The 57,671-nt window shown below is 42.1% G+C and carries 49 protein-coding genes, 1 tRNA gene and 1 pseudogene (1 of these 51 only partly in view); 19 read left to right on the top strand and 32 right to left on the bottom strand.

The annotated features are described in order from the left end of the window. Positions 1 to 34: 34 nt before the first annotated feature. On the top strand, positions 35 to 853 hold the full coding sequence (locus tag OH459_RS09715; protein WP_005450400.1) for an ion transporter: 819 nt from the start codon (positions 35 to 37) through the stop codon (positions 851 to 853). Positions 854 to 878: 25 nt separating this feature from the next. Here OH459_RS09715 and OH459_RS09720 read toward each other — a convergent pair whose 3' ends face one another. Then, positions 879 to 2,411 carry a CYTH and CHAD domain-containing protein gene (locus OH459_RS09720; RefSeq protein WP_009697592.1) on the bottom strand — a complete coding sequence of 511 codons (1,533 nt, stop codon included), beginning with the start codon at positions 2,409 to 2,411 and terminating at the stop codon, positions 879 to 881. Between the two features lie 205 nt (positions 2,412 to 2,616). Here OH459_RS09720 and OH459_RS09725 point away from each other — a divergent pair, with 205 nt between their 5' ends. The 3 genes from OH459_RS09725 (at position 2,617) to OH459_RS09735 (ending at position 5,493) form a co-directional block, all read left to right on the top strand. Next, complete coding sequence (locus OH459_RS09725; RefSeq protein ID WP_005450406.1) at positions 2,617 to 3,297, top strand: TIGR00153 family protein; 681 nt, start codon at positions 2,617 to 2,619, stop codon at positions 3,295 to 3,297. 130 nt (positions 3,298 to 3,427) lie between these two features. After that, complete coding sequence (locus OH459_RS09730; protein WP_005450407.1) at positions 3,428 to 4,687, top strand: inorganic phosphate transporter; 1,260 nt, start codon at positions 3,428 to 3,430, stop codon at positions 4,685 to 4,687. Positions 4,688 to 4,881: 194 nt separating this feature from the next. Beyond that, positions 4,882 to 5,493 (top strand): TIGR04211 family SH3 domain-containing protein, encoded by a 612-nt coding sequence (locus OH459_RS09735; protein ID WP_005450408.1) that lies wholly within the window; start codon positions 4,882 to 4,884, stop codon positions 5,491 to 5,493. A 107-nt stretch (positions 5,494 to 5,600) separates the two neighbouring features. On the opposite strand, the gene OH459_RS09740 is transcribed toward OH459_RS09735, so the two are convergent. Both OH459_RS09740 and OH459_RS09745 read right to left on the bottom strand, forming a co-directional pair. Further along, the gene (locus OH459_RS09740) at positions 5,601 to 6,326 is read right to left on the bottom strand and encodes a general secretion pathway protein GspB (RefSeq protein ID WP_269986506.1); all 726 of its coding nucleotides are present in this window, start codon (positions 6,324 to 6,326) and stop codon (positions 5,601 to 5,603) included. After that, positions 6,326 to 7,954, bottom strand: coding sequence for an ExeA family protein (locus OH459_RS09745; protein ID WP_009697590.1), 1,629 nt, complete (start codon positions 7,952 to 7,954; stop codon positions 6,326 to 6,328). Before OH459_RS09745 ends, OH459_RS09740 begins: the two co-directional genes overlap by 1 nt. A gap of 148 nt (positions 7,955 to 8,102) precedes the next feature. Here OH459_RS09745 and OH459_RS09750 point away from each other — a divergent pair, with 148 nt between their 5' ends. Beyond that, complete coding sequence (locus OH459_RS09750; protein WP_009697589.1) at positions 8,103 to 9,323, top strand: multifunctional CCA addition/repair protein; 1,221 nt, start codon at positions 8,103 to 8,105, stop codon at positions 9,321 to 9,323. A 78-nt stretch (positions 9,324 to 9,401) separates the two neighbouring features. Here the strand turns inward: OH459_RS09750 and OH459_RS09755 are convergent, their stop codons facing one another. Genes OH459_RS09755 through folB form a run of 3 tightly spaced genes read right to left on the bottom strand, consistent with a single transcriptional unit; the run spans position 9,402 to position 11,059 of the window. Beyond that, the gene (locus OH459_RS09755) at positions 9,402 to 10,205 is read right to left on the bottom strand and encodes an undecaprenyl-diphosphate phosphatase (protein WP_009697588.1); all 804 of its coding nucleotides are present in this window, start codon (positions 10,203 to 10,205) and stop codon (positions 9,402 to 9,404) included. Positions 10,206 to 10,220: 15 nt separating this feature from the next. Beyond that, entirely contained in the window at positions 10,221 to 10,703 is a 483-nt protein-coding gene (gene folK / locus OH459_RS09760) for a 2-amino-4-hydroxy-6-hydroxymethyldihydropteridine diphosphokinase (RefSeq protein ID WP_005450416.1), read from the bottom strand. After that, positions 10,700 to 11,059, bottom strand: coding sequence for a bifunctional dihydroneopterin aldolase/7,8-dihydroneopterin epimerase (gene folB / locus OH459_RS09765; RefSeq protein ID WP_005436044.1), 360 nt, complete (start codon positions 11,057 to 11,059; stop codon positions 10,700 to 10,702). The genes folK and folB overlap by 4 nt, the downstream gene beginning before the upstream one ends. A gap of 265 nt (positions 11,060 to 11,324) precedes the next feature. Between folB and plsY the strand changes: the two genes are divergently transcribed. Continuing rightward, a complete protein-coding gene (plsY, locus tag OH459_RS09770) occupies positions 11,325 to 11,936 on the top strand; it encodes a glycerol-3-phosphate 1-O-acyltransferase PlsY (RefSeq protein WP_005450419.1) in 612 nt (203 codons plus the stop codon). 39 nt (positions 11,937 to 11,975) lie between these two features. On the opposite strand, the gene OH459_RS09775 is transcribed toward plsY, so the two are convergent. After that, positions 11,976 to 12,794: an alpha/beta fold hydrolase gene (locus tag OH459_RS09775; RefSeq protein WP_005450420.1), complete on the bottom strand. Its 819-nt coding sequence runs from the start codon at positions 12,792 to 12,794 to the stop codon at positions 11,976 to 11,978. A gap of 187 nt (positions 12,795 to 12,981) precedes the next feature. Continuing rightward, positions 12,982 to 13,998, bottom strand: a complete 1,017-nt coding sequence (gene tsaD, locus OH459_RS09780) for a tRNA (adenosine(37)-N6)-threonylcarbamoyltransferase complex transferase subunit TsaD (RefSeq protein WP_005450422.1) — start codon at positions 13,996 to 13,998, stop codon at positions 12,982 to 12,984. 230 nt (positions 13,999 to 14,228) lie between these two features. Between tsaD and rpsU the strand changes: the two genes are divergently transcribed. The 5 genes from rpsU to OH459_RS09805 all read left to right on the top strand — a co-directional run bounded on the left by rpsU (position 14,229) and on the right by OH459_RS09805 (position 19,008). Continuing rightward, positions 14,229 to 14,444, top strand: coding sequence for a 30S ribosomal protein S21 (rpsU, locus tag OH459_RS09785; protein ID WP_001145625.1), 216 nt, complete (start codon positions 14,229 to 14,231; stop codon positions 14,442 to 14,444). A 28-nt stretch (positions 14,445 to 14,472) separates the two neighbouring features. Continuing rightward, complete coding sequence (locus tag OH459_RS09790; RefSeq protein WP_269986510.1) at positions 14,473 to 14,916, top strand: GatB/YqeY domain-containing protein; 444 nt, start codon at positions 14,473 to 14,475, stop codon at positions 14,914 to 14,916. Between the two features lie 148 nt (positions 14,917 to 15,064). Next, on the top strand, positions 15,065 to 16,825 hold the full coding sequence (gene dnaG, locus OH459_RS09795) for a DNA primase (RefSeq protein ID WP_053049216.1): 1,761 nt from the start codon (positions 15,065 to 15,067) through the stop codon (positions 16,823 to 16,825). A gap of 99 nt (positions 16,826 to 16,924) precedes the next feature. Then, positions 16,925 to 18,787 (top strand): RNA polymerase sigma factor RpoD, encoded by a 1,863-nt coding sequence (gene rpoD, locus OH459_RS09800; RefSeq protein ID WP_005450428.1) that lies wholly within the window; start codon positions 16,925 to 16,927, stop codon positions 18,785 to 18,787. 145 nt (positions 18,788 to 18,932) lie between these two features. Continuing rightward, a tRNA-Ile gene (locus OH459_RS09805) sits at positions 18,933 to 19,008 on the top strand. A 228-nt stretch (positions 19,009 to 19,236) separates the two neighbouring features. Here OH459_RS09805 and OH459_RS09810 read toward each other — a convergent pair. After that, the gene (locus OH459_RS09810; RefSeq protein ID WP_020840061.1) at positions 19,237 to 19,368 is read right to left on the bottom strand and encodes a hypothetical protein; all 132 of its coding nucleotides are present in this window, start codon (positions 19,366 to 19,368) and stop codon (positions 19,237 to 19,239) included. 68 nt (positions 19,369 to 19,436) lie between these two features. Beyond that, the gene (locus OH459_RS09815; RefSeq protein ID WP_269986513.1) at positions 19,437 to 20,312 is read right to left on the bottom strand and encodes a phage integrase N-terminal domain-containing protein; all 876 of its coding nucleotides are present in this window, start codon (positions 20,310 to 20,312) and stop codon (positions 19,437 to 19,439) included. A gap of 797 nt (positions 20,313 to 21,109) precedes the next feature. Between OH459_RS09815 and OH459_RS09820 the strand changes: the two genes are divergently transcribed. Both OH459_RS09820 and OH459_RS09825 read left to right on the top strand, forming a co-directional pair. Further along, positions 21,110 to 22,804 carry an RNA-directed DNA polymerase gene (locus OH459_RS09820; protein ID WP_269986514.1) on the top strand — a complete coding sequence of 565 codons (1,695 nt, stop codon included), beginning with the start codon at positions 21,110 to 21,112 and terminating at the stop codon, positions 22,802 to 22,804. Then, positions 22,797 to 23,381, top strand: coding sequence for an SLATT domain-containing protein (locus OH459_RS09825; RefSeq protein ID WP_269986515.1), 585 nt, complete (start codon positions 22,797 to 22,799; stop codon positions 23,379 to 23,381). The genes OH459_RS09820 and OH459_RS09825 overlap by 8 nt, the downstream gene beginning before the upstream one ends. A gap of 201 nt (positions 23,382 to 23,582) precedes the next feature. Here the strand turns inward: OH459_RS09825 and OH459_RS09830 are convergent. The 8 genes and pseudogenes from OH459_RS09830 to OH459_RS09865 all read right to left on the bottom strand — a co-directional run bounded on the left by OH459_RS09830 (position 23,583) and on the right by OH459_RS09865 (position 30,789). Further along, positions 23,583 to 24,682 (bottom strand): annotated as a pseudogene (locus OH459_RS09830) (VapE domain-containing protein). 133 nt (positions 24,683 to 24,815) lie between these two features. After that, positions 24,816 to 25,019: a helix-turn-helix transcriptional regulator gene (locus OH459_RS09835; protein WP_333482890.1), complete on the bottom strand. Its 204-nt coding sequence runs from the start codon at positions 25,017 to 25,019 to the stop codon at positions 24,816 to 24,818. A gap of 213 nt (positions 25,020 to 25,232) precedes the next feature. Continuing rightward, complete coding sequence (locus tag OH459_RS09840) at positions 25,233 to 26,285, bottom strand: hypothetical protein (RefSeq protein WP_269986516.1); 1,053 nt, start codon at positions 26,283 to 26,285, stop codon at positions 25,233 to 25,235. Positions 26,286 to 26,287: 2 nt separating this feature from the next. Then, positions 26,288 to 27,349, bottom strand: a complete 1,062-nt coding sequence (locus OH459_RS09845; protein WP_333482891.1) for an AAA family ATPase — start codon at positions 27,347 to 27,349, stop codon at positions 26,288 to 26,290. Further along, entirely contained in the window at positions 27,330 to 27,830 is a 501-nt protein-coding gene (locus OH459_RS09850) for an AAA family ATPase (protein ID WP_269986517.1), read from the bottom strand. The genes OH459_RS09845 and OH459_RS09850 overlap by 20 nt, the downstream gene beginning before the upstream one ends. Before the next feature lie 435 nt (positions 27,831 to 28,265). Continuing rightward, positions 28,266 to 29,270, bottom strand: a complete 1,005-nt coding sequence (locus OH459_RS09855) for a tyrosine-type recombinase/integrase (RefSeq protein ID WP_269986518.1) — start codon at positions 29,268 to 29,270, stop codon at positions 28,266 to 28,268. Positions 29,271 to 29,567: 297 nt separating this feature from the next. Next, positions 29,568 to 29,840: a hypothetical protein gene (locus tag OH459_RS09860; protein ID WP_009698831.1), complete on the bottom strand. Its 273-nt coding sequence runs from the start codon at positions 29,838 to 29,840 to the stop codon at positions 29,568 to 29,570. A gap of 229 nt (positions 29,841 to 30,069) precedes the next feature. Further along, the gene (locus OH459_RS09865) at positions 30,070 to 30,789 is read right to left on the bottom strand and encodes an SIMPL domain-containing protein (protein WP_005450432.1); all 720 of its coding nucleotides are present in this window, start codon (positions 30,787 to 30,789) and stop codon (positions 30,070 to 30,072) included. Positions 30,790 to 30,952: 163 nt separating this feature from the next. Between OH459_RS09865 and OH459_RS09870 the strand changes: the two genes are divergently transcribed. From OH459_RS09870 to OH459_RS09895, 6 genes are all read left to right on the top strand, one after another. After that, complete coding sequence (locus OH459_RS09870; protein ID WP_017817264.1) at positions 30,953 to 31,246, top strand: hypothetical protein; 294 nt, start codon at positions 30,953 to 30,955, stop codon at positions 31,244 to 31,246. A 143-nt stretch (positions 31,247 to 31,389) separates the two neighbouring features. Continuing rightward, the gene (locus tag OH459_RS09875) at positions 31,390 to 33,138 is read left to right on the top strand and encodes a lysophospholipid acyltransferase family protein (RefSeq protein WP_269986521.1); all 1,749 of its coding nucleotides are present in this window, start codon (positions 31,390 to 31,392) and stop codon (positions 33,136 to 33,138) included. 600 nt (positions 33,139 to 33,738) lie between these two features. Then, complete coding sequence (locus OH459_RS09880) at positions 33,739 to 35,691, top strand: PTS mannitol transporter subunit IICBA (protein WP_269986522.1); 1,953 nt, start codon at positions 33,739 to 33,741, stop codon at positions 35,689 to 35,691. A gap of 114 nt (positions 35,692 to 35,805) precedes the next feature. Next, on the top strand, positions 35,806 to 36,954 hold the full coding sequence (locus OH459_RS09885; RefSeq protein WP_187992517.1) for a mannitol-1-phosphate 5-dehydrogenase: 1,149 nt from the start codon (positions 35,806 to 35,808) through the stop codon (positions 36,952 to 36,954). Between the two features lie 86 nt (positions 36,955 to 37,040). Continuing rightward, the gene (locus OH459_RS09890; RefSeq protein ID WP_005450437.1) at positions 37,041 to 37,571 is read left to right on the top strand and encodes an MltR family transcriptional regulator; all 531 of its coding nucleotides are present in this window, start codon (positions 37,041 to 37,043) and stop codon (positions 37,569 to 37,571) included. A gap of 102 nt (positions 37,572 to 37,673) precedes the next feature. After that, positions 37,674 to 38,318: an HAD family hydrolase gene (locus tag OH459_RS09895; protein ID WP_101904245.1), complete on the top strand. Its 645-nt coding sequence runs from the start codon at positions 37,674 to 37,676 to the stop codon at positions 38,316 to 38,318. Here the strand turns inward: OH459_RS09895 and OH459_RS09900 are convergent. From OH459_RS09900 to OH459_RS09965, 14 genes are all read right to left on the bottom strand, one after another. Next, positions 38,272 to 39,666, bottom strand: coding sequence for a heavy metal sensor histidine kinase (locus OH459_RS09900; protein ID WP_017817259.1), 1,395 nt, complete (start codon positions 39,664 to 39,666; stop codon positions 38,272 to 38,274). The genes OH459_RS09895 and OH459_RS09900 overlap by 47 nt on opposite strands. Next, on the bottom strand, positions 39,659 to 40,348 hold the full coding sequence (locus OH459_RS09905) for a heavy metal response regulator transcription factor (RefSeq protein ID WP_009698838.1): 690 nt from the start codon (positions 40,346 to 40,348) through the stop codon (positions 39,659 to 39,661). Before OH459_RS09905 ends, OH459_RS09900 begins: the two co-directional genes overlap by 8 nt. A 73-nt stretch (positions 40,349 to 40,421) precedes the next feature. After that, positions 40,422 to 40,799 (bottom strand): DUF3316 domain-containing protein, encoded by a 378-nt coding sequence (locus OH459_RS09910; RefSeq protein WP_009698839.1) that lies wholly within the window; start codon positions 40,797 to 40,799, stop codon positions 40,422 to 40,424. Between the two features lie 131 nt (positions 40,800 to 40,930). Further along, the gene (locus tag OH459_RS09915; protein WP_005450448.1) at positions 40,931 to 42,043 is read right to left on the bottom strand and encodes a DUF481 domain-containing protein; all 1,113 of its coding nucleotides are present in this window, start codon (positions 42,041 to 42,043) and stop codon (positions 40,931 to 40,933) included. 356 nt (positions 42,044 to 42,399) lie between these two features. After that, positions 42,400 to 43,923, bottom strand: coding sequence for a hypothetical protein (locus OH459_RS09920; protein ID WP_269986524.1), 1,524 nt, complete (start codon positions 43,921 to 43,923; stop codon positions 42,400 to 42,402). Then, positions 43,916 to 48,865, bottom strand: coding sequence for an AAA domain-containing protein (locus OH459_RS09925; RefSeq protein WP_269986526.1), 4,950 nt, complete (start codon positions 48,863 to 48,865; stop codon positions 43,916 to 43,918). The genes OH459_RS09920 and OH459_RS09925 overlap by 8 nt, the downstream gene beginning before the upstream one ends. A 136-nt stretch (positions 48,866 to 49,001) precedes the next feature. Further along, on the bottom strand, positions 49,002 to 49,403 hold the full coding sequence (locus tag OH459_RS09930) for a hypothetical protein (protein WP_269986527.1): 402 nt from the start codon (positions 49,401 to 49,403) through the stop codon (positions 49,002 to 49,004). 3 nt (positions 49,404 to 49,406) lie between these two features. Next, positions 49,407 to 50,627: a hypothetical protein gene (locus OH459_RS09935; protein WP_269986528.1), complete on the bottom strand. Its 1,221-nt coding sequence runs from the start codon at positions 50,625 to 50,627 to the stop codon at positions 49,407 to 49,409. Between the two features lie 444 nt (positions 50,628 to 51,071). Beyond that, positions 51,072 to 52,151 (bottom strand): DNA cytosine methyltransferase, encoded by a 1,080-nt coding sequence (locus OH459_RS09940; protein ID WP_269986529.1) that lies wholly within the window; start codon positions 52,149 to 52,151, stop codon positions 51,072 to 51,074. Beyond that, complete coding sequence (locus OH459_RS09945; RefSeq protein ID WP_269986530.1) at positions 52,144 to 54,234, bottom strand: ATP-binding protein; 2,091 nt, start codon at positions 54,232 to 54,234, stop codon at positions 52,144 to 52,146. The genes OH459_RS09940 and OH459_RS09945 overlap by 8 nt, the downstream gene beginning before the upstream one ends. Next, on the bottom strand, positions 54,224 to 54,529 hold the full coding sequence (locus tag OH459_RS09950; RefSeq protein WP_140062418.1) for an XRE family transcriptional regulator: 306 nt from the start codon (positions 54,527 to 54,529) through the stop codon (positions 54,224 to 54,226). The genes OH459_RS09945 and OH459_RS09950 overlap by 11 nt, the downstream gene beginning before the upstream one ends. A 194-nt stretch (positions 54,530 to 54,723) precedes the next feature. Beyond that, on the bottom strand, positions 54,724 to 56,352 hold the full coding sequence (locus OH459_RS09955) for a Tn7-like element transposition protein TnsE (protein WP_269986531.1): 1,629 nt from the start codon (positions 56,350 to 56,352) through the stop codon (positions 54,724 to 54,726). 9 nt (positions 56,353 to 56,361) lie between these two features. Beyond that, a complete protein-coding gene (locus tag OH459_RS09960) occupies positions 56,362 to 56,952 on the bottom strand; it encodes a TnsD family Tn7-like transposition protein (protein WP_269986533.1) in 591 nt (196 codons plus the stop codon). A 14-nt stretch (positions 56,953 to 56,966) separates the two neighbouring features. After that, positions 56,967 to 57,671, bottom strand: partial view of a TniQ family protein gene (locus OH459_RS09965; protein WP_269986703.1) — the 3' portion only. It continues 159 nt past the right edge of the window; the window shows 705 of its 864 coding nt (coding positions 160-864); the start codon falls outside the window, past its right edge — the gene reads right to left on this strand; its stop codon occupies positions 56,967 to 56,969.

A 57,671-nucleotide genomic window follows, 5' to 3' on the forward strand; every position in this document is an offset into this window, starting at 1 on the left:
CGAGTCTTATATAGTCTTTGTATTACTTATAGTTATGCGCGCGATTGGCTCTGGTTGCGCGATTTATTTCGAGCTTCGTATGAAAAACTATGATATCAAAGACAGCACCAAACCGATGGGGTTGCTATCACTAATATTGTCCTTTATGGCGCTATTTGTGATCTCAGGCCTGTTGTTTTTCCCACTTGATCACGAAACCCGTCAAGTTCTTATCGGTCTGGATTTTATAATCTGTAGTATTTTTCTACTGCAGCTCATCGTAGATTTGATCCGAGCCACAGATCGTTGGTCATTTCTCAAGCACCACTGGATTGATTTTGTGGCGAGCATCCCAATGATTGAGCCTTTGCGCTTCGCTCGCTTATTTCACATCCTGCGTGTCATTCTGGTCTTACGCTCTTCAAAGTTCATTCTTTTCCAGCTCAAGCAAAACCGCCGTGAAACTACATTAGCGTCTATTCTGCTGTTAATGGTGGTTCTCATCACTCTTGGTTCTAGCGCCATGTTGTTTATTGAAGGGCAAAACCCTGAAGCCAATATTCAAACAGGAACAGACGCTTTGTGGTGGGCATTTGTCACTATTTCGACCGTTGGCTACGGCGACCACTATCCAGTCACGACAGGAGGCAAGCTGCTTGCCGTACTGATCATCATTTGTGGTGTCGGCATCTTTGGTATGATTTCAGGTTTGATCACGTCGATCCTAACCGCACCGACCAGACAACAGGACAATCGTTCTAAGAATAAAGAGAAGCTCTTGGAGCAAGTATTAGAAAGGCAGGAGCAGATCTTAAATCGACTGCAATCCATCGAAGATGAACTGCAAGAGCAAAAACAACAGACAAAAAAATAGGACCAGAGGGTCCTATTTTTTGCTCTTATTCTTGCCAGTATGGCTCGACTTCAACACTGATTGCACGAGTCTGATCCATGGCATGCAGGATGGAACGTTCTTGGCGGTGCAGCCAGCGCTCTAACTGCTCTTGTTCTTCCCCTTCTAACATGCCAATTAATGGCAGAAGGTGATTAAGCATAAGCAGGTCGTCGATACCATGCACTAGGTCTGCCCATGGTAAACGGAAGGTATTGCGCTCTTCTGCATCGTACAAGCTCGCAAAACCAATACCGGTGTACAAGTTACGTAAAAGACGGTATCGCTGATCCACATACTCTTGAGCCGAGAGTTCTCGCTCTGCGGGGAAAGCTTCCATCAGCTCAGCCCAAGTGCGATCCAACTGCTTCACTGAGAAAGGTTGAATGTTGCTCGACATCTTTTCGCGCGCTTTATCATCCAAAAATGGCTGCCAACCACGCGTCAGAATCCAACGGCTCAAATCCAATAACAAACCGGTGTAACGTGCAGAGCTTAATAGCTCTAACACCGCTTCGCGGCTTGGCAACTCGCCCAGTTGTTGTGTCAACTCAGAAACAAGGAACTTACGCGCATCAAGTTTGCGCAGCACGTTGCCTTTATCATCTAGCAGCTCTTCTAAGTGAGCGTGTTCATCTAACCATTCAAGCTCTTCTTCTAGCCACTTCATTTCTTGGCGAAGAATTGCACTTGCTCGACGCGGCACCATGCTGCCAAAGATAGTAAATGTCTGGCGGATAAAGCGAATCGCATTAACGATTTCACGTAATGCTTCAACGCAATCACGCTCAGTGTAGATTTGCTCATGGTAATGCCAGTGCGATAGCGCATGCTCTAGCGAATTAATCAGGCAGTACTCGACTGTGTCGTTTTTCGTGCTGTCCACTAATGCTAGTGGTTTGACTTCATCACCAGCGTAACCACTGGCTAAGCGATAGCCTTTCGCAGCTTTACTCAGGTTACCAAGGCGCATACCACCTGCTTCACACAAACTGCGAGCAAGGGTAAACAAAGCGTCTGTCTGACCCGATTTCAGCTCTAATTCAACTTCACAGATAGGATCTTGCTTCTCTTCTCCATCCGTACCTTGAGCAATCACAGCTCCTTGGTCGAACGCAACTTCGATTTGGCTACCATCAGGCATCCCAATCAACCATTGTTCACGAGTAAAGTTGGTAGAAAAGAGCGGCGTCAGTTCCGCTTGTAGCGTAGCAACATCTTTGCCAGAAGGCCAGATATCAGAAGGATGAAGCGTGAGGTCCGGCTCATTACTGGTGTGCTCAGCATTGTATTCTGGTCTTTGATGAAGGCCTGCAACAACGCGTCCTGCTGTTTTTACAGTCTGGACAAAAACATCATCAAAACGGCGAATTCTTAAACCAATGTCGTGCTTTCTTAACCATTTATCAGCGGTATCAAAGTAGGTGTTACCCAAATCACGACTACTGTGCTGAAGTACTTTTGTTTCGGAAATTTTAGCTCTTAAAGTCTCTGAAAATTCAGGAGAAACAAAAAACTTCAGTTCTATCTCGGTTTCCATAGCTATACCTTTCAAAGCAGATAGAAACAGGATATTGCCTAATTTCTCACACGGCAAGAAAGAAATATCACCCGAATGATGATCTAAAACAGTTTTAATGAGCGATTTAATGCGTTAACATGCGCGCCTTTATAGCCATCGTTCAACATTTCGCCAAGAAATGGTGTATGTTTTTTTAAGGTTATAGTTATTAGGTTGAATGACCATGCCAGTAAATACAATTATGGGGTTATTTGCAAAGTCCCCAATTAAGCCTTTGCAGCGCCACGTTGTGTGTGTCAACGAATGTTGTTCACACCTGGTTAAGTTCTTTGAAGTTTCTTCAAAGGGTGACTGGGAAAAAGCAGCTGAAATCCGTGCTCAAATTTCTCACCTAGAGAAAGAAGCGGACGTGCTAAAACGTGAAATCCGTCTAAAACTGCCTCGCGGTTTGTTTATGCCAGTCGATCGTACTGACATGCTTGAGCTTCTAACTCAACAAGACAAACTTGCTAACCTGGCAAAAGACATTGCTGGCCGTGTATATGGTCGTCAACTTGTCATTCCTGAGGCTCTCCAACCAAACTTCCTCGCATACGTTCAACGTTGTCTTGATGCGGCTGATCAGGCGCAAAAAGTAATTAACGAACTTGATGAACTTCTAGAGACCGGCTTCAAAGGCCGTGAAGTAACGCTCGTTGCTGAAATGATTCATCAATTGGACGTGATTGAAGATGATACCGATGCAATGCAGATTGAACTTCGCCAACAACTGATGGTGATTGAATCTGACATGAACCCTATCGATGTCATGTTCTTGTACAAGATTCTTGAATGGGTAGGTGGTATTGCCGACCAAGCGCAGCGCGTAGGTGCTCGTTTGGAAGTCATGCTATCTCGATCTTAAAACATAAGTTAACGACATAACGAAGAGCATTATTCACGCGTGTCAGATAGACGATGACAAAATTCACCGTCTTATGGGCTGACGCGCGCAAAATTTTGCTCCGCTTGTTATAAAACAACTAGGTATTACGATGGATATCCTTGCGAACTACGGCACTGTCCTGATTATTGTTGCAGCGATTTTTGGTTTCATGATGGCGATTGGTATTGGCGCGAACGACGTTGCTAATGCTATGGGTACATCTGTTGGCTCAAAAGCGCTAACCGTAAAACAAGCAATCATCATTGCGATGATCTTTGAATTTGCGGGTGCATACCTTGCAGGCGGTGAAGTAACCGACACTATCCGTAAAGGTGTTATCGAAACATCTCTATTTGCTAGCCAACCTGATATTCTTGTCTACGGCATGATGTCAGCGCTTCTTGCGGCTGGTACTTGGCTTCTACTTGCTTCTTACATGGGCTGGCCAGTATCGACTACTCACTCTATCATCGGTGCAATCATCGGTTTTGCGTGTGTGTCTGTAGGTACTGAAGCAGTTGATTGGAGCAGTGTACAAGGGATTGTCGGTAGCTGGATTATTACTCCGGTTATCTCAGGCTTCTTTGCTTACGTCATTTTTGTCAGCGCACAGCGTCTGATCTTTGATACTGAGAACCCACTATTCAACGCAAAACGTTTCGTTCCAGTTTACATGTTCATCACGACGATGGTGATTGCACTTGTAACTATCAAGAAAGGTCTGAAACACGTAGGTCTACACCTTAGCAACGGTGAAGCATGGATGTGGGCAGCAGTCGTATCTGCAGCAGTAATGGCTGGCGGTTACTTCTACATTCAGAAGAAATTTGCTAACCGTGAAGAAGACCGCAGCTTTGCTGGCGTAGAAGGTATCTTCAGCGTACTAATGGTTATCACAGCGTGTGCTATGGCATTCGCTCACGGTTCAAACGACGTAGCTAACGCGATCGGTCCACTGTCTGCAGTTGTATCAACTGTTGAGCACATGGGTGAAATCACAACGAAGAGCTCAATCGCATGGTGGATTCTTCCTCTAGGTGGTTTTGGTATCGTTGTTGGTCTAGCAACACTAGGTCACAAAGTAATGGCAACAGTTGGTACTGGTATCACTGAACTAACACCAAGCCGTGGCTTTGCTGCTCAGCTAGCAACAGCATGTACAGTAGTTCTAGCGTCAGGTACAGGTCTACCTATCTCTACAACGCAAACACTGGTTGGTGCGGTTCTAGGTGTAGGTTTCGCTCGTGGTATTGCAGCCCTTAACTTGGGCGTAGTTCGTAACATCGTTGCATCTTGGATCGTTACGCTACCTGCTGGTGCACTACTAGCAGTCGTATTCTTCTACGGCATCCAAGCGATGTTCTCGTAACACTGCTTTAGCGCGAAGCGCTGGGTCAATACAATGTAAACGCTTTGTCATTATTGACTCAAACGCACAGAAAGGGAGGCTTTGCCTCCCTTCTTTGTTGCACCCAAGTTTGAAACTGCATAATATTCGTCTATTTCCGGCTCCAATAATTCGGTGCCAAAGCTGTATCCAAGAAAATCGTTAAGGGATTTACTGTGAAAAAACTAATCATCACGGTTTTGTTTACTTTGCTAGCAGCGCCAGCGGCACTAGCGGCAGACCGTTATATTTCTGATGACCTATTCACTTTCATGCACTCTGGTCCAAACAACACTTACCGTATCATGGGTAGTGTTAACGCAGGCTCTAAAGTACAACTTCTTCAAACAAACAAAGACACGGGTTACACCCAAATCCGTGATGCGCGCGGTCGTACTGGCTGGGTTCAAAGCAAGTTTGTAACTAACCAAGAGAGCATGGCAATCCGCCTTCCTCGCGTTGAGAAAGAACTGAAAGAAGTGAAAGAGCAACTGGCAAACGCACGCCAGAACTCAGACACAGAAAAAGCGGGTCTAGTAACCTCACTAGAAACACGCAACCAACAAATTTCTGATCTAGAGAAGAAATACTCTGAAATCAGCGACCAGCTTACTTCTGTTGAAACAGAGAACCGCGAACTTCGCGCCAAACTAGACACACAAAAAGACGACATGTTACTGAAGTACTTTACTTACGGTGGTGGTGTTGCAGGTCTAGGTCTACTGTTTGGTTTGATTCTTCCTCATATCATCCCACGTAGAAAGAAATCACCAGCAGGTTGGGCGTAATCACCTTACTCTGAATCGGTAAAAGAAAAGCCAGTCGAACTCGACTGGCTTTTTTGTTTTGTCTGTTTAGTCCTGAATGACACAGAGAAAGAAACGATAGGATGCCTCTAGCCTTTCCATTCATACAAAGCAGGGATACGGATCTGCTCGCCTTGGAATTCAACAATGACCGCTTGAGGTTGGATCTCTTTTAAGGTCACTTGCCCATCGACAACATCGCCTTGGTGGTACTCAACATTGTTAATTTTCACCCAACGTCGCTTTACATCACTTGAGTACATGTGAGTTTGTAAGTTAAGAGCAGGCAAACGACCATGCCATTGTTGAGCTTCTCGCTCTAAATCGTCAACAGACGAGCTATCGTTTGTCGATGGCTGGTCATCGTTCGCAAGCGCGTTCTCTACTTTCAAAGCAAGGTCAGGCGACAATGAGGACAAATCAAGATCATCTAAAGACAAACCAAGGTCATCACCACTTCGCATTGTAGGACTTGTTTTTACTGTTTTCTGAGGCTCGTTGAGTAGCTCTTGCTCACCAGGAACGGCGTCATTACTCGCATACTCTTCACCAATAAAGGTACCAATGTCCTGTGAGAGCTCTGCTGTTGGCCATTCACGCTGAAGCTGCGCCAATTGGGGCTCTTCAGGATAACTCAAGCTTTCAAAGTTAGTCGTAGATTTAAGCTCGACCAATGCATTGGTTGCTTGTGCTTGTATCTCTGTTGCCGCTGGAGCTACGCCCTCTTGAGCAAATAAGTCCAAATACCAAGCAGTACCGACTGCCGTAATGCTTACCGGCAATAAAAAGAGCCCCACATGCTTCATGACTGACATTATGCGCCCTCCTCTTTAATCTGTTTCAAGGCAGGAGCATCAGTTTGCACGCTCTGCTGTAAGCGCTCTAAAGTTCTTTGGCCGGCAATACCATCAACGCCAATGCCCTGCCAACGCTGGAACAATTCCACTCGCTCTTTTAATGCAGCATCAAAGATGTCCGTGCCTAATGGCTGTTCATTCACCGCTTGAGCGAGAAGGGTATCCAATACTTCAATTGCTGGACCTTCCATATCTAAACGTAGGGTCTCTCTCAGAGGAGCTTGCCACAATTCAATGATATTGCCCTGCCACAATGGTTTAAGCCATGAAACAGGCAATCGCAAACGTTGGCTACCATTAAGGACTTCCACCTTGTCATTTCCAATCGCGTACAACAGGACGTAACCCACTTGCCCTTGGTAATTCAGCTCTAAGATGACAGGGCGATTTTGTTGCACTAACAACGGCCACGTTGCCATTTTACGCTCACAACGCATGGTTGATTGCGGTTCGGACAAACACAAGTTGTCACGAACAGAGGCACGATAGCCCCACAACTTGTACAGTTCATTAACTGCCAAGTTCGATTGCGTCTGCTCTAAGAGCATATTGCGTTGTTCACTGGTGAGTTGCTCGTTCATCTCTGCGATTACAGGTTGCGATGTCGTCTGAGCAACTTGAATGGGGTTAGATTGGATACTGGTACTAACTTGAGATGGCATTTTCTGCATCACTGCCCAACCAATACCTACCGCGGCAAACACGCCAATCGCAGCAGAGCCCCAAGTAGGCCATTCAAAGCTACGACGGACAGGCTGGTCTTGCTGGTAAATTTCGGCTTGGAACTGCATCACCTCTTCACAAGCCTGATGTACTGTTTGCTTATCAACCACAACATTACCTTTGTGGTAACTCAGGTTTAACGACTTATCACAAATCAGGTTAATCAAGCGTGGGATGCCGTGACTGTACTTAGCAATCAATTTGGTCGAGCTACGGTCAAACAACTGTTTATCACCACCAGCAGTATGCAGGCGGAAAGTAATATAGTCCGCAGTCTCTTTCTCATCGAGTGGTAGCAGGTGATATCGACCAGTAATCCGTTGAGCAAGTTGACGCAATTGAGTGGTTTGCAGCAAGCGTTGCAGCTCTGGCTGACCAACTAACAGCACTTTGAGGAGCTTTCTGGTATCCGTTTCTAAGTTGGTTAATAAGCGAAGCTGTTCAAGCACATCAGCGGCTAAGTGCTGAGCCTCATCAATCACCAATAAGGTCGTCCAGCCCATTTTATGATTGCGCAATAAGTAATCATGAATCGCTTGGTTAAGCTGCTTGAGGCTCGCTTCTTCGGGGTAGGTGACTTTGAACTCGTCACAAATGGCTTCAAGTAAATCGCGGCTTGAGAAGGTCGGATTAAGGATCAAGCCCGCTTTCGTATTCTCATCCAAGTTTGCCAGCATGGCTTTAGCAACCGTGGTTTTACCTGTCCCTACTTCACCGGTTAGCATGGCAAAACCACCACCATCGCCTAACCCCGCCTGCAGATGCGTAATCGCCTCTTTATGACGTTGACTCAGATACAGATAACGCGAGTTTGGAACTATGGAAAATGGCAGTTCAACAAACCCGAAAAAGTCCTTATACATTAGGATCTCCAGCTAAAACCCACCCTCAATCAAATCGGGTATTTCCTTATTAGACTTAAACAAAGCGCTAAGTTCTTTTAGAAGTAAAGAAAAGTACCATTGCTTGCTACAATGTCCAACGTCAGATCGATAAATTAAGAGGTAATCCGTGCAAGTTTATTTAGTTGGTGGAGCAGTTCGAGATCATTTGCTTGGAATAGACAGCTACGACAAAGACTGGGTTGTAGTTGGAGCAACGCCGGAAATCATGCTTAGCCAAGGCTATACTGCAGTTGGAAAAGATTTCCCTGTGTTCTTACACCCTAAGAGCAAAGAAGAACATGCCCTTGCACGAACCGAAAGAAAATCTGGCGCAGGCTACACTGGCTTTGATTGCTTTTTCGATCAAAGTGTCACATTAGAAGACGATCTGATCCGTCGTGACCTCACTATCAATGCGATGGCAATGGATAATGACGGCAAGTTGTACGACCCCCATGGTGGCCAGCAAGACCTGCAAGCTAAAGTGCTGCGCCATGTTTCGAATGCCTTTATCGAAGATCCACTGCGTGTTTTGCGTGTCGCACGCTTTGCTGCAAAGTTAGCCCACTTAGGCTTTAGTGTCGCAGAAGAAACCATGCTGCTGATGCGCAATATGGCAGAATCAGGAGAACTGAGCACGCTGACACCAGAACGCGTTTGGCAAGAATGGCACAAATCATTGTCCACTGCCCGACCTGACGTATTCTTATCAGTGCTTAGAGATTGCGGTGCATTAGCGGTTGTCTTGCCTGAAATTGATGCATTGTTTGGGGTCCCTCAACCAGAGAAGTGGCACCCGGAGATTGATACTGGTATCCACACCTTAATGGTGGCTGAGCAAGCAGCAAAACTCAGTGATTCACTGCCAGTTCGATTTGCTGCACAAGTGCATGATTTGGGTAAAGGCATCACGCCAGAAAAGGAATGGCCGAGCCATAAGATGCATTGCCATACCGGTTTGAAGCTAATCAAAAAACTGTGCGATCGTGTACGCGTACCTAATGAGTTCCGCGACTTAGCATTAATGGTGTGCGAACAGCACTCCAATATTCATCGAGCGGCTGAGCTTAAACCTCAAACCGTCATCAAAATTCTCAATAAGTTTGATGTTTGGCGTAAATCCGAACGCTTGCAAGATATCTTAATTTGCTGCCAAGCCGATCACGCAGGTCGTAAAGGATTAGAACTGCAACCCTACCCGCAAGCAGAATTGTTTATGCAAGCCTATAAAGCGGCGGCATCAGTCGATGTGCAAGCCATTATTAAAGACGGTTTTCAAGGACCCGCTATTCGTGATGAACAAGAGAAGCGCCGTGTAGAAGCGGTTAGAATTGCATTAGGCAAATAAGTCCGGCAAAGCAGGTAGACAGACAAAAACGCCCGCAATTAAAAGCGGGCGTTTTTATTTCAGTTTTAGCTGCTCAACTTAAGCCGTTAGCAAGAAGGCGAATAAACCGAAACCTAGAATCAGACGGTAAATCACAAATGGCGTCATACCCATACGTGAAATCATCTTCAAGAAGAAGTGGATACAAATGTACGCACTGATAAAGGAAGTCACAATACCAGTTAGCAGGAAGCCAACGTGTACAGGCTCGCCACTTGTTACCAGTTTCAAGCCTAGGTAACCACCAGCCAAGGTGATGATTGGAATCGACATCAGAAACGAGAAACGCGCCGCTGCTTCACGAGTAAAGCCAAGGTACAAAGCCGCAGTAATCGTGGCACCAGAACGAGAAGTGCCAGGGATCATAGCAAGCGCCTGAGCGATACCAATAAATAGCGCTTTCTTCCAACCCGTTTGGTATTCATCGGCAACCAGTTTTGCATTCTTGTCTACCCACCAAAGTAGCAGACCAAAAATGATGGTCGTCGTTGCAATTACATAGGCACTGCGCAAATAGATCTCAATGATATCTTTCATCAACAAACCAAATACACATGCAGGAATCGTAGCCAGCACGATCATCCATGCTAATTTGGCTTCTTTACTGCGATCACCCTTAAAGATAGAAGCAAATAGCGCTTGGAATAGCGTGATGACCTCTTGTCGGAAGTAAATCACAACGGCCATTAACGTACCAACGTGAACAGCAACATCAAATGCCAGACCTTGGTCTTCCCAACCAAGAATGGCAGAAGGCAGGATCAAATGGGCAGAGCTGGAAATTGGCAAAAACTCTGTCAGACCCTGAATCAGAGCCAAAATAAAGGCTTCAAAGTAACTCATGTAAACAACTCAAAATTAAAGTGAAAAAGAAACTGGTTTGAGTGAATCGACTGGCTGCATCGCCTGCCAAATATCTGCGATTGTTCTTCCATCGCCGGGGATCACCAATTGAGGTTCGAGATCATACAGGGGCTTTGTTACAAAAGGATATTTGTAGATATCACTGCGAGGTAGCTCAGGTTTTTGTGGCGAAATGCATTCACCGAACAAGACTATATCGAGATCTAAGGTTCGATCCTGATACTTTTGCGCGTTTTCTTCGCGCCCCCACTGAAATTCAATCTCGCGTAAGTGGTGACTCAACTCTTCGAGTGATAGCTTCGTGGAGAAACTAATCACAAAGTTGTAGAAGTTTTGACTACTAAAGCCGATTGGCTCGCATTCATATATCGGAGAAACACACAGATCGCAGCCTAGCTTTTGCAACTCTTGATAAGCTACTCGCGCGTGCTGCTCTCTTTCTATATTGGTGCCTACTCCGATATACGTTTTGATCATGCCTGACCTCGCTCAATCACAACACCAACTGCGCGTGCTTGAGGAACCGCACCAGGCTTCGCTAAACGAATTTTCACCCAAGGTACAGAGAAACGTTGCATGATAAGTTCTGCAACTTCTTCTGCGACACGCTCAACCAACAAGAAACGACCATTTTCGATGTGATTCAACACCGCTTCACTCACTTGTGAGTAATCCAACGCATCTTGAACATCATCACTCTTACCCGCAGGTTTGTTGTCGTGTGCCATTTCGATATCCAGAACCAGCTTTTGCTTGATTTGCTGTTCCCAATCGTAAACGCCGATGGTGGTGATTACTTCTAACTGTTCAATAAAAACTTTATCCAGAGCCATCTTATGTCCTTCTTTTACAGAGGTCGGATACCCGATTTGGGCAAATTGATCGTACTATTCTATACCCAAGCAACCTACTATGACCTTTCACTCTGTAAATTGGCTGAAAAAGTCGCTTGGGTATAAACTGCGAAGACTCTTTATATACAAGAAATCCCATAATGCAAGCTCTATCGCAGAGAGTATTTTTGCTCAAAGCCGAATCGCGGTATGATAGCAATTACTCAGGAACTGAGCATTAAATTCCAATCCATCAAGGACTTCTATGGACGCACTGGCACTAATAATGACAATGGCAGCCTATTTGCTGGGTTCTATCTCCAGCGCGGTGCTAATTTGTCGTTTATTAAGACTGCCGGATCCGCGTAAAGTGGGCTCTAACAATCCTGGAGCCACCAATGTCCTGCGTATCGGAGGCAAAGGTGCAGCGGCGGCAGTGTTGCTGTTCGACATGCTCAAAGGAACAATTCCGGTTTGGAGCGGCTACTTTCTTGGTATCGACCCAATCATCCTTGGCGTTATTGCCATTGCAGCGTGCCTTGGTCACATGTACCCAATATTTTTCCACTTTAAGGGGGGGAAAGGTGTCGCAACAGCACTTGGTGCAATAGCCCCTATTGGATTGGATCTGACTGGGCTGGTCATGCTGACTTGGTTATCGGTCGCTTTGTTGTTTCGCTACTCTTCTCTAGCTGCGCTTGTTACGGTACTCGTTACGCCCTTCTATGCTTGGATGTTCAAACCGCAGTACACCTTACCTGTCGCGATGCTTTGTTGTTTGATCGTGTTTAAACATCATCAGAATATTCGCCGCTTATTGTCAGGGGAAGAACCCAAGATTGGTGAAAAGAAATTGGTAGAAAAAAACTCGGCGTAATGCCGAGTTTTTTGTTTATTCAATCGTTACTTGAAAAAATTAAGACGCATGCACTTTATTCAAGAAATCCAACAACATCTGGTTGACGATTTCTGGCTGTTCCAATGAACTGATATGACCCGCTTCAGGGATCTCAACCAACTCACTGCCAGTGATGCAATCGTTCATTAAGTAAGATTCAAATACTGGACGAGGCTTATCCTCGCGACCAACCGCAATCAAGGTTGGCAATGCAAACATCTCTGCATCTTCGATAACGTCACGACGCCCAAACACCATACGTCCAATACGAGCTACTTCGACCGCGCGCTCACCTTGCAATGCTTCAAGACTTTGCTTGAATGATGCCACAAGTTCAGGATTGGCTTGCTCTGCGTTGTTGGCAAAGAACAGCGGTGTGACAGCCTCAACGATCGGTGCTGGTACGGCTTGAACTTGGCTTATCGCATCCAGCATCGCAAAGTATTTCTTATGTGTAACTTCAGGTTCCAAACCGATGAATGTATCCATAAGAACCAGAGATTTAACACGTTGAGGAGCTTGTGACGTCAGCTCTGCTCCCCACATCCCACCAACCGATAAACCAACAATAGAGAATTGTTCGATCTCCAAATGATCCATGAGTGCCAGCATATGTTGAGCGTAATCGACTAAAGATCGTGTCGAAGCAGGCGCGGCGTCCGACTCACCATGCGCCCATAGATCAGGCACGATACAACGATATGATTGGCTCAACACTTCAATCTGTGGAGCCCACATTTGGTTATCCCACAAGTAGCTGTGACCAAACAGCAATACAGGACCTTCGCCCTTATCTAGGTAAGCAAGCTGCTGACCTTCAATTTCAAACTTATTCATTGTTATATCCATTTATTATTCTTCGGCACAATCCTATCACTGAAACGAAACAAAACTGCTCGCATCAGTTAGGCTCTTACAATCAATTACACAAGGTCTTTCAATTAGCTAGTTAAAAATAAAGGCCTCTGATGAGCAGAGACCTTTATCGTGTTGAATATATTTCAAACCTTCAGTAGAAGTTTGATTACGCGATTGGCGTAAGCTGGTCGATAGGCCAACGCGGACGCGCTTCTACCGACATATCTGCCACTTCACCGTTTTTCAGGCGTTGCATACCTGCGTATGCGATCATCGCGCCATTGTCCGTACAGAACTCAGTGCGTGGGTAGTAAACTTCACCACCAACTTTCTTCGCCAGTTTTTCAAGCTCAGCACGCAGACGACGGTTAGCACTTACACCGCCAGCAATAACAATGCGCTTCATACCTGTTTGCTCAAGTGCGCGCTTACATTTAATTGCCAGCGTAGCACATACCGCTTCTTCGAATGCGTAAGCGATATCAGCGCGAGTTTGTTCATCATCACCGTTTGCAGCAATCGTGTTTGCCGTGAAAGTTTTTAAACCTGAGAAGCTCATGTCCAAACCTGGCACATTCGTCATTGGACGTGGGAATTTAAAGCGACCCGGAGTACCTTTTTCAGCCAACTTAGATAGCAGTGGACCACCAGGGTAATCCAAGCCCATTAGCTTCGCAGTCTTATCGAATGCTTCACCCGCCGCATCATCAATAGATTCGCCTAGGATTTTGTACTCGCCGATGCCTTTAACTTCAACCATCATTGAGTGACCACCCGATACCAATACCGCCACAAATGGGAACGGTGGTGGGTTATCTTCTAGCATAGGCGCCAGTAGGTGACCTTCCATATGGTGAACAGGCACCGCAGGCACACCCCAAGCATAAGCAATACTGCGACCGATAGTGGCACCGACAAGCAATGCACCTACCAAACCCGGACCTGCCGTGTATGCAACACCGTCGATGTCTTTGGAAGTCAGATTCGCTTCTTTCAGAGCCTCTTTAATAAGAGGAATGGTTTTCTTAACATGGTCACGTGAAGCCAACTCAGGCACCACGCCGCCGTAATCTGCGTGAAGTTTTACTTGGCTGTAAAGCTTGTGTGATAAAAGACCTTTCTCATCGTCATAAATCGCGATGCCAGTCTCGTCACAAGAGGTTTCAATACCAATAATGCGCATGGTTTTCTCAGTGTGCTTTCTATATAGAGGAAATTTGGGCGTCATATTACCCTGCCTTGGTGCTTCAAACAAATTTTGTACAGACAATAGGCGATAAAACGCTTTACAAAGCTGTGTTGATCGGATTAAAATTCCGCACCATTTTTGATCAAGCTGGTAACTGACCAAACAATTGTGATTTGGTTCATTAAATTCCAGCGTTAACGAATAACCCCTGAGGTGAAAGGCATATGCCAGTAGTTAAAGTACGTGAAAACGAACCGTTCGACGTTGCTCTACGTCGTTTCAAGCGCTCTTGCGAAAAAGCAGGTATCCTTTCTGAAGTGCGTCGTCGTGAGCACTACGAAAAACCAACTACAGTTCGCAAACGCGCTAAAGCAGCAGCTCAAAAGCGTCACGCTAAGAAGCTAGCTCGCGAAAACGCTCGTCGCGTTCGCCTGTACTAATAACTGAGCTCCGGAAAGGAATTTAGTTATGGCTCTGATTGATAAACTCAAAGAAGAGCAAAAATTAGCGATGAAAGCCAAGGACAAATTGCGCCTTGGTACTATTCGTTTAGCTCTATCTGCAATTAAGCAACGTGAAGTTGACGAACAGATTACTCTGGGTGACGACGACATTCTTGCTGTGTTGACCAAGATGGTTAAACAACGTCGCGACTCTGTAACGCAATTTGAAGCAGCAGGTCGTCAAGATCTTGCTGATGCGGAACAAGCTGAAATTACCGTTCTTGAGGACTTTATGCCTCAACCACTGACAGACGAAGAAGTTGCAGCTCTTATTGAGAGCGCAGTTGCTGAATCTGGCGCAGCTGGCATGCAAGACATGGGCAAAGTAATGGGCGCTCTGAAACCGCAAATTCAAGGGCGTGCAGATATGGGTAAAGTAAGCGGTTTAGTTCGCGCTAAATTGGCTTAATACCCCACCCAATTGCAGCAAGCCGTGCTATCCTTTGGAACGCACGGCTTGTTTGTATCTGGCAGAATGGAATAACAAAAAGCCGCACACATGCTTTTCTCTGTAACCCATTCACACCAATCATGATTTTCTTTTTTTGTTAGGTTTTATGGCTGGACACATCCCTCGCAGTTTTATTGATGACCTCCTAGCTCGACTCGATATTGTCGATATCATCGACGCGCGCGTGAAACTTAAGAAAAAAGGCAAAAACTACGGCGCTTGCTGCCCTTTCCATAACGAAAAGACACCGTCATTCAGCGTTAGCCAAGAAAAGCAGTTTTATCACTGTTTTGGTTGTGGCGTGCATGGCAATGCCATCGACTTCATTATGGAGTTCGAACGCCTAGACTTTGTCGAAGCCATTGAAGAACTGGCATCCTATCTTGGATTAGATGTACCACGCGAACAACGCAGTGGTGGTGGCGGTCAATTTAGCTCAGGACCACAAGCCAGCAGCAGCGAAAAGCGTAGTCTCTACGATATCATGGGCAGCATTGCTCAGTTCTATCGTAACCAACTCAAGCAGCCAACAAGTAAAGTGGCGATTGAGTACCTAAAAGACCGCGGTTTGTCGGGTGAAATCGTACAGAAGTTTGGCATCGGCTATGTGGCGGATGAATGGGACTTGGTCCGTAAAAACTTTGGTCAGAACAAAGACAACCAAGACATGCTTGTGACTGGCGGCATGTTGATCGAGAACGACAAAGGTAACCGCTATGACCGCTTCCGTGGTCGTATCATGTTCCCCATTCGTGATCGCCGTGGTCGAGTGATTGGATTTGGCGGTCGCGTACTTGGTGACGGCACACCAAAATATCTGAACTCACCAGAAACGCCTATCTTCCATAAAGGTAAAGAGCTTTATGGTCTTTACGAAGTACTACAAGCATATCGTGAACCACCACGAATTTTGGTGGTTGAAGGTTATATGGATGTTGTCGCGTTGGCGCAATATGGCGTAGATTACTCTGTCGCCTCTTTGGGCACGTCAACCACTGGCGACCACATTCAAATGCTGTTTAGGCAAACGAATACCGTCGTATGTTGTTACGATGGTGACCGAGCAGGTAAAGAAGCCGCATGGCGCGCGCTAGAAAATGCACTTCAGTACCTTAAAACGGGTAATACATTGAAGTTCCTGTTCTTACCTGACGGTGAAGACCCTGACAGCTACGTTCGAAAATATGGCAAGCAAGCCTTCGAACAGCAAATAGAACAAGCCACACCGCTTTCGAGCTATCTCTTTGATAACCTGATTGAATTACACCAAATCAACTTGGGTAATAATGAAGGTAAATCAGCACTACGAGCCTATGCGAGTGCATTGATTGACAAGATTCCTGATCCCTATTTTCAGGAGTTACTCGAAAAGCTGCTTGATGAACGCACGGGTTTTGATAACCGCTTACGTCAACCACGTAAAAAGACGGGTGAAAGTCGACCTCAGCCGCACAAAGAGATCAAACGAACTCCGATGCGCGAGGTAATCGCTCTACTTATTCAGAATCCGAGCTATGCTCAAATGGTACCAGATCTTTCCTCAGTGAGAGATTTATCCATACCAGGCCTAAGTTTATTTGTTGATGTACTTGATAAATGTCAGGCGCATCCCCATATCAACACTGGCCAATTATTAGAGCATTGGCGAAACAGCCAAAATGAGACCCTTCTGTCTCGTCTCGCGAGCTGGGATATTCCCCTCGATGAAGACAACCAAGAAGAAATATTTTTAGACTCACTGGATAAAATTATTGCCCAGTGCGTAGAAAAACAAATTGAAAACCTGCAGGCCAAAGCAAGAAGTGTCGGTTTATCAGCCGAAGAGAAAAGGGAGCTGCTAGCTTTGATGCTAGATTTAAAAGCGTAACCCTGTTTAATTAGTCAGCAACAATTTAATTTGTTATAGTAAGTGGTTTGCATTTCGCATACTGATTCCTTCACCAGATTACGAAGTTGGATACCGTCTATGGATCAAAATCCGCAGTCACAGCTAAAGTTACTTGTTATTAAAGGCAAGGAACAAGGCTATCTGACCTACGCCGAAGTAAACGACCACCTACCTGCTGAAATCGTAGATTCAGAACAGGTAGAAGACATCATTCAGATGATCAACGACATGGGTATCAAGGTAGTAGAAACTGCTCCTGATGCTGATGATCTTGCACTGAACGATGACACAAACATCACCGATGAAGATGCAGCTGAAGCTGCAGCAGCAGCACTTTCTAGCGTAGAAAGTGAAATTGGTCGTACAACAGACCCAGTGCGCATGTACATGCGTGAAATGGGTACTGTAGAGCTGCTGACTCGCGAAGGCGAAATCGACATCGCAAAACGTATTGAAGAAGGTATTAACCAAGTTCAATCGTCTGTTGCTGAATACCCTGGCACTATCCCATACATTCTTGAGCAGTTTGACAAAGTTCAAGCAGAAGAACTTCGTCTAACTGACCTAATCTCTGGATTTGTTGACCCTGATGCAGACGACACAGCTGCACCAACAGCGACGCACATCGGTTCTGAACTAACTGAATCTCAGCTAGAAGAAGAAGACGAAGAAGACGTTGATGAAGACGAAGAAAGTGATGACGATTCAGATGACTCTGAAGAAGATGTAGGTATCGACCCAGAGCTTGCGCTTGAGAAATTCAACCAGCTACGCAGCACATACCAAAACCTTCAGCTTGCAATCAACGAGCACGGTTACGAAAGCCCGAAAGCAACAGTAGCTAACGAGTTGATGCTAGACGTATTCAAAGAATTCCGTCTAACACCAAAACAGTTCGACCACTTAGTGAATGAACTGCGCACAGCAATGGATCGCGTTCGTACTCAAGAACGTCTGATCATGAAGTCTGCAGTTGAATACGGCAAAATGCCGAAGAAGTCGTTCATCGCGCTGTTCACAGGTAACGAATCAAGCGAAGCATGGTTAGATGAAATCCTATCATCTGACAAGCCATACGCTGAGAAGATCAAACGTAACGAAGAAGAAATCCGTCGTTCAATCGCTAAACTAAAAATGATTGAAGAAGAGACTTCTCTGAACGTTCAAAACATTAAAGACATCAGCCGTCGTATGTCTATCGGTGAAGCGAAAGCTCGCCGTGCGAAGAAAGAGATGGTTGAGGCGAACTTACGTCTAGTAATTTCTATCGCTAAAAAGTACACCAACCGTGGTCTACAGTTCTTGGACCTAATCCAAGAAGGTAACATCGGTCTGATGAAAGCGGTAGATAAGTTCGAATACCGTCGTGGTTACAAGTTCTCGACTTACGCAACGTGGTGGATCCGTCAGGCAATCACTCGTTCAATCGCGGACCAAGCACGTACGATTCGTATTCCGGTACACATGATCGAAACGATCAACAAACTAAACCGTATCTCTCGTCAAATGCTACAAGAGATGGGTCGTGAGCCGTTACCGGAAGAACTGGCAGAACGTATGCAAATGCCAGAAGACAAGATTCGTAAAGTACTGAAGATCGCTAAAGAGCCAATCTCTATGGAGACACCAATCGGTGACGACGAAGATTCGCATCTAGGTGATTTCATCGAAGATACTACGCTAGAGCTACCACTAGATTCTGCTACGGCAACGAGCCTGAAAATGGCAACGAAAGACGTACTTGCAGGTCTAACACCACGTGAAGCAAAAGTACTTCGTATGCGCTTTGGTATCGACATGAACACTGACCATACTCTAGAAGAAGTAGGTAAGCAGTTCGACGTTACTCGTGAACGTATCCGTCAGATCGAAGCGAAAGCACTACGTAAACTACGTCACCCAAGCCGCTCAGAAACACTGCGCAGCTTCCTAGACGAGTAATCGAAGCGATTAAAATCAAAAAAGGTGACCAATGGGTCGCCTTTTTTATTATCTGTGAAGCTAAGTGAATAAAAACTAAGCGCAATTGCCCCACCTAGTGGCTAGACACCTCGCAACGCTTCCCCTATAATCGTTGACCTATTAAGGCCCCTTAGCTCAGTGGTTAGAGCAGTCGACTCATAATCGATTGGTCCCCAGTTCAAGTCTGGGAGGGGCCACCATATTTCGAAAGGCGTAGCAGGTTAGTACCTACTACGCCTTTTTTGCATTTGATGATTTTGGGTGTAATTGTGGGTGTAGTTAGGAAGAGACTTAACGCACATTTCGAGTCCTCTCTTGTTAATCAAAATTAGTTTTGCCATCAAGAGCAGAAAACTCAGAGAATCCTTATTGCGTACAACAAAAAAGCGCCCCTTTCTCAAGGGGCGCTTTTTTTGTAGATTCGCACTTTATTCAATTCCATGTTTGTGGTCATACCAAGTTGCAAACAGAATCAAACATGTCGTCCCGAAGACGATAAGAGATAAAAACAAGAACTGCGCTAAAGTCATATCGGCAGCATCTAGAATTTGCGTCAACATAGTAAAGCTCCACTCTCATTCTTACTGATTACTTTTTAATCTACTGAAGAATTAGTGAGCTGTCTAGGTTATCGTCCCAGATAAATTACCGTAACTTCTTCTCTTTCATGTCCCAGCTCCTTGCTGATAATCAAACGAGCTTCCTTATCTACCATTTTCTGGTTTACGCTAAGCTCTCTGCTCGTCAAACCACCAGCCTTTGGGGCCTTCATGCCTGTAAGTTCAATATAACGTGTCTGGGCGTACTGATGTCGCAAGCCGTGATTCTTACATAACCCAGCTTGCTTGCAGGTGCTCTCATAATGTTTTAGTTGTTGGATGTATGTTTTACCAGCCGGAATCATAGAACCTTTAGGAGCTATTGCGATGACATGTTCTAAGACCCGCTTCTGGTAGTCATTTCGAATTGGAACCTCTCGTTCCTTACCACCCTTAGTCCAAGAACCCTTTAAAAAAATTCTATCGTTTTTAATAGCTATACTGGGTGAGAACTTTAGCGCTTCTTCTCGTCTCAAACCAAACGTAGATTGTAGTTCTAATGCTGTTTTGATGTACGGGTCTGAGATTGTGTTAAGCTTTTCCACATCAAGTGTTTTTGCCTTATTCATTGTATTGTCGCTAAACACTCGCTTTCCGATACCTAGTTCTTCATTCGATTTCGGCAATAAATGCTCACGCCCCGTTTTTTCAAATACCCAACGAACATGAGCCATGCGATTTTTGATCGTTCCTATGCTCAAGCCTTGGCTCTGCCAATGCTCAACAAGGAATTTTACGTGCTTTAGCTTAAGCGTATGAGGAGTTAAGTGCCTATAGCCTCCCCCTTTTAACTGTTTCTCAATTTGAATAAGAATATTGCTGCGTGCAGCTTGGGATGCATAACTTCCGTCTGTATTACGTCTCATCAACAAAACAAGTCCGTGCCTTAAGCTCGGCTTAGGCATACCTCTACTCCTAATCAAATGAGAGCCATATAGCCCATATGGCTCTGTTTATTTGAAACATATCGAAGAGAAACATAATCAAACCACTGTGACCTGTTGGTTAGTGATAAGCCCAATTCCAACTTATGGTTAGTAAGCAGAATGCCTCAGAGGCGATGAGGGCAAGATTTATGGTTTGTATGTCGAAGTGACGACTGTCGTACATGGTCTACTTGAAGAAGCTTGAGCACCTACGAGAAAAGCATTATGAAGAACAATGCTGGTTACGTTTCTTTCTCCTATTTATATGATTTACGATTTCTGAAGTGTCTTTAGAGCGACGGCTACTTGTATTTACATTGTTAAGCTAGCAAGTCGTCACTTGGCTGTCACCAAGCGAGCCCGCTTTAAAAAAGAGTGGAATGCAGAAAGCGTAAGCTTTGGTGGTTGAGGCATGCCTCCTGTCACTACCTATTTCATAGCTAGTGGCAGGAGGCACTACATTGGCAGCTTGGTAGATTTGAGTAAAGGCTCGTTGATATCGTCAATACATAAAACCAATTCTTGCAAAGGCAAGTCGAAACGTGGCTCAAAGTAACCATACTTGATGAATATCTGACACTTGATCGCATCAGTAGATTTTAGGTAGACCAGTATATTCTCATCCGATAGTTCAAACAGAGACTATAGATATTGTTCATTTTGTACCAATACCTGATGGGTGATGATGCCTATCATGACCAACCAATAACAAACATAATGCACTACAAACAATAGCTATGCTACCATCATAAAAAATCTAACTTACACATATCAGAATGAACCGTGAATCAGATAAAATCATAGCAGCTATAAAGCTACTCGACTTAGATACAGCCATAACTTGGTTTCTAAAAGATGCCAGAGATGACTTCTACCCAGACGTATTAGGCTATAGAGATTACAAAGCTTACTTAAAAGATATAAAGTTAAAAGTAAAATCCATCGATAGCTACGAGACCTACTTTGATAAAGTACCGAAGAAAGGTGGCATGTTAAGAGATGCTATTTGGATTCACCCCGAACTAAGAATTATCTATACTGCTATTTTACATTATTTATTACCTAAAATAGATCACAAAGTTCCAGATCAAATATACTCTTACAGAAGAGACTCTGAAGACAATGATCAATACCCTTTCAATAATTCAATAATGAGGTGGAAAGGATTCCATAACGATGCTATATCTGCATGTCTAGATGAAAAAATTGAATCCATACTAGTTACAGATTTAACTTCATATTATGATCATATTAACGTAGATAACTTAATATCAATTATTGAAGACATCTTGGGTCCATCGATTTCAAAAGAAGACAGGCTAATTTTATTTTTGCTAAAAAAACTACTATTATCATGGTCGACTAAGGGATTTGGTATACCACAGAATATTGATACCAGTAGTTTTCTTGGAAGCATTTACTTGTATCACGTTGATAAAAGCGTTCTAGACAATAGATTTCGTTACTTTAGGTGGGTTGATGACATCAAGATATGTGCACAAAATGAAAGACAGGCGCATCGTGCATTACACCACCTTCAAGATACTCTTCTAAATAATAGGCTTTTTATATCTGGAGCAAAAACCAGTATTTACAACAAATCTAATGCGGAAGATTGGAATGATATTGTTGATGTTACTGATGATAAGTTAATATCGGATTTTGAAATTGCAATAGATGAACAAGATCATGCTAAAATACAGTATCTAATGGATGACGCTAAAAATTTATTAGAAAAGCATAGTGCTCCTGGAGGAAATGATAAAATATTCAGAGCTATTGCAAATAGACTTTTAGATTGTTGTAGCATGTATAGTGCACTCACTCATGCTTATAACCTTAACAATAAAATAATAGAAAAAGTCATAGATAGGATTGATACACACCCAGAAAAAATGAATGTTTGGTGTGATATGCTATCCTGCTGTGATGATAAAAGAATCATTGATAAAATAACCTATCATCTGATTAAGAGACCTTCACTATATAACTGGCATAGATATCATACAATCAGACTCCTTACCTCCCTTCCGATTAAGTTAAGCGAAGAAATACAATCAACTTTATGGTCATCGGCACGAGGAGAAATATCTAGACACGAAGCGTATATATCCATAATTTGCTTAGGAAAACACTTAGACAATAATTCTAGAGAAAAGATTTTTGATGTATTCTTCAAAAGTCAGTCAAGTATTTTAATAAAAAGATCTGTATTAATTTCAATACAAGAACTACCTCATGAAACTAGAAATAAAAAATATAATGAAGCAATTAGTATAAACCCTCAACTAAAGCCACTAGTAGATTACTTATCTTCACTTGAAAAGCCAAACTATGGAATAAAAACTTGGACAAAGAAAAAGGTAAGGGAACATGTGTATAAGAAAAATTACTCTAGAAAAGGGGTTGGCATAGTAAAAGGAAAGACAGTTTCTTATAGTTTATCTAAATCGGATTTCTCTTATGACTGATACTATCATAAATGATTTATTAAAAAGAACCAAGACAACAAAAGATGCATGCTTTAATGCAAGTAGAAGATTAGCAAAAATAAGCAACCTATCACTATTATCACTATCGTTTATTGCTATATCTCTAATTGTACTATCTTTAATATCTCTAGTTTTTAAAGATAGCAAATATGTTATAGATAATAATTTCAAGATACAAATAATACAAATAACGATATCAATTGTTGCTTTATGCATATCGATTTTGGTTCATAAGCAAGATTACTCAATGAAAGCTGAGAAATATAGAAACCAAGGCATGGATATAAACCATCTTAGATTTATAATAAAAAACTATAAGGAATGTAATGATACATATGATAATAATGTACTATTAAAGCTAGGCGAAGACTATAATAACATTTTGAATCGATATATAACTCATAAAGATATCGATCATAAAATCACATCTACTACTGGCATAGAGTGGCTATATCATAAACTATCTCTAATAATAACTTATTATTCTCCTTGGTATCTTTTAGTTTTTCTGAACATCATGTTATTAATTGAAGTAACGACTGGGGTCTTTGATTAAGATCTATTTCCTACAATACATTTAAGTTGTAGCAAGTAGAATGTTTAATTAATATATTTCATTTCCAAATCCGAAGGCTAAATATGACGTTCGCTGTGCGAACATTCTAACTCGATTCTGTAGAACCTCCCTCATTTCCCTCACTTAAAGTGGAGTAAGTGAGGGAATGTTATAAAAGCATTACTTTCAGAGCCGTTGATGCTAGCTGATTGAAAACAAATACAGTCTGTAGCCATCTTTGTAACGAGTTTCAATTTTTCCCTCATCAGCTAATCGCTGTAGAGCTCTGCCGACATGAGCAACATAGTTACATGGTATGCCTAAGATTTGGCTAATTTGGCCTGGTGCAAGCCATTCAGTCTGGCTTCGATTATCATCAGACCCCATTGATATCCGCTCTTGAAGCATTTTATACCAACGCCCTTTATCCAAATATTGATCAGATACCGTATCAACCAGAGCCTGCTCGTCGATTGACAGAACCCAAGGCTCACCAGCTTTATACATATACTTAACCTCCAACCAAAACTGCCGCAATGACTCGGGATCTTCTTGGCGAAGGCTGCCAGTTCCGTTGTATTGCCACCCGAGAATCCGATTCACAGTAGTCATATCAATAGGTTCATTTAGTTCAATCACACCAAACCGAGTATTACCCGTTCTGTCCTTCAAGAAGTCTTGGCCGTATACCGTCGCTATCAAAAGCGTTTGCCTCGGTTTTTGAGGTCGGTACGCGCATAGGGCAACCTGATTGTGTCTGCCTCTTGGGATATAAATGCTTTCAGCTGACCTTGACTGTACTTTGTTGAAGACTCCAGTTCACCGAGTTCAACAATCCATGACTTAATAATAGGTAACACGCTATCTTTGCAGCGGGGATCTAATGCCCGACCTCCAAGAAATGCCCCTTGTACGATGTCACCTATTCTTGATAAGAAAGCGGTTTTTCTAAAAGACTGCTTACTCTGAAGCACTGGAACTAACTTACTGCTAAATCGAGGCTCGTATAGCTCCGCAATGCAACCAACAAGCCACCTCCGCATAATTAGCTCTGTAACTTCAGGTATCTTAGAACGGATGCACCCAATAACTTTTTTCACTCGTTCGACACCATCCCATTTAGAGGCAGACAAATGCAAAACAATAGGATGATATGAATGCTCCTTTGCCAATACATGCAGATGATCACCAATTGCTGCTTTTGGTACATCGAATCTTGCACAGTCGCTTATCAGCTTACTCATTAACACCTCGTATTCCATAACCTTACCATTATGGAGCACTTCTATCTCAGTGTTCATCGCATTTAAGTAAGGGACATATCCTTTGTGATCTAACAGTACCCTTAGGTTGTCATCCGTATTGAGAATAAGCTTCTTAAACCCTTCTTTTTTCTTGTCTGGAAAATCGAGTTGAGGCTCGCTCGGCTGACTTTTAGCACTTGCTGTTGTCACTTTTACCCCCTTGACTTTCTATCCAGTTATCTAGCTCAGACTCTCGCCACCCAAGGCAGCGTCCATTAATCAGAATGGGTTTCGGAAATGTTTTCTCTTTTGCCCACCATCGCCAAATAGTTTTGGGAGTTCGTCCTAAGGCTTCTGAGACCTCTTTCAAGGACATGATTCGGTTATGTGTCATTAACTTTCTCCTTATCTCATCAAGTGACTGGAGTTAGTATCTTAGAAAATAGAGGAGGGAGCGGTTTTAGGAGAGCGATTGTGTTTAATTCTGATGGTAATTCAATAGAATTCTGATGTTCCTATCCCATGAACACGGCCCAACAGTACGATAAAGAAGAATGAGGAGTAAAGCCGCTCTTATTACGGCTTTACTTATTAGGTATAGCGGCAACTACATCTTATAAGGTGAAGAAGCTACAACCCTTGGTGCCAGAAAGTCCCCAATCTTACACCACTGTTCGTACAATGCCTTACAGTTTGGAGCAACCTTGACTTGAGAATGAAACTCTCTAATCGAATGTGGAACTAAACTCGATAGTTTACAGGTTATTTTATCATTACCATTTATCAAAGCTAGCTTATCTTCATATTCGCTATCTTTTATAATTTCATTCCAATAATTACCACAATCGGTTCCAGAAACGATTAAATCTTTTTTTATACTATCCTTGAAGTCATAGTAAAGATAAGACTCACAACATTTAGAATGTGCATTTTTAATAAAAACAATTGCAGGAACTTGCGTTGGGAGAGCTTTCTCTTCATGTATATATAATGGAACTAAATTTTCAACTTCATGGGCTTCAATACAAAAAAAACTTGAAGAAATACCTTTATCTTCAAATGCTCTTTTTGCGTTCCTTGCTGTACTACCTATCGGAGCATGAGGAGATATTTTGTCACTATCACACAGTGCATATACACCCAACCTCTTGTCAATTGCACTTTTCGAGATATCTGCAGTAGTATTGCCGCCACCGTGTATAACCTCATATGATATTTGTAGTTCAGAAGAAAGCTTCTTCTCATCAAAATACCAATTTAAAATTTTACGATAAACTATATCATCATTTTCGTTTTCAAATATTACAGCAGGTTTCGATATTGGAAATAGTTCTTTTTCCTGAACCCTGCTTTGATAATCAGAAACATCATAATTACCAGTTCCAGTTCCATATTGAGAGTTATAGAATTTTACACTATGCCCAAACCCTCTCAATCTCTGATTAATAAATGTAGAATTTTCCTTATCAAAATTTAGTATTGACAACTGACGACTATTTAAATCTAACATTTTAGTAAGAGTTAATATTTCTTTTTTTGTCAGTAACAAAGATAAAAAACCATTCCTTCTAGCTAATAATAAGTCATCTAAAAAGCAAATTGTATCACTATTGTCATCTTCAACAGCTTTAAATATTGTTTCACAAAGTTCAACTATCATGATTAATACGTAAAGAATCCATCTGGCCAGTTTTCCAACTCACCATCATCATTAAAGTGAGAGTAAGAAATTTTAGTTTTTCTTTCTTTTTTATCCTGCTCAAACATTATAATATTTATATCATCAGCAGTTATATCTTCCATAGCCACAGAGTCACCAAATTTAGAAATCATAGATGAGCTATGTGTTTCAATTATTAATCTAATATCAATTGAGTTATCATTAGCCAATTTAATTACACTAGAAAAAACTTCAGCTAAGTTTGCTTGCATTCTAGGGTGGAGATGAAGCTCTGGCTGTTCAATTGCAAATATATACTGCTCACTACCAGTCCCTTTTAGGCTGCGTTCATAGCCTGAAGAAACGGACCAAAGTTGCACAATAATTGGTAGTATTTGAGAAAAACCAAAACCCATGTCAGCAATATTAGTTGAATAATCATCATACTTTAAATTTATTGCGATATGACTTGAAGATGTATTTTCATCGATAACAAAACCAAAATGAACCCTCGTCCATTTATCAAGTTTATCTCTCCACTTTTTAGGTATGTTAGTTAGAAACATACCTATGTTCTCTCCTCTATGATCTATTTCATCAATGCTTAAATCTTGATATCGATAATACCTTTCTGTAGATGCACGTAAAGGAGCCACATATCTAACATTTCTAAAAGTCGACGTAATTTGTGAATTAATACCCATACTATTGTTTGTAACTGTATACAAGTCAGCCAAAGCAGATAAGAAAACGAACTCTGAAGAGTTTACAGTCCAATTTTCAACTAACCCTTTCCACTTATTAGTCGATCTAGCCGACTGCAAAGTTTTAAGCTTGTCTTCATCAGACATTATATACTTAACTAGACTTGAGGTAATTTCATCAATTCTGTTCTTACTTTGACTTCCTGTGTATTTTTGTATTAAGTTACTAATCTGGTTAAAGACGTTCCCCATAATGGTTTTTCTTTCTTTACTAATATCTCTAGACCAATATCCATAGTGATATTCAGGACTACCAAGTATAGGAATTATTGTATTTGTATTACTGAGTTGATATTTTATTTTTTTCTAATTGCCATGTTATTCGACTTGAATAAATATTTTTTATTATTCCATCCGGTTCAAAATCAAAATTTATTTCATGACCACATATATTTACTGAGAGCTTCTTTGTATAACAAGAGTTATCAAGCTCCTCTAAACATATTGTCGTTTTAAGGTCTATACTTGGGGCGTTTCTATATGGATTTACACGCCCTTGGTTATATATAAAGTTAAAAGAAAAACTAATAAAATCTGAACTAGTTTCGTCAGAGCAACCTTTATGCTTAGAGGTTTTAAATGATTCAAAATCTGTATATTCACCATTCCATAGAATGGGGCCTCTTGTTTTTCTTTCCGCACTCTGCCTTAATAATGGAAAAACCCTTAGAAATGAACTTTTACCGGAACTATTTGTTCCCAACAAAACGTTGATTGATTTTATATCAACAAATCCAGTATCAACTAGCGATCTTAATCCACGAACTTTTATGGAATCCACAATTAAACCTTATCAATTAATTGGTCACACGATAATAAAACACCCTTAAAACAAAGGCAACCTGTTGAATATAAAGACAACACCATTAATCTTGCTACTCTTCACAAATGTATAAATATCAATGTATTTACTGCGATAACTAGAGGTTTGAGTGCATTCAAAAATATACAACATTTGTGATATTAGACATGAAGTTAAGAAGCCTACTTTCCCACAGCTTCAAAGCATGACGCTTCTCACTTAGGTACTCATACCTATCATAGTGTTTTGAGCTCACATCATTCAGTGCATGGTTTTGTAGCCTGTCTCTCAATGCCTTACTTATGCCAATCTCTCCCATCAGGGTTTTACATGTGCGGCGTAAATCTCTAGGGATAAAATGCTCTAGGTGTGGATGATCATCTCGATAACGAGCAATAATTTGGCTCAATGAATCTAAGCGAACGTGGTCATTTTCGTCTTTATAATGAGGGAAGATAAAGGGACTGGTTGACTCTCTTTCTTTAAGATCGACATAGCTGAGTAAGTTAGAGGAACTAAGTGGCTACGCTTATTTTTCGAAAGATCTGGTGTGATAAGCAAGGTTCGTTCATCCCAGTTGATTGCCGTCCATTTTGATGCTGCAATCTCGTAAGGTCTCTGCCCTCCAGTATGAATACAAAGAAGAATAAGACATCGCATCATTTCTGAGGCTCGAACCCCTTCAATGTCAAACTCAATATCTTGCATAAACTGGTGTAGTTCTGTGAACGTGAGGTAGCGCTCTCCCACTCGTTCTGCGTCTTTTTGTTTTGGTATAGAGGATACTGGGTTAAAAGCGAGACCAAACTTAGCATCTCTCAAGTAATTCGCAGGGTCATTATCATGTGAAAGACCGTAGTTAAATGCGGCATGAAGGTAGCTTCTGACCCGATTGCTCTGTGTTGCGGCACCACGTTGTATCATGTGAGCAAGAATCGTAACAATGTCAGCAGTAGTTACATCGCAAGCTTTCGTTTCTCTAGAAATAAATGGATAAACCTCCTTCTCCAGCGAGCGATAAACATTTTGATAAGTTCTTTTCCCCTCTTTTTTCATCTGGTTCACGTAACTTTGAAACAATAGCTCTATGCTACCCTTACGTTCTTCTTCACGTCGGGCAGCTTCACGCTTTTTCTCTGCGTTGGCTAATTCAAATTTAGGATCGAGTCCCTGCTTAAGCATTAAGCCCAGTTTGTGCGCCTCTTTCCGTGCATCAACAAGGCTCAGCGCCGGAAATCGACCTAACTGAATAAAGAGACGCTTGCTCTGACGGTAGTAACGGAAGACAAAACCTTTATTGCCACTGGTGAAAACCTTTACTCCGAGACGCCCAGAGCCTTTTGTTCTGTCATCATCCCAAACATAGTAAGCACTACTTTTAGGCTTGAGCCCCACAATCTCTTTTTGCGTAATTGCCATGGCAGATACTTTGTTGCGCAACTACACCCAGCGCTAAATTGGGTGTAGTTGTGGGTGTAGTTAGGAAGTCGCTTAAAATTCAATGACTTTGACAAGCTGTGAGATGATTCGAGATTCCATGAAACGAGATATTTTACGACTCATAATCGATTGGTCCCCAGTTCAAGTCTGGGAGGGGCCACCATATTTCGAAAGGCTCGTAGAGAAATCTACGGGCCTTTGTTGTATCTGGAAGATAGAGATTCCATCCAATATCCTCATCGCAAGCCAAGCACTTACGTTTAGGTTTATTTCCAGCTAAGGGCGCTCTAACTCAAGCTTGCTGACCTGATACTCTTCTGTTGCTGAAACTAAGCCGGGACGGTTAATCACTTTCCATAAGAAATAAGGCGGGATCAGGAATGCGATAAAGTAGAACGATTCATGGAAAAAAATATGGGCAATATTCTCTTGATGTTCGCACAGCGCTACAAGAGCGCAGAAGTCCAGTAAGATACTCAATACTCCGAATACCACAGAGACAACAATAGTTAAACCTAACAACTCTCTGAGGTAATGTTTAAAGGCCATTCTAGTAATTCCTTCTAGCTAATAAGTGCGGTCAAAATTACGCCTCTAACTCCTTCTGTGAATTGACTTTTATCAACTTCATTGCCAAACAAATAAGAACTTAGTTTTATAAAAGATCACTTGCATAAACGAAAAAACCTACAGCACTTATAATGCAATCGGTTGAACATAAAAAAGCCAGTCAAATGACTGGCTTGTGAGATTAGGTTGAAACTTGAGATAATCTTGCTTAGTCCGATAGGTAATACTGAACAGTTGAAACAACGCGTACCTTCTTGATGTAAGGCGTATTGCTATCTCGGTCATAAATTGAGAACTGACCTTGTGTCGCTCGCTTAATTTTACCGAGCGAGCTCTGTGAGTCTTTAGCAAATTTTTCTGCTACTTCTCGTGCATTCTTCGTCGCTTCCTCAATCATATCAGGCTTAATCTCGTTAAGCTTAGTAAAGCTGTACTCCACACGATTCGAGTAAGGATCTTGGTTTAATAAAACGCCCTGTTTGCCTAGTTCGCCAATTTCATTGATTGCCGCTCTCACCAAATCAATGTTCTGGCTGTAAACCGTCACAGTTCGGTTTGCGAGGTAGCGATATTCGATATCTTGCTCACTACCATATTGCTGAGCTTTACGGTCAATGACAGCTGGTGATGACAGAGAGAAGTTTGATTCATTCAGTCCTTTTGCCACAAGAAAATCAATGACCAGCTTAGTCTGCTGATCAATGTCATCAAACATTGCGGTCATATCATTACTCGCCACAGTAAATTGAATAGGCCAAATTACTGTATCCGCTGGGTACTCTCGCTCAGACAAGCCTTTCACCGTAACCACACGTTCATACGCTTTGTATTTCACCGCTGTCTGCTGGATAAAGAAACCCAACACTCCCAAACCAATAATTAGACACAGCCCTAACCATATTGACGCTTTGTTGGAAACGTTCTCCATTCATCCTCCTGATTTCGTTAAACCAATCAATTTGTTATGCAGATAAGATAGCCTACGAATGGCAACAAAATAGCGACCAAAAGCTAAATTTCTGTCATATCACTCGAAATGATGAAGACAATAACATAAAATCGAACAGTGTTTTATTATTGAGTTTATCATCATGTTGAAAACAAAGTTAATGCTTATTATTAGTGGTGTCTTCATCTCAACTTCTTGTTTTAGTGCCAACAATATGACCTCTGAAGACCCAACGATTGATAAGCAAATCACCGAAGAAAATACGCATGAAGAGCGAACATTGGCCTGCGAAGAAGAGCCTTGTGGAACCAAGGGGTTTGATGGTCGTCTACTATTGGAAAATGAACCAACCAAACAGGTATTAAGCTCTATAGAGTCAATCAGTAAAACGCTTAACACCATGAGCGTCCTGATGTTTGCCGGTGATAAATCATAAACAAACTCCCCTCATAAATCTGGGTGAATAGCCTTTGTTCAATAAAGCTTCACGGCTTTGTCATCAAAGGCTCATGCTTTTGCCTCTGAACTGTCATCTGTAATTTCTACCATCCAATCAGCAACTTGTACGCTGAGGTAAATATGGATAGTTCGACCCCCTTTCGTCTCCCTCGTAAAACGCCATTTGGCATTGGTGAAAATGTTACTGAATGGGCAACGGGTTTAAACCAACTTGATAAGTTCTACGCCCGACGACCTATCAATGCCGACACCAAAACCTTTCTCCGCTTTACCCTAGATATCTTGGGCATCGATTATCGTATCACTCATGGTTCACTCGACTCTGTTCCTAAGCAAGGTGCAACCGTCATTGTGGCGAACCACCCTCTAGGGTGTGTGGAAGGTGTGATCTTGGCGGAGCTGCTATTGATGGTCAGGGGTGATATTCAAATTTTAGCCAATCAATACCTTAAGACCGTTCCTGAGCTGGATCAGCTCTTCATTGGCGTCGATGTATTTGAAGGCAAAGACGCTGTCAAATCCAACATGAAAGCGCTTAGAGCAGCCAACAAGCATCTGGCTAATGGTGGCTTATTACTCGTCTTTCCTGCCGGTGAAGTATCGCAATTAGTCGATGCGAAACCACAACGTATAGAAGACAAAGAGTGGAGCCGCAGTGTCAGTAGCCTTATCCGCAAAAACAAAGCGACTACGGTTCCAGTCTTTATCAGTGGTCAAAATTCCAAACGCTTTTACATGGCGGGGAAAATCCACCCACTTTTGCGCACCTTAATGCTTGGTCGAGAGCTATTGAACAAACACGCACAAACCATCAAGCTTTCGTTTGGGCAAGCCATAAAATTTAAAGAGCTCAACACACTTAACGATGATCAGGTCGTTAACTATTTGCGCCTCAATACTTATTTACTTAATCGTGACACCCAACCAATCAAGCCCTCGTCCTCTTCGGAAATGCTCTCTCCAATTGCGGCAGGGTTACCCATAGGCGAATTGCTTGAAGAACTGAACAACCTACCAGAAGAAACAAAGCTACTCGAAAGTGGAGAGTTCGATGTCTATTGTGCTGAGGCGAAGAGCATTCCTTCTCTACTGCATGAAATTGGTCGTCTACGTGAATTCAATTTTCGTCAAGTTGGTGAAGGCACTGGATTAGCGATAGATATTGATCACTTCGATCATGACTATCTGCACCTATTTGTGTGGGACAGAGAAAACCAATGCTTGGTCGGCGCTTATCGCTTAGGTCTGGTTGATCAACTGATTGAGAAGCATGGTGTAGAAGGTCTGTATTCACGTACGCTGTTTAACTATGACCAATGCTTTTTAGATCAGATGGGAAAATCGATCGAGATGGGGCGTTCGGTGATCGCTCAGCAATATCAAAAGAGCATGAGTGCATTATTGCTACTGTGGAAAGGCATTGCGACCTTCGTACATCAAAACCCAGATTACACACACCTATTTGGTCCAGTCAGTATCAGCAATGACTACAGCGATACAGCACGCCAGTTGTTGGCTCAATCAATGACACTGCACCACTATGACAAAGACTGTGCAGAATACGTCACGCCATCTAACCCTCTGCCAGAGAACCATCGTGGTTGGAATACCAGCATGCTTACGGCATTAGGCGATTTACAACTGCTGTCTCGAGTGATTGCCAGAATTGACGAAGGGAAAGGCGTGCCAGTGTTGCTACGTCAGTATTTAAGTCTCAACGGCAAGCTGGTTTGCTTCAATGTAGATCCAGCATTCAACAACGCTTTGGATGGATTGATCATGGTTGACTTGCGTAATGTCCAAGAAAAAACATTAGCACGGTACATGGGGGGCGAGCAGGCTCACCGTTACTTAGGTCAACACCGCTGAGTATTGAAATATCAATGAAAAGTGCGTTGTCATGGATAGAATGAAGCCCTAGAGCAATGCACTTCTAATCTTTCTATCACTAATGACATATCACTGCGTGAAGTGGCTCGAAAAGACATTCATCAACGCAATTTATCAAAACCTTAGCGATGACATTGGTCACGCTAATTACGTCAAAAACTTTCACAAATTACCAAACCAGACATAGATCACACTTACAAGACCAAGCAACACAACACAAAGTGTGACATTGATCGCTCGCGGTATTTAATTCGGATTTCAAAAGAAATAAAAAGTGATCTAAATCACAAAGTATTTTGGATTTAAATTTGTCAGAAGATCGAATTGATCACTAGTATTTTTATTGACAGATTTGAAAGTGGCTTTTTGTTATTTATTTACAGGTCAATAAGTCGATCCAAGTCACTTAAAAACCGTTTCTCAGCCTAGGAAATGCAGGCGTAGATCACGAAAAACCCGTTGTCAGTTCCAATTGGAAAATGTGTGGTAAATTGATTGGGTACTAAGCAATCAAACAAGCGGTTTTGGCGAACCGTTTACTACAACAATATTCATCAGAACATCGAACGGGGAATTGTTATGATATCACCAGATGCCAAGATCAAGATACAAAATTTTGGTCGTTTTCTGTCAAACATGGTAATGCCAAACATCGGCGCGTTTATCGCGTGGGGCTTTATCACTGCTCTATTCATCCCAACTGGATGGCTACCTAACGAAACGTTAGCCTCTATGGTTGGTCCTATGATTACCTACTTGCTACCACTGCTTATCGGTTATACCGGTGGTAAATTAGTTGGTGGCGATCGCGGTGCGGTAGTCGGCGCAATCACAACAATGGGTGTGATTGTCGGTACAGACATCCCAATGTTTATGGGTGCAATGATGGTCGGTCCGATGGGTGGCTGGGCGATCAAAAAATTCGATAACTACATCGACGGTAAAGTAAAAAGTGGCTTTGAGATGTTGGTTAACAACTTCTCTGCAGGCATCATCGGCATGCTATGTGCGATTCTTGCTTTTATCTTTATCGGTCCATTCGTAAAAATTCTATCTGGTGGCTTAGCAGCTGGCGTTAACTTCCTAGTATCTGCTCACCTGTTACCACTGACTTCAATCTTCGTTGAACCTGCGAAGATCCTGTTCCTAAACAACGCGATCAACCACGGTATCTTCTCTCCACTAGGTATCCAACAAGCGTCTGAGACAGGTCAATCTATCTTCTTCCTAATCGAAGCGAACCCAGGTCCTGGTCTAGGTATCTTGCTGGCTTACATGGTGTTTGGTAAAGGAACGGCTCGTCAAACTGCCGGTGGTGCATCAATCATCCACTTCTTCGGCGGTATCCACGAAATTTACTTCCCATACATTTTAATGAACCCTCGCCTAATCCTAGCAGCTATTGCAGGTGGTATGACTGGCGTATTCGTTCTAACAATGTTTAACGCAGGTATCGTTTCTCCAGCATCACCAGGTTCAATCTTCGCTATCTTGTTGATGACTCAGAAAGGTTCAATCGTAGGTGTACTCGCATCTATCGCAGCAGCAACAGGTGTGTCATTCGCAGTAGCGGCACTACTAATGAAGACGCAAACGTCAACAGAAGAAGACGGTGATGAAGCTGCACTAGAGAAAGCAACATCACAAATGAAAGACATGAAATCTGCATCTAAAAACGATGCGGTGGTAAACAGCCAAAGCAAAGGTGACGTAGACCTAGCGACAGTACAAAGCATCATTGTCGCTTGCGATGCGGGCATGGGTTCAAGCGCAATGGGTGCAAGCATGCTGCGCAAAAAGGTTCAAGACGCCGGTCTGAGCATCCATGTAACCAACCTTGCTATTAACAGCTTACCAGAGAGTGCAGATATCGTGATTACTCATAAAGACTTAACGGCTCGTGCACGTAAGCATGCTCCGAACGCACACCACATTTCATTGACGAACTTCCTAGACAGCGAAATGTACAACCAGCTAGTCACCAAACTACTAGCAGCACAAAACCAATCCGCAGCCAATGACGACCAAATGGTAAAAGTGTCGGTAATGGCGGCGAACGACGACAGCTTTGAGCCACAGCAACCATCTGTATTCCAAATTCAACGTGAGAACATTCACCTAGGTTTGAAAGCAGCCAACAAAGAAGAAGCCATTCGCTTTGCAGGCAACAAATTGGTTGAACTTGGCTACGCAGAACCAGAATACGTAGACGCGATGTTTGAGCGTGAAGCGTTGGTTCCAACTTACCTAGGCGAATCTATCGCAGTACCTCACGGTACGGTAGAAGCGAAAGACCGCGTGAAGAAAACCGGCATTGTAATCTGCCAATACCCATCGGGTATCCAATTTACTGAAGACGACGATGATGTAGCGAAACTGGTTATCGGCATTGCCGCTAAGAACGATGAGCACATCCAGGTGATTACCACCATTACAAACGCGCTCGATGAGCCGGAGGCAATTGAGAAGCTAACTAGCACCAACGATGTAGAAGAGATTCTGAACATCCTTGGTGGTCAGCAAGCGGCTTAAACACTCCCTTTAATTTGCTCCTGAGCAAACCGAGGTCAGCTGTCACCCCCTATGCGGTTGACCTCACCCTAGATTCGTTTTAGTCAACATTTCAGACATTGGTAGGTAAGAATTATGAAAAACGCAGTTCATTTTGGCGCAGGTAACATTGGTCGTGGCTTCATCGGAAAACTATTGGCAGATGCAGAAGTCGAGGTCACATTTGCAGACGTTGATGCTCCACTGGTTGATCAACTTAGCCACAAACAAGAATACAAAGTAAAAGTGGTCGGTACGGAATGCCAGATTGACACCGTAACCCACGTCACCGCTGTTAACTCCGCCAGCGAAGATGTCATCGATCGCATTGTAAAAACTGACTTGGTAACCACTGCCGTAGGTCCCAACGTACTGGACATCATTGCAAAAACCATCGCGACCGGCATTGCAAAGCGCTTTGCGGCAGGCAACGAAAAACCGTTGAACATCATCGCGTGCGAAAACATGGTTCGTGGCACGACTCACCTAAAAGGTGAAGTGTACAAACATTTGGATGAATCATTACACGCGAAAGCAGACGAGCTAGTTGGCTTCGTCGACTCCGCAGTGGACCGCATCGTACCACCAGCAGAAGCCGCGAACGATGACCCACTAGAAGTCACGGTAGAGAGTTTTAGTGAATGGATTGTGGATGAACAGCAATTCAAAGGTGAAATCCCTGAAATCGCTGGCATGGAAAGAACCAATAATCTAATGGCGTTTGTCGAGCGTAAGCTGTTCACCCTAAATACGGGTCACTGCATTACCGCTTACTTAGGTTGCTTGAAAGGACATCGCACTATTCGCGAAGCAATTGAAGACCCAAGCATTCACGCAGAAGTAAAACAAGCAATGCAAGAAAGCGGAGAAGTACTGATCAAACGCTACGGTTTTGACCGCGACATGCACAACGCTTACATCGAAAAGATCCTAGGTCGCTTTGCCAACCCTTATTTAGTTGATGAAGTTGATCGTGTTGGTCGCCAACCAATTCGTAAATTGGGGGCGAACGATAGATTAGTGAAGCCTTTACTCGGTACAATTGAGTATGGCACTGAAAATAAAACTCTTTTGAAAGGCATTGCTGCTGCGTTGAAGTACACTAACGACACCGACCCACAAGCAGTAGAACTGCAAACTTCATTAAAAGAAGTGGGTGTGAAGAAGACGCTAGCGACATACACAGGTCTTGCAGAAGACAGTGCTGAAGTGGCTCAAATCGAGACACTTTACAACCAACTTTGATTTACCTAGGGGAGCTTGGCTCCCCTTCTATATCCTTATCCACTTAAAGAGATGGGGATACTAATAATTAGAAATGTATTCAGTATATGGCAGATAACATCAACGAAACCGAGATCATTGAGCGATTAAACAGCGCACCTTCGGTACGAGGCTTTTTTATTGCAACCGTCGACGTATTTAACGATTCGATCGATGGGCTAGTGCAAAGAATTTTTCGTAAAGATAACTTCGCTGTCCAATCTGTGGTCGGTCCGCTGCTACAAGACTCAGGACCGCTGGGCGATCTATCTGTTCGTTTGAAGTTATTGTTTGGCTTAGGTGTGCTTCCCGATGACATTTATCACGACATCGAAGACATCATCAAACTCAAAAACCAACTCAATAGTGACGCTTCTGATTACGAGTTCACAGACCCCAATATTCTAGAGCCAATCAAAAAACTGCACTTGGTGAAGAAGATGGGTATGGTACAACTCGAAGTCAGCGAACCAGATGACGATATCGACCTTGAGTTTTATCAGCTTCAACTGCAACGTCAACAACAAATCATTAAGTCAGGGCTCTCGCTTGCTATTGTCGAAATCTGTAATGAACTCGGCAAAGAGAGCCCATTCTGACGCTATTTATACCCAAGTTACCTTCAAAAGGATTCGAGGTTGCTTGGGTATAACAACATAATCAATGTCAGCCGCTCTACACCCTACGTAGGAGCTCTACCAATGTTAAAAGCTGTACTTTTTGATATGGATGGACTGATTTTCGACACCGAGTCTATCTACAAACAGAGTTGGCAGTACGCCGCCACCGAGCAAGGCTTAGCCATCACTGATGATTTCTATCAACAATTTATCGGCGTCCAAGACCCTGAATGTGAAAGAATACTCGCCGAGCATTTTCAACAAGCCATCGATATGCCGCGCTACAAGGCTGTGCGAGATGAGCATTTCCATCACCTCAGAGACCAAGGTATTGCGCTCAAACCTGGCTTCGATTCGTTGTTACGAGCCATTAAACAACGTGGTTTGCTCACTGCTATTGTGACCTCTTCTCATCTCCCAGAAGTAAAACATAACTTCAATAATACTGAGTACCTTACCCAGTTCGATTTAGTGATTACCGCTGAAGATGTAGAACGTGGTAAGCCCAACCCCGACTGCTATCAAATGGCTTATCACCACCTCGGCATGGCTGCAAAAGAAAGCCTTGTATTGGAAGATTCGAACAATGGCATTAAAGCTGCTCTCGCTGCTGAATGCCACGCCGTGATGATTCCAGATTTACTGCCACCACTGCAGGAATTTAAAGATAAAGTGATAATTAAAGCATCTCTTGAGGAAGTGATTCCGCTTCTGGATACGCTTTAGCTGCGGGCAATATTAAACAGAACTGGGTTTGGTGTTCTTCTGAAGTCACGGTGATCTTGCCATCATAAGCGTGAACGATCGACTGTGTGATCGACAACCCTAGCCCAGCTCCAACGCTGCCAGAATGTTGGCGTGACTTGTCGACTCGATAAAAGCGATCAAAGAGATACGGTAGATTTTGCTTAGGTATCGTCTCACCGACGTTATGAACGGTAATGGTGACAAACTCATCACTCTGCTCGACATCAACACGAATCGTTGTTTCATCATAAGCATGGCGAATGGCATTAGAGAGCAAATTCCCTACCGCTCTCTCAAACATATTTCGATCCATGTACAACATCGCTTGCCCCGAAGTGATGATGCTCAAAGCAGAATCTTCCGCCAGTATGTCAAAGTACTCGATTAAGTGAGCAAGCTGTTCATGAACAGCGAAGTGCTCATTGTGTCGATGGATAAGCTTATTCTCCGCTTTTGCGATATACAGCAAATCATTGATGGTCTTGGTAATTCGGTTTAACTCTTCAAGCGTAGAAGCAATCGCTTCTTGGTATTCCTCCGATGTACGGCACGCGCCTAATATCACTTGGTTTTGGGTCGTAATATTGGTCAAAGGCGTTTTGAGCTCATGAGCAATATCAGAAGAAAACTCACTCAAACGATGAAAACCAGTTTGTAACCGATCCAGCATGGCATTGTGCTTAGTAGCAAGTTCACGTAGCTCTACTGGTAAGGTTTCTGGGGCAATGCGGATATCCAACTGTTCTGGTGTGATGTGTTGAATGTGCTTATTTAAGGTCAAAATGGGCTTTAAACCGCGATTAACGATCACCCGGCTAAATAGCGTCGATGCAATAAATGCGAAGCCTAAAGACCAAAATAAGATCCAACCAAGCTTATTTAAGAATAATCGATGATGGTTGATGCTCACGCCAATAACAACAGTGACATCTTTGGTTTTAAAAGCGAACGCTCGAATATCTAACGAGTTTTCACGCCACTCAATCGCATTGTTTTGATTTAAGATCTGTGGAGAGCTCAGCGTCAACGACAAATCCTTAGGGATAGAGAGCGTCGAGTTTTTGTAAGTCAGTGCTTCTTCTTTAAATGCCCACATATAGACAGAGCTATTGTCGATAAGTAGATAAGCCGACTCCGGCGAGACCAGCATCGTCTTTTCTATCGAGTTATATTTGGTCACTGTGTCGTTGTAATCTTGGGTGAAGAAATGACGTTCGATGGTGTAATACAGAATGAATGCTAAAGCGAGATATACCACCAATGTCGTGCCAACAAACATCAAAACGAGCTTGTTTTGCATAGAGAGGTTGGCTGGTAACTTACGCATCAAGAGCTTCCAACTTGTAGCCCATCCCTCTAACGGTGTGGATCAAAGGTACCTCAAACGGCTTGTCGACCTTTTGGCGCAATCGCTTAACGGCAACATCGATAACATTGGTGTCGCTATCAAAGTTCATATCCCACACCAGTGAAGCAATGGTCGTTCGTGATAGGACTTGTCCCTCTTTTCGCATCAAAAGCTCAAGTAGCGCGTATTCTTTGGCAGTTAAAGTGATGGTTTGCCCGTTCCGCGTCGCAACTCGCTTCATCATGTCCAGCTTTAGGTCGGCTATTTGCAGCGTCTGCGAAGAAGTTAAAACTCGCGAGGAAGTATGATGGCGAAACACATTTTGAATTCTCGCCAGAAGCTCGGCAAAGGCATAAGGTTTGACGACGTAATCATTGGCTCCTAATTCAAAACCACGAACACGATCCTCAATTTGTTCTTTAGCCGTAAGCATAATGACCGGGGTATGGATATCACTGCTACGCAGGGTGTTAAGGACTTGCCAACCGTCGAGCTTTGGTAACATGATATCGAGAAGAATAAGATCATAAGACTCACTTGTTGCATGATACAGCCCGTCTACACCATCGCGCACCCAGTCAACAACATAACCCGATTCTACCAACCCTTTTTGCAAGTATTCTCCGGCTTTCAATTCATCTTCTACAATCAGTAATTTCAACTTCTATCCTCTACCTCAGCCATCAAAAAAAGAGTACGACGCAACAACATCATACTCTTTTCACGCTTCACTTTTATCGATTACTGTCGCGCTCTGCATAGTGCACTTTGACATTCACTGTACCGACATATTCCAGCTGCCCATCTGCGTTCATGCGCTCTTGAACCGTGATGAACCCACTGTCTTTCAGATGAGTGCTCTTAGATGCAATATTGAAGTTAGAGATATTCAGCTCTTTATTAAGCTCACGAGCCGACATGCTTTTCAAAGCATTCAGTTCAGCGAAAGCTTGTTGGTATGCGGCATCTGACGTTGCGGTAGGTTCCACAGAGAGAGTCTTCATCTCTTCTCTGCTCACATAATTACCGCTAGTGAAGATAGGGTTGGCAAACGCGGATGCGCTAGTGATTGCCATAGCTGCGACAAGGAGAGCGGTTTTCATTGCTTTCATGTTGATGACCTTTTCAGTGTGTTTGTTTTCAATGACTTCATTATTCAACAAGACACCTGACACCAACCTATCCCAAAGATGACATTTTTGTCATAAATCCAACAATCATCTTCGCCTCACAAGGAGCATAATCAAATCTCGTAAGTTAAACCAAAGTGGAATTTGTAGTCGTCTTTCTCTGGTACTACCCCCTCCGAGTCGGCTTTGGTGTCAGAGACATGATCCCAAACGGCTTTAATGCTAAGTTCAAGATCATCAACAAGATCGATATCGAAACCTAGCTCATTGGTATGACGGGCGCCGCCCGCGTCGTTACTTGCCCAATTCAGGTTATAGGTATGGCTTAAATCGATGTCATCGGTCAGTTCATACTCAAAGTTAGATTCAAACGCCAGCGTGTTACTGGTCGCGTCACCCGATTCCCCCTCTTCTACCGTCTTAAAATCGGTGTACTGATAACCGGGACCAATAGAGACATCCCACTCTGTTTGTGAATTGGCAATGATAAAGTAACCCATCTGCATTGAAGCATTAACCTGGTATTCAATGTTTTGAAACTCATCACTGAGTACAGAGAGTTTGAGCGGTCGAAAGAACAGACGATTGCTCAAATAGATGTCGTAGGAGCCATCAAACGAACTATTGTTTGCCGTCGTTTTATCATTCGTCTTGGAGTTTTCGTGCTTCGCTTTTAACTTGGTGCGTGAACCAACGGTATTTCTTTCCGCTTCCACTTCACCGAGCAGTGAAAACTCATCGGTGTTGCCTTTGCTAATGTCTAAACCAAAGAAAATCTCGGTCGTCCAATGATCAGAGTCTTTCTCTGCCCCGCGATAAATCGATACAACATCCGTAATAGGAAACGCCATCTCTTCACCGTCATTAGTCAAGTACAGCTGCTCATCACGAATCGACAGGTAACCATCGAAAACATCACCGCTTGCGGTTCGAATGGTAAAAAAGCTCGCTGTTTCTAATATCGCGATATCTTCCAGTTCAATCTCTTGATCACCAAGATCATCACTATCAAATTCAATCTCTTGATCGAACGAGTTCGTTTCTTCTTTGATTGTCCCCGTTAACTCGCCTTTGATCACCTCGCCAGATTTAAGTTGTAGCCAATCATCGTTTTCATCAATAAATACTGTTTGGCTTTTGCGTTGCTGCGTTTGTTCTTCATCTGCTAAGGCGTAGTGATGGTAGAACGAAGAAACAATACATACTGCCAAGAGTTTGATTTTCATAGTGACCTTTTCAGTTCAATAGAAACCACATCCGTTGGGCTTACGATAGTAATGCTCGCCGTCCGACGTGTCAGAAAGTAAACAAGTGAATGTCAACGTATTGCGCATCATAACCATGTCAACAAGCATAAAAAAAGCGAAGTCATGTGACTTCGCTTTAGGTTCTCGCTACTTACATAAACAAGTGTAATTGTCGGAGGACAATAAAATTTGATCTAAAATCATCTCTAGTGAGACTAAATTCAAGCGTTCTAAAGCAAAAGTTTGATCACTTTCAACTCAAAACAAACAATAGAAAAGAAAATAGCAACAATAAAGTTTGTCATTTTTTATTGGTCTTCATATGACTCTATCGTCTACTCTTTGCCCAACTTCAGTACTGACCTCTTCGAAGTCGAGGACTTATATGAAATTCTAGAATCTGTTCGAGCGTCGAGGTTCCAATCTGGGTCCAATAAATCTTGTAATAGTGCCTTTTTGGGCCAAGATGCTTTAAGTTTAGAGCTATTACCTAGTCGTTCTTTTAATATCCCCTCCAACAAGTTTAGTCGTTCAACATCTATAGTTGCGTAACCAATAGGAACAGAAACCCCACTGTTGGCATTTGGATACCCGTGATACTGGACAACTCCGAAAATCCCAGGAATCAGGAATATCTCCATGCGATCTAAGTTGTTTGATGTCATTACTCCATTAGGAACATGTTTACTATGGAAGCCCCTAAATACGTTTCCATCCCAGATGTTTTCACCATGGTGAATGGCAACAAATTTACTCAGTTCATTATGATTTACCAGGGCTTTTTGAACTTTGTCACAAAAATCGCTCAATGACTGATTATTAGCTCCCCAAAGCCCAACATCACTAGGTAGCCAATATGCGTTAAGAGAGGCTACAGACTTAGATTCATCCATATCATGCAATGCTTCATTAAGCATCTTCATAATGGTAACTTGATTCTTATCAAGATAAATCGGTCCAAAGATTGAGCGAGTAACCTGACTTCCGTAACCAGTCTTGCGTAAATTTCTGGCATTCAACCAGCTTGAATAATCAATATCGAACCCTTCAGCAAATGGCTCTAGGACTTCGTCTTTAACTAAACGACTGTATTCCTCTGCATCAATGCCACCTTCAAAGCGCGGTATACTTCCTAAGTAATCGGCTATATGTGCTTCTAAAGAAACACTTAAAGGGAGCTCTAGGCCATTATTTATGAACTCACTCGCACGAAAAATTCGTTTGACTTCCTGTTGGTTTAATTCACTAGGTACATAGTGAAACTCGATGTCAACAGGAAACTGAATTGTCCCTCTGTTGATTCCAGATACAACTTTGTACAGTTTGGTTCTATTTCTCTCTCGTTCTGTTCTTCTGCTTAAATTTAAATGCATTTTATATTGAGCACTAAAATTACTGATAGCATCTTCCAGTTTTAAAGGTTTGCTAGAGTCAATCGATAGCTCTGGTAATCCTATGAGTCTGTAATTGAACCCTCTATCTTTACGAATAGAATGTGTCAGTGAGTCGAATATCACTGTTTCATTGCGCTCAACATAACTTGTTAGAATTACATCATCACCTTTAGTTGACTGTTGCTTTAATACACTAGTAGGCACCAACAATCCTTCCGAATCCAAAGAGATCAGTTTATTAGACATCAGATTGCTAATTAATTGTTCAGTCTCTCTCGTGTTTAGACCAAAATACCCTGACACTTCACTAGCTGATATCTTTTCCAGTACTAACAGTAACTTGCAAGTAAAAAGCTCCAGAGCAGGAAGAAGTTTCTCTTCTGTCCATGCACAATTGAGCTCATATTTATTAGCAGGTACAAGAACAGTGATTTTGTTGCCCAATCTCATTTCCGAATTACTCACAACTACCTCCTAATAGCTCTGAGGCACTAATCAACTGATAGTCACTAGAGTTAGACTCAACTTGTTTTTCAACGAAATTCAACACATCACACAAAGAAGAGTTACTTTTGTCCTTTTTCCACATGTTCTGAGCACCGAGTATAACTAGTCTTTCCTGAGCTCTAGATATAGCTACATTAATCCGAGAACCATCCTTCAAAAATCCTTGGATCTTACTTCTATTGTCTCGAACCAAACTTAATAAGATTATTTGATTCTCCTGACCTTGGTAAGAGTCAACAGTATCAATCTTGATCAAGTGTCTCAAAGGAGCCATCCACTCTTCCTTACTGAGAGATGCTTCAATGAGATCTCTTTGTGCACGATACATAGCAATAATTCCAATAGGGAATGGAGATTCCGTACTAACTAAAGACTCTAAGTTCGAAATAACGTCTTTTGCTGTGAGTTTTTTCAATAGGCAAAGAATAGAGTCTACTTCTATTTGGTTTACATAACCTGTTTTATCTTTTCTTTCTCCAGCATCGGAGCTCGAGTTAACCCAAGTTACCCCGGTATTCCAAGGACTAGGCAAGTCTTGATACCAGTTAGGAGCCTCCCCTCTTCCTGTATGGAGCTTCCCCATATCGCTTGCATAGAAACATTCAGATACCAAATTACCAATAGGTTCTATCATTCGGTATTGAGTATTCAACGTTACTCCATCACACGCCTTAAAGCATTTTTCAAAGTCACTTTCGTCAAAGATATCTGCGTTGACATCTAGTTGTTTACTGGCAAATTTCAAATGTTCCTGATGATAAAACGGTGGCAATTGTTTGTGATCACCAACGAGCAAAACTCTTCTAGCTGATTGCATTGCGACCATAAGTTCACTAGCTTGCGCTCTTCCTGCTTCATCAATAATAACCCAATCAAATTGAGCTGATTCGATAGAAAGTGACGGCTTACCAACACCAACTAATGTTCCACATACCAGCTGCTTTGTTTGCAGCATAAACTTCTCATAGCCTGCTTCACCACCACCTAAAACATCAATCCACTCTTTACTTATGATTAACACATCCTTTAGGCGGGAAATTTTCTCTGGATTATTTACTCCATAACGAGCTGATATAATTTGGTTGAGTTTGTTAAATAACTGACTCGTATCCTTTGGAAGATCACCAATAGTGCTATCAAATAATTTAGCAGTTACCTTTTTAATTTTCTCCCAAGTGTCCTCTCGCTCTGAGTAAATAGCTTCAAGTTCTTCATTATCAACAACTGTTACTCCAAGCTTCCTTGCTTTATCTTCATACTTCAATGTTAACTGATCAAACAATGATGTTAAGGGGCTTAGTGCTCTATAAGTTCTAGTCGCTTCAGAAATTAACCCTTCGGGTAAGTGTAAACGTTGAGCAAGACTTTTTACTCTAAGATCATACTCTCGATGAAATTTATGCATTGACTTACGTTGAAGTGACCTTGAATGAGATACAAGCATTCTCTCGTCAATTAAAGTTTCATTACCAACACGAATCGTATCTAAATCATTACCCTTTTGAGCACATAACTCCTGTACTTTAATCGCTACATTGTCAACAGCGCTATGTTGCTGACCCACTAGCAACACATTTTTAACCCCCTCAAATTCATAAAGATAATGAATGAACTTAGCTATAAATGTAGTTTTACCTGTACCTGGTGGTCCTTGCAGGACACCTATAGGACCATACTTAATGAGCTCTTGAAAAGCTTCAAGCTGTCTTTCATTAGTTTTTTTACCCGGTTCATCATAAGTACTTCTTAGGAATTCGATGCTTGGCTCACACGAAAGCTCAGCGCGCTCAATGCGAGAATGTGGGTCAAAATAATCTTTTAAATTAGAAATTAATGCTTTGTTGCTGAGAACACGATCAAGTGCTTTTTTCCGAAGTTCACGAGAAGATTTGTTTCTTATTGACTCAATTTTCAGTAGGCTTCCTAGTTTTAGTTTCCTTACTGCAGAATCAAACCTTACTTTAATTGAAAGATAATTAGCGTTTGATTCAAATGAGTTGATCTCTCCAAAAGGCTCACTAAAGTTACCTGAGTAAACTAATAATTTATCATCAAAATCAAACTCAATTTGCTCATTCCCTACCACAGAGTAGGGTATTAGTATCCCATTAGATCCCTCTTTAAATTCACCAGACTCAACAGAAACCGTTGTTCTCATATCAGTTTCAGTCTCACTAAGTGATTTCCAGATATCAACTGGTTTTATAGATAGTTTTTCTTCTTCGGTTAGGGGAGGTAGTTCTTCCGAATTGTCGCTAAATTTCTCAACAATAAGGTCAATTACAGGTTCTAATCCCATAATAACATCGACGATAGGATGCTGTTCACACAGCGATCCTTGTTTTACAGAAATACACTCTTGAATATAAGCTGTCGATTTACTTGATGCTGAAATTACCGAGCTTAGCGGTATATTTTCATCAAGCTTCACTCTTGTAATCGCCCTTTTCTCAACATCAATTTGTAACTGAAGAGTATCTTTAGCTCCGGTGATATAACAATCTAACACCTCTTCTTTTGCTCTATTATTCCATTTTACATTGAAGTAAAAGCCTTCTTCCAATGACTCTAAGATCTTAGGCTCTACTGGGAACTGATGACTTCCCCAACATAGCTCCAAGAGCGAATCAAGCTCCTCTTCATCTTCATGCTGAACTACCGTAGTTTGAGGTTTAAGAGCTTCCTCTATACTCTTCAATATAGGAGTAAGAGAAATAGGAACAATATCTCCTTTTCCTAATCCTCTGTTTATTTCTTCTTGGATAATTTCCGAATTTTCATCTCCTAAGATGTATTCGGTCATCTTGTACACTGAGTACCTGTCTCGGCCAAAGGCATCAGTTGATGAAGGGTTACTTGGGCTATAATCAGCATTAAATGCTGGACTTTCTGTACCAAAATCAAGTAAATCTATCAGCGCTAGATTTAATCCTTCTTCCTTTTTATCAATTAATATATTTTCAGGGTGAAGATCACCATGATATATACTTTTGTTATGAAAAAGATCTACAAGCTCTATGATTCCTTTACATAATTGAGCTTTTGCCAACATATCTAAATCAGTAATATCAACATAACTATATAAAGTTTCTCCCGGAATATAATCAGTAACTAAAAATATCCCTCCCCCTTGCATAACACCAGAGTCAAGAATACTTTGAGTTGGTAGCATTGCTGACTTCACATCTTCTAATCTAGAGAAGAACTGTTTAATTCTTCTATTCATAGCTGGATCAGACTTATCAACCTGAACGTTTGACCACACCTTAACGAGTACTTTCGAGCCCTCACACTGCGCTAGATATACCTTTTTACTATTTGGGCTTCCTAGCTGTGAATATGCTTCAGCCTCTGTTCCTGGATAAGCTGGATAGACATTTAAAAGGTTAAATGGATTGATGTCATGACGAATTAAAGAGCTATTCATTAGCTCCTCAAAAATTTTACTATCTTCTAATCCAATCTCTTGCTCTGAAGATGTAAGTTTATTGAACTCACTTAACATCTCGCCAGCATTTGAATATCTTTCTTTTGGGTCCCACTGTAGCGCTTTTTCAAACCAGGTGTTAAGAGCCCCTCCAAAAAGGTCTTCTTCTGGCTTAATCCACTCTGGCGTATCGCTAGAATCCAGTTTTTTAGAAAAGCAAATTTCATAAGCCACAAGAGCTAATAGAAATACATCAATTCGAAAAGGATCAATTAACTCACTCTGATCAAAAAGTTCATCTTCAGGAAGTTTTATATCACTGCTTTGTAACAGTTTACGGTGCTCAGAAATAGTTCCTTTGTGCTCAAAGTATGAGGCAGCAAAACCAGAGACTAGAACAGTTGAACTCTCAGAGGCGTACCAGAGATTATGTAAAGCAATATCTCTATGCGCGATGTTTAGATTATGAAGCTCATCAAAAGGTGACAGAGCGGCTCTAACAACATCAATTCTTTTATTTTTCGGCCAGCTCTCAAGATCTATAGCCATATATTCATCAAGCCTAGAGTGCGTTTTCCTTAACTCATAGACTTCGCACGTATCTTCCGTTACATCATCTTCAGAGAGAGAGTTTAAAGAGCGAAGCAAATAATCAGGCAATACTGTTTGATTCCTAACATACTGACCTATGTTAGATTCTCGCAATGCTATATTTGCCCACGTTGTTTGTAATGCTGACTTAGTGCCTAACTGAGAAAAGTCCCACCTTCTTATGAGCCCCCCCAAAGTGGGCATTTTTTCATCGTGAGCTTTAAACTCATTGTATAAACTTTCTCTATGAGTAAACCACGCGACATCTTTCGATGCGGTGTAACGACCAACCTTTAAGTTCTTAGGTTCGACATTTGGCCCATCAAAAAAACGATGAATATATGAAAGGTTACGCTCTGTATTCGGTCGCTCTTTACCAGACTTGATAAAAAAATTGGCAACACCATTCTGTCCAACTATCGACTCATAGTCTTTTCTAATTGCCAAAAACTCATCGAGTGAATGAATGAACTCTTTTTCGCTTGGTGGGAGGTTCTCAGCTGTCGCAGTCCCACATAAAACTACATGAGCCTCCACATGTAAACCATACCCAAGAAAGTTCTCTAGTTCACTATTTAGAAGAGTACGAATACGCTGAGCATGCTCTCGCTTTATTTGATATGGACTTTTTCCACGATTACGACCATTCTGGTACCAGATCCCATTGTTAGAAGTAATTGACCCGTTCCATTCCTTCAGTTCAACAACTAAAATACGGTCATGCGTTATAATCAAGCAGTCTATTTCCATAGAGCCTTGGGAATCAGCTATCACAATACCCGCATATGCTTGCCAACTATCCTGCAAGCTTTTTTCCATCTTATCGACAGCTCTTAATTCACTTTTATGTAAGCCTGCTCCGCCAACTTTAAGTACTCGCATTCTCGTCTCTTACAAATCTTATATGTAGTTCAATGTATGAGCACACTATATCATATGCTGGGTAAATTAAACTGACTTCGAACTGTTTTAGACTACTCTAAGTTGCTCTTTTCACAGCCCTATGGAGTGCTTATATTCATGTAGTTTCATAATTAATTTCGGTTCTCAGAACCGTTTCACCATCGACTTTTTTGATTCTGAATGGGTGCTTAATTTCAATCACTACTGAACAATACTCTTCGTTTACTTTTGCATCCCATCGAACGCCTTTCTCAGAGCAGGCTTTCATTACGTGATCCAGCCCATCTTTACCACTTTCAGAAAACCCAAATAATCTAGAACCCAGACTATGCTTGTCGTTAATATCGCTAATATCCACCTCAATGATCACAAGAGGGGTTTTCCGGTAATAGAAATAGGCACAGTGAAAGGTTCGAGCCTCCTGTGTGAGTTTGTTCTTGTATATCAGAGAGGCGTTGTCGGGCTTTGGCATCGCCAAACACTGTGTACCTTTATGTTCATAATCAGGAAGCTTCATTAGCTACTCGATAACCTTTTCAAAAAGTTGAAAGTTACCTGTGGGAGCGACTTCCTTTGGAGCCTCGGGATTAGTTGGATCATCACAATCATTGCGATTGTTCGCCCAGTCTAGCTCTTGCGCAGATCCGTTTGCTGTTCCATGACCAACTCCAGAGGTATCAGGTGTTGGTTCTTCTGTTGTGTTAACATTAGGCGCTACCCTCGATAGTGCTTTTCCTGGGGACACGGTTACTTCATCTTCAGTATCACAGACAAATCGAAAGCCTTCTTCACTGAAGACATCCCTTTTTCTATGACTACCTGGCGTAGCTTCAAAGTCTAACTGCGAGTCTGGGTCTATCCGGTTAACTTCTGGGCGCTTGCGGTTACTTGGCTCAACAGGAATAACATCGACTTTCTTTGGATGGTATATCGAGACTTTTTTTCCATAGTTAAAATTCGACGAGTAAACTGTCTTGATTTCTTCAACATGGAATAACATTGGGTCGCTTTCATCATACTCACCAGCAAGCTTAAATCGCCAATTTTTTAGTGGTGGTGGTTCAAAGTTAAAGTTCCACTCAGTGCTTTCATCTTGTTGTAACTTGCTATAAATACTGTTGAAACTTCTTGTTGCCTCAGGGTTAAGCAACAACCACCTCAAGTGGTTGCATGCATCCTTTGAGTTCAAGTTCTTTAAGGGGTAATCCGACGACCGGTTGAAACAGATAAAGCACTCTTTTCCAATATCATCCACGACTGCCATCCCTAATAAACCATTTGGTCTTAAGGCTGTGCGTGTTAGATGTACGTTGTGCAAAAAGAGTGCTCGAGCAAGTTCTATACACGAAACAACAAATTTTAAGTTGCCTTCCTTTAAGATGATTGAATGCGATTTGCTTGAAAAGGCTCTTTGAAAATTATCTGATACTTTTATGTCGATGATTTCGCGTTTATGTGGAACCTTGCGTTCTTTGTTTGAGTAGTGAGAGTTCACAACCAACATCGGTGTCAGCTCTGCCGGTACGCGACTTTTGGGGAGACCTGAAAACTGAACGTTGATATAAGACCGGACTTTATTATTGAGGACGCGCTTGGTGTGGATACTTCCAATGTTGATTAGCGGTATGTTTTCAGGAAAGTGCCGCAGCTCTCTGCCAGGCTGGGATGTCCAATCGGAGAATTTCCCGTGCAGGTTTCCTGCATCGCGCACGGCTGAGTCCAGCAAGTCGTTCAATCTCACATACAGGTCTTAAAACACGAACGCTTTCGCTAGAACTGCTGAACTCTCCGGCTTTAATGAAAGGAACGTAGTCCTTTCCCGTCCCTTCGCCTCGTTTTTCATCTAAACGCTTTTGGTCTTTCTTATTGAGTGGCTTATCTGCACCTAACATAAAAAACCTCCGACTAAGCTAAACTTAGCAAGAGGTTAAAAAACGATCAAACTTTATTGTTCGTCGACAGTAATTGTGAGAGGACATTAAAGTTTGAAACTTTTCTACTTCCAAAGTTTGCTTCTATCATGGATACCAAAGACTAAATGTAACAATAAAGATTGAAACTTAGACTAAACCAACATGACTATCCAAAGAAACTGTGACAACAAAGTTCGAAACTAACTACTGAGGATTCTTCGTTAGTTGCTTTCCGCTAGTGATGCAACATATGTTGCATCACTATTCTTTACTTAAAAATTTGAAGACTTATTTTTACCTATTGCATTGCTACAAGCTTCACTCATTATTCGCGCAAACTCACAAGGAAGAGCATTCCCAATAATTTGGCATACACGGTCAACGGAATCAGTTGCAAACTCAAATGTATCAGGAAAAGTTTGAAGCCTTGCAGCTTCTCTTACAGAGATTGTACGAAGCTCACTTGGATGGCCAAACCGACCTTTGCTTAAAACTGTACATCCACCTGTAATTGTAGGAGAAGGGGTATCCCAACTCATTCGACCATAAACATTACCAAATCCACGATCTTTGCCTTGATGGCATTTAGGTCGTAAATGTTCAGGGATATCATATCGTGGTCCCCCAGGTTTCACATGCTTAAGTCTTTCTATATTTATCTGAGAAAGGTTTCTAGTTATATGCCAATTCAAACTTCTTGGACCACCGTACGAGGGAGCCTCATTCAATGGTGTTGGCTTTCCAAGACCATTCAGAGCCTCTTTTACAGTTTTCCACTTTGGAAGGCCATCTTTTCCTGTTCTTGAGTGTGTTGGCTTTGGAATTGCAATTTCAAAACCCAACCCAGCAAGCAATACAAAACGACGTCTCTCCTGTGGGACACCATAATCAGCAACTTGTAGAACATCATAGTTGACGATATAACCCAACCTTTCTAAAACCTCAATAAAGTCAGATAAATATAGATTCCCTTTCGTCATTAAACCGGGGACATTTTCTATCATGACAGCTTTAGGTATTAAATCTTTTACAAGACGAGAAACCTCATTGATTAATGAATTTCGATTATCATTTCGCTTATATTTTGAGGTTAAGGATGAAAAACCTTGGCATGGGGGACACCCAGCTAACAAGTCTAGCTGTCCTTGCTCTATACCTGCTTGTTTTAACAATTCTGAAGACGATACATGCTGGATATCTCTTTCTATAACCTTTGCACCTTCATGATTGACTCGAAATGTTTCAGCGGCAACAGGGTCTATTTCAACAGCCGCATTAATAGTAAAACCAGCTTGTCTCATCCCTTCAGACAAACCTCCCCCGCCGGAAAATAAATCAATCGAATTATACATTTTCTTGTTTTCCTAACTTGCGATCAATTACATTAAACAAATCGTTTAATGGAGAATCTGCTTCCGCCATTCTCTGTAAAAGCTCTCTAGTCTGAGGGCCACCAAAGTTGACCGCATCGATAATGCGAGAGTCATCGTAGTGTTCAGAAACCCCCACAAGCATAGATGCAAGCAACTCTAAGTAGTCTTTTCTTGATTGAAGGCATATATCCTCCCAAGTTAGGACATTAACTTGAGGATCACGAGATGTAATAGAGTTATTCGGGTTTTTACCAATCAGCACACCATAAACGGTAGCACTTGGATACATATCCTCTAACCAACCAACATAAGTAGTTAATTGATTCAAATGTTTCCGAATTAAAGGGATTTGCGGATTTTTTAATTCAACTGCAATAATTGTGGAATGGTTCGTATCGCTCAAAAAAGTAAAATCAGGTCTCGTACCAGAGTCAGGTTGCAACATTAGCTCTTTTCTCGCTTCCCCATGTCCTCCTAAGGTATCTTCAAGTGCTGCCTTCTTAGCTATCTCTTTCAACGACTCATCAGCGCTAACCTTACCCTTATCAGAACCAAGTATCCAAGGGAACTTTTCAAGAAGAGCCTGCAATTGCCTCTCTGTACCTGTTTTGCTCAATTCATAGAGCTTTGAAAGTGCATAGATTCGTTGAGCTACTGTTACAGAAAGCGACAGGGACTCAGGTACTAAATATTTATGTATATCATTGAGCGTATCGACGAACTGCTCTTCATTCTTCTCAGAAGTCTCAATCTTATCCCAAAGAGACTTTATGATATTTCTTGTAGGCCTATGTGTCCACGCTGAAGTTAATTTTGAGATAACTTCCGATTGCAAGTCTTCGTCTTTATATATTTTGGGACTCATGCTACAGACCATATCTTTGATAGCAGTTTTCTCTTCAAATGTAATCTTAGGTATGTCTGGCAGGGTTTCTAGTTTTGTAAGAACCTTATCTTCATTGGTTACCTTTTGATGCTTTCTGTATGTAGTAATCCATTGAGAAACTAACTTTTTCCCCCATTCATACATAGGTTCAGTTGCATCATTCTCCCAGTTAACACTTGTTCGATCAGTTGATACTACATCATCATCTAGTTCATCCAGCCAATCTGCTTCTATCACACCATACATGTAACGCGTAGATATTTCTCGCCCTTTTAACCCAAATACAAACGGCCTATCTTGCGCAATTTTACCGTGTGCATATACGCCGACACCAGCTTGATCTTGTGGCCACTCAGCTTGTTCAACAAAACCAACCCAATATTTTACAAAACGTTCTTCCCCATTTAAATTGATAGTTTCCTCATCAAATCCAGATTCCGGCACACGCAGAGAAAAATGAGGTAAGGCTTGCTCTTCGGTAACAATTTCTTTATCAACATATACATTAAAGTCATCTCGGAGTAGAGTTACTGTAAAGCGCTGACCAATAGATTCTCGTAATTTATTTTTAGATAAAGCACGCTTCAAAGATAAATTGTCCATAACAACAAGCGTACCACTATCATCTATTGACTCAAGAAATCGAGCTATGTAACCGTGCGTATCATAATGTAAAGGCAGCTCTTTAATCTCAACGCCATCACATATAACATTAGGCTTATAGCTAAATTGTTGCTCCGAGTTTTCCCCCGACTCAGATAACAAGCCTTGAAGATCAATTTCTATCCAATAACATAATTTAGTTTCACGACTCACTGTAAGCAAAGATAGCTTTTGTGCTATACCAAATGGGGCTAATTTACCTATTCCTTTGCGGCCCATCATTCTACGGCCTTTTTCAGTAAGTTCCTCAACATTATCAGCTGTTCTTTTTCGCTTACCAATTACAAGGTAATTATCAGATAGAACCTCTCGTGTCATTCCTGCGCCATCATCATACACAGCGAGGTGCTCTGATCCTATATCCAACCAGACATTGGTTGCGTCAGCATCCCATGAATTAGATACCAACTCAGCTAAAACATTTGTTGGTCGATTTTGATACAATTTTAAGCCTAAATGTTCAATTACATTGTGACTGTATCTTAGCTCAAGCACCTTGCGCTCAGACATCATAGCCATCCTTATTATTTTTTAATGAAAGTTGGGGATTACCACCAAACTTGCCAACTTCGGCAGCACCGCGTGATTTTCTTTTAATTAACTCTAGTTGGCTAATAACACTTTTAAAATCAACGTTTTTTTCAGCCATTTCGCCTATCAGAGCGGCAATAACACCCAATTCGTTTGGTATCCGACCACTACTAGCATTATTCGTTACCGAATTGGGATGTTTTTTCAGTAAAACAGCAAACTCCTTAGCAGAAACTCCGGCCTTACCTAGGTGCCTAGAAAACTCATCATAGGTCATAATATATCACATATTTTAATGTATTTTACACATTAAAATATGTGATATATGCAGTCTTTTCAAGCCCAAAGAGCAAAAAAGTAACCTAGCTCAGGGGCTACCTAGACTTCTGTTTTTTGGGTTCAGTGTGTCAATAGAAGGAACAAAATGCGATTGTCAGGCTTTAGCATCACCAAGTAACATATTGAGCAACGCTATAGCTGATCTGCAACTCTTCCTGCCCAATCTAAAATTGATTCGGTTGGAATACCTGTCGGGTGTCCCTCTACTGATTTAGGATGAGAAATGCCAATGTGCTTTTTGAAGCCAAACATGGCATCCATTTCTTGTGTGGGCCATCCCAAAGACTTTGTCACCACACCTTTTTTGATTCGAGAAAACTGCTCTTTCCAATTGCGAGTATCAACCTGCCGTATACATTTTGTGGAGATCCATTTACTCAGGCCTGTTACATCAACTTCGAGCAAGTAATTCACATGACCATTTCGCTCCACGACAACGCAACGAATCGTTCTCTTTGTACCAGAGTCAATCAAGTGGCACTTACTACGTCCAACCTGATCCAGTTCATGAGTGTAAGAATCAATGATTGTGCAGGCGTATTTTTCCTCTAGCATTTGCACCATCATGTTAAAGGCCGTAAAGCGAGAGGCATACTCCTCTGACCTATCAGTACAATCTTGCATACCTCCGCCTATGTCTGCCGAAGGTATCCCACCATTACTGCCAGGCTCATGGGTACTTACCTTATCACCAGCTTTCTTAGCTGCATCTTTGCTTCTATCTGGCCGATGACTCCTTTTGGGCGTTGTTGCTTTCGACGTTGAAAAACGATTTTTAAACCTTATAGAGCAGGTATTTTCACCTAGTAAGAAGGCATGGTTAGCATCGGAAGCCTCACGATCATCATCGATAATATGTTCTTCTGGTCGCTCGTATGGTTCAGGGCATTTTCCACCAGTGGTTGGCTCTTGGCCTTCATCTGGATGCGTAAAAGAAGGGTTATGGAAATAGACCCTAGACGGCATTTGAGCATTAATTTCAATATCCGTGATCTTTTCAACCAAAAAGTAGCAACCACTCGTATCAAGTCTGCCGCCATATGAGAAAGACCACCCAGACATTTGTGGCGGGTCAAAGTGAAATAGCCAACGCTTATACCCCGCAGACACATCTCGTTCCTTTTCGACGTTGAAATATCTAAAAATCGACTCAAATGAACGCTTTACATTGCTATCAATAAGCAACCAGCTCAACATTGCTCTCGTTGCTGAATCATTGAATGCCGAAGGAGGAAAGTTTGATGTTTGCAACACTTCGATATTGGCATAGTCCTCCTTGGTATTTACTTCGACCTTGAAGTCAGTAAGCAAACGAGAAGACATTAATGACGCTCGCGATAAGTACGAGCTGGCATAAAATAGAACCCTTGCCAGCTCAAGCTGAGGAATAACCAGTGTAGGGACAGCGCCTCGGTCTAATATAAATGCATGTTGCTCTGACTCTTTCTTTCTCAAAGACTCTGCTGACTCTGAGTCAGGGAACTCACTCAAACTACTGTGTCGAAGGAACTCATTACTTCTAAATTTGTGATGTCCTCGTTTAGCGTAACTTTCTGATAACCCTCTTTGGTTAATTATCCTTCCTCGATACAAAGCAGGAACGTTAGAAAATGCAGTCGCATGAAAATTATTTTTCTGCTGTGGTGGATAGCACCAAACTTCAATTGAAGGCCGGTAAGACGAATCACTTGTTCGTACTAATACTTTACCTGTATGGACTATACGTACATCATCGTCACACTTGTAAAACCTAGCTCCCATACCATTTCCTTATTTGTAATCTGATCCTGTAGTTACCCAGCCAAGTAAATCTGCGATAACTGGCATTATTCTTTCGTTGGAAAGGTTTGCTGAACGCATCAATTGCCAGCGACTCATTCCTGAGCCTGTTTTTGATTTTGCGATTACCGCCATGACTAGCCGACGAGCTTGAAACTCAAAGATGCTTTCTTGATACCGATTCAAAGCAAGAGATAGCAAGGGTAATAAGTTCAGTTTTTTGCTTACCGAGCCGTAATCATCTAGCTGCTTAAGTAAGAAATTTTTACTTCTTCGAGGGCCATCAATAACGGTATCTAATCGCTCGACAATCCTAATAAGCTGCTTAGTTAGTGATCGGTCTCTTGCGCTCCAGTCTACCTTTTTCTGCCTTACATGAGATTGGGATTGATGGACTCGATTGAAAGCTAATAGCCAATCTCTATCATTTCGGTACAGCCAAGCATACAGTGCACCACCACCTGGAAGTTTGCGTGCTTTCTTAATAGGGGTCTTACGTATTAAGTTACGCCACAGCTTACGTTTTTCTGCACTTGGATTTGGCACAAGATGAGCATCGCCCTTCGGGAGAGATACTGTCACTTTATCTTTTGATTTTACTTTTTTATGATTTCACTAGCCGACATTTCAGGAATAAAGGCAGACCAAACGGTTAAGTGCTGTAGATAGCTAAAAGCTTTACGATGATGGCGAAATATCGTTCGAAGCCAGTTAGTATCTCTATCAGAATTGATAGTTAACTCAGGGGTAACGATTTTACTTACAACTAAGTCTGCAATCTTATCGTGTGCTATCTGTTTAGTACCTTTTCTACACCCAAAGTCGAGTGCTAGATGATTGTAGAAAAGACTCCATTGACGCTGAGTCGGAGAGTCTTGGGCTGGTAAGCACATTACCTCTTTAGCTTTGTTGGCCAAATAAGCAACCTGCTGCTCCGCTTTATCCGTGGTATTACTTAAAAGGGGCTGACATTGTATTCGGCCACATGCATGGTACGTGTGTCTACTATCATGGTAAGAGGCTGTCGATTGACTTCGAAGTCCATGCTTAGGGCAGTGAGGTAAAGATGGCAAAAACCACAATCTAGACCAATAACTTTCCCCATATTTTTGCTTTTGTTCCGCGACACAAGCTGGGCAAACACAAAAGTTATCCGACGTTTTTACAATAGAAGCTGGGGCTCCTAGCATTAGATGAACAGAGCCCTTAGCGCAATGTTCCATTCGCTCCATCGCTCTAATCCTAATGCTTTCATCAACAAAAGGAGCGTAAATCGGGAACATTGTATGTTCATAAATAAG

The organism is Vibrio sp. MM46, from assembly GCF_027587135.1.
Taxonomy (GTDB): domain Bacteria; phylum Pseudomonadota; class Gammaproteobacteria; order Enterobacterales; family Vibrionaceae; genus Vibrio; species Vibrio harveyi.

Bases quoted from the DNA above. Each gene is read 5' to 3' on its own strand.
- OH459_RS09715 (WP_005450400.1), top strand. From the start codon at position 35: ATGCGCGCGATTGGCTCTGGTTGCGCGATTTATTTCGAGCTTCGTATG.
- OH459_RS09720 (WP_009697592.1), bottom strand. From the start codon at position 2,411: ATGGAAACCGAGATAGAACTGAAGTTTTTTGTTTCTCCTGAATTTTCA.
- OH459_RS09725 (WP_005450406.1), top strand. From the start codon at position 2,617: ATGCCAGTAAATACAATTATGGGGTTATTTGCAAAGTCCCCAATTAAG.
- OH459_RS09730 (WP_005450407.1), top strand. From the start codon at position 3,428: ATGGATATCCTTGCGAACTACGGCACTGTCCTGATTATTGTTGCAGCG.
- OH459_RS09740 (WP_269986506.1), bottom strand. From the start codon at position 6,326: ATGTCAGTCATGAAGCATGTGGGGCTCTTTTTATTGCCGGTAAGCATT.
- OH459_RS09745 (WP_009697590.1), bottom strand. From the start codon at position 7,954: ATGTATAAGGACTTTTTCGGGTTTGTTGAACTGCCATTTTCCATAGTT.
- OH459_RS09755 (WP_009697588.1), bottom strand. From the start codon at position 10,205: ATGAGTTACTTTGAAGCCTTTATTTTGGCTCTGATTCAGGGTCTGACA.
- folK (WP_005450416.1), bottom strand. From the start codon at position 10,703: ATGATCAAAACGTATATCGGAGTAGGCACCAATATAGAAAGAGAGCAG.
- folB (WP_005436044.1), bottom strand. From the start codon at position 11,059: ATGGCTCTGGATAAAGTTTTTATTGAACAGTTAGAAGTAATCACCACC.
- plsY (WP_005450419.1), top strand. From the start codon at position 11,325: ATGGACGCACTGGCACTAATAATGACAATGGCAGCCTATTTGCTGGGT.
- OH459_RS09775 (WP_005450420.1), bottom strand. From the start codon at position 12,794: ATGAATAAGTTTGAAATTGAAGGTCAGCAGCTTGCTTACCTAGATAAG.
- tsaD (WP_005450422.1), bottom strand. From the start codon at position 13,998: ATGCGCATTATTGGTATTGAAACCTCTTGTGACGAGACTGGCATCGCG.
- rpsU (WP_001145625.1), top strand. From the start codon at position 14,229: ATGCCAGTAGTTAAAGTACGTGAAAACGAACCGTTCGACGTTGCTCTA.
- OH459_RS09790 (WP_269986510.1), top strand. From the start codon at position 14,473: ATGGCTCTGATTGATAAACTCAAAGAAGAGCAAAAATTAGCGATGAAA.
- dnaG (WP_053049216.1), top strand. From the start codon at position 15,065: ATGGCTGGACACATCCCTCGCAGTTTTATTGATGACCTCCTAGCTCGA.
- rpoD (WP_005450428.1), top strand. From the start codon at position 16,925: ATGGATCAAAATCCGCAGTCACAGCTAAAGTTACTTGTTATTAAAGGC.
- OH459_RS09810 (WP_020840061.1), bottom strand. From the start codon at position 19,368: ATGTTGACGCAAATTCTAGATGCTGCCGATATGACTTTAGCGCAGTTC.
- OH459_RS09815 (WP_269986513.1), bottom strand. From the start codon at position 20,312: ATGCCTAAGCCGAGCTTAAGGCACGGACTTGTTTTGTTGATGAGACGT.
- OH459_RS09820 (WP_269986514.1), top strand. From the start codon at position 21,110: ATGAACCGTGAATCAGATAAAATCATAGCAGCTATAAAGCTACTCGAC.
- OH459_RS09825 (WP_269986515.1), top strand. From the start codon at position 22,797: ATGACTGATACTATCATAAATGATTTATTAAAAAGAACCAAGACAACA.
- OH459_RS09835 (WP_333482890.1), bottom strand. From the start codon at position 25,019: ATGACACATAACCGAATCATGTCCTTGAAAGAGGTCTCAGAAGCCTTA.
- OH459_RS09840 (WP_269986516.1), bottom strand. From the start codon at position 26,285: ATGATAGTTGAACTTTGTGAAACAATATTTAAAGCTGTTGAAGATGAC.
- OH459_RS09855 (WP_269986518.1), bottom strand. From the start codon at position 29,270: ATGGCAATTACGCAAAAAGAGATTGTGGGGCTCAAGCCTAAAAGTAGT.
- OH459_RS09860 (WP_009698831.1), bottom strand. From the start codon at position 29,840: ATGGCCTTTAAACATTACCTCAGAGAGTTGTTAGGTTTAACTATTGTT.
- OH459_RS09865 (WP_005450432.1), bottom strand. From the start codon at position 30,789: ATGGAGAACGTTTCCAACAAAGCGTCAATATGGTTAGGGCTGTGTCTA.
- OH459_RS09870 (WP_017817264.1), top strand. From the start codon at position 30,953: ATGTTGAAAACAAAGTTAATGCTTATTATTAGTGGTGTCTTCATCTCA.
- OH459_RS09875 (WP_269986521.1), top strand. From the start codon at position 31,390: ATGGATAGTTCGACCCCCTTTCGTCTCCCTCGTAAAACGCCATTTGGC.
- OH459_RS09880 (WP_269986522.1), top strand. From the start codon at position 33,739: ATGATATCACCAGATGCCAAGATCAAGATACAAAATTTTGGTCGTTTT.
- OH459_RS09885 (WP_187992517.1), top strand. From the start codon at position 35,806: ATGAAAAACGCAGTTCATTTTGGCGCAGGTAACATTGGTCGTGGCTTC.
- OH459_RS09890 (WP_005450437.1), top strand. From the start codon at position 37,041: ATGGCAGATAACATCAACGAAACCGAGATCATTGAGCGATTAAACAGC.
- OH459_RS09895 (WP_101904245.1), top strand. From the start codon at position 37,674: ATGTTAAAAGCTGTACTTTTTGATATGGATGGACTGATTTTCGACACC.
- OH459_RS09900 (WP_017817259.1), bottom strand. From the start codon at position 39,666: ATGCGTAAGTTACCAGCCAACCTCTCTATGCAAAACAAGCTCGTTTTG.
- OH459_RS09910 (WP_009698839.1), bottom strand. From the start codon at position 40,799: ATGAAAGCAATGAAAACCGCTCTCCTTGTCGCAGCTATGGCAATCACT.
- OH459_RS09915 (WP_005450448.1), bottom strand. From the start codon at position 42,043: ATGAAAATCAAACTCTTGGCAGTATGTATTGTTTCTTCGTTCTACCAT.
- OH459_RS09925 (WP_269986526.1), bottom strand. From the start codon at position 48,865: ATGCGAGTACTTAAAGTTGGCGGAGCAGGCTTACATAAAAGTGAATTA.
- OH459_RS09930 (WP_269986527.1), bottom strand. From the start codon at position 49,403: ATGAAGCTTCCTGATTATGAACATAAAGGTACACAGTGTTTGGCGATG.
- OH459_RS09940 (WP_269986529.1), bottom strand. From the start codon at position 52,151: ATGTATAATTCGATTGATTTATTTTCCGGCGGGGGAGGTTTGTCTGAA.
- OH459_RS09945 (WP_269986530.1), bottom strand. From the start codon at position 54,234: ATGATGTCTGAGCGCAAGGTGCTTGAGCTAAGATACAGTCACAATGTA.
- OH459_RS09950 (WP_140062418.1), bottom strand. From the start codon at position 54,529: ATGACCTATGATGAGTTTTCTAGGCACCTAGGTAAGGCCGGAGTTTCT.
- OH459_RS09955 (WP_269986531.1), bottom strand. From the start codon at position 56,352: ATGGGAGCTAGGTTTTACAAGTGTGACGATGATGTACGTATAGTCCAT.